General features: G+C 36.0%; 42 protein-coding genes. 30 read left to right on the forward strand and 12 right to left on the reverse strand.

Annotation, left to right across the window (positions count from 1 at the left end):
• Positions 1–55: 55 nt before the first annotated feature.
• Positions 56–934: a GNAT family N-acetyltransferase gene (locus AC4GZ8_RS23100; RefSeq protein WP_491084235.1), complete on the forward strand. Its 879-nt coding sequence runs from the start codon at positions 56–58 to the stop codon at positions 932–934.
• A gap of 164 nt (positions 935–1,098) precedes the next feature.
• On the opposite strand, the gene AC4GZ8_RS23105 is transcribed toward AC4GZ8_RS23100, so the two are convergent.
• The 4 genes from AC4GZ8_RS23105 to AC4GZ8_RS23120 form a co-directional block, all read right to left on the reverse strand.
• Positions 1,099–1,371 (reverse strand): YkvA family protein, encoded by a 273-nt coding sequence (locus AC4GZ8_RS23105; RefSeq protein ID WP_491084236.1) that lies wholly within the window; start codon positions 1,369–1,371, stop codon positions 1,099–1,101.
• A 300-nt stretch (positions 1,372–1,671) separates the two neighbouring features.
• Positions 1,672–2,058, reverse strand: a complete 387-nt coding sequence (locus tag AC4GZ8_RS23110; protein WP_491084237.1) for a sporulation protein — start codon at positions 2,056–2,058, stop codon at positions 1,672–1,674.
• A complete protein-coding gene (locus AC4GZ8_RS23115; RefSeq protein ID WP_491084238.1) occupies positions 2,058–2,201 on the reverse strand; it encodes an FbpB family small basic protein in 144 nt (47 codons plus the stop codon). The genes AC4GZ8_RS23110 and AC4GZ8_RS23115 overlap by 1 nt, the downstream gene beginning before the upstream one ends.
• A 354-nt stretch (positions 2,202–2,555) precedes the next feature.
• Entirely contained in the window at positions 2,556–3,488 is a 933-nt protein-coding gene (locus AC4GZ8_RS23120) for a LysM peptidoglycan-binding domain-containing protein (protein ID WP_491084239.1), read from the reverse strand.
• 487 nt (positions 3,489–3,975) lie between these two features.
• Here AC4GZ8_RS23120 and AC4GZ8_RS23125 point away from each other — a divergent pair, with 487 nt between their 5' ends.
• Positions 3,976–4,149, forward strand: a complete 174-nt coding sequence (locus AC4GZ8_RS23125; protein WP_491084240.1) for a hypothetical protein — start codon at positions 3,976–3,978, stop codon at positions 4,147–4,149.
• Between the two features lie 66 nt (positions 4,150–4,215).
• Here the strand turns inward: AC4GZ8_RS23125 and AC4GZ8_RS23130 are convergent, their stop codons facing one another.
• From AC4GZ8_RS23130 to desA, 4 genes are all read right to left on the reverse strand, one after another.
• On the reverse strand, positions 4,216–4,944 hold the full coding sequence (locus tag AC4GZ8_RS23130) for a MurR/RpiR family transcriptional regulator (RefSeq protein ID WP_491084276.1): 729 nt from the start codon (positions 4,942–4,944) through the stop codon (positions 4,216–4,218).
• Positions 4,945–5,031: 87 nt separating this feature from the next.
• On the reverse strand, positions 5,032–5,631 hold the full coding sequence (locus tag AC4GZ8_RS23135) for a response regulator (RefSeq protein WP_491084241.1): 600 nt from the start codon (positions 5,629–5,631) through the stop codon (positions 5,032–5,034).
• Between the two features lie 10 nt (positions 5,632–5,641).
• Positions 5,642–6,751 (reverse strand): sensor histidine kinase, encoded by a 1,110-nt coding sequence (locus AC4GZ8_RS23140; protein ID WP_491084242.1) that lies wholly within the window; start codon positions 6,749–6,751, stop codon positions 5,642–5,644.
• A 147-nt stretch (positions 6,752–6,898) separates the two neighbouring features.
• Complete coding sequence (gene desA / locus AC4GZ8_RS23145; RefSeq protein ID WP_491084243.1) at positions 6,899–7,900, reverse strand: Delta(5) desaturase DesA; 1,002 nt, start codon at positions 7,898–7,900, stop codon at positions 6,899–6,901.
• A 256-nt stretch (positions 7,901–8,156) separates the two neighbouring features.
• Between desA and AC4GZ8_RS23150 the strand changes: the two genes are divergently transcribed.
• The 12 genes from AC4GZ8_RS23150 to AC4GZ8_RS23205 all read left to right on the forward strand — a co-directional run bounded on the left by AC4GZ8_RS23150 (position 8,157) and on the right by AC4GZ8_RS23205 (position 28,786).
• Positions 8,157–9,929 carry a sensor histidine kinase gene (locus AC4GZ8_RS23150; protein WP_491084244.1) on the forward strand — a complete coding sequence of 591 codons (1,773 nt, stop codon included), beginning with the start codon at positions 8,157–8,159 and terminating at the stop codon, positions 9,927–9,929.
• A 166-nt stretch (positions 9,930–10,095) separates the two neighbouring features.
• The gene (locus AC4GZ8_RS23155; RefSeq protein WP_491084245.1) at positions 10,096–11,679 is read left to right on the forward strand and encodes a response regulator transcription factor; all 1,584 of its coding nucleotides are present in this window, start codon (positions 10,096–10,098) and stop codon (positions 11,677–11,679) included.
• 20 nt (positions 11,680–11,699) lie between these two features.
• Entirely contained in the window at positions 11,700–13,031 is a 1,332-nt protein-coding gene (locus tag AC4GZ8_RS23160; protein WP_491084246.1) for an ABC transporter substrate-binding protein, read from the forward strand.
• Between the two features lie 717 nt (positions 13,032–13,748).
• Positions 13,749–14,720 carry an ABC transporter permease gene (locus AC4GZ8_RS23165; RefSeq protein ID WP_491084247.1) on the forward strand — a complete coding sequence of 324 codons (972 nt, stop codon included), beginning with the start codon at positions 13,749–13,751 and terminating at the stop codon, positions 14,718–14,720.
• A 19-nt stretch (positions 14,721–14,739) separates the two neighbouring features.
• Positions 14,740–15,618: a carbohydrate ABC transporter permease gene (locus tag AC4GZ8_RS23170; RefSeq protein ID WP_491084248.1), complete on the forward strand. Its 879-nt coding sequence runs from the start codon at positions 14,740–14,742 to the stop codon at positions 15,616–15,618.
• A gap of 55 nt (positions 15,619–15,673) precedes the next feature.
• Positions 15,674–17,278, forward strand: coding sequence for an ABC transporter substrate-binding protein (locus AC4GZ8_RS23175; protein ID WP_491084249.1), 1,605 nt, complete (start codon positions 15,674–15,676; stop codon positions 17,276–17,278).
• Positions 17,279–17,470: 192 nt separating this feature from the next.
• On the forward strand, positions 17,471–18,949 hold the full coding sequence (locus AC4GZ8_RS23180; RefSeq protein ID WP_491084250.1) for a glycoside hydrolase family 32 protein: 1,479 nt from the start codon (positions 17,471–17,473) through the stop codon (positions 18,947–18,949).
• A 29-nt stretch (positions 18,950–18,978) separates the two neighbouring features.
• Complete coding sequence (locus AC4GZ8_RS23185; RefSeq protein WP_491084251.1) at positions 18,979–19,923, forward strand: carbohydrate kinase family protein; 945 nt, start codon at positions 18,979–18,981, stop codon at positions 19,921–19,923.
• 113 nt (positions 19,924–20,036) lie between these two features.
• The gene (locus AC4GZ8_RS23190; protein ID WP_491084252.1) at positions 20,037–23,780 is read left to right on the forward strand and encodes a GH32 C-terminal domain-containing protein; all 3,744 of its coding nucleotides are present in this window, start codon (positions 20,037–20,039) and stop codon (positions 23,778–23,780) included.
• A gap of 204 nt (positions 23,781–23,984) precedes the next feature.
• Positions 23,985–24,755 carry an NAD-dependent epimerase/dehydratase family protein gene (locus tag AC4GZ8_RS23195; protein ID WP_491084253.1) on the forward strand — a complete coding sequence of 257 codons (771 nt, stop codon included), beginning with the start codon at positions 23,985–23,987 and terminating at the stop codon, positions 24,753–24,755.
• 121 nt (positions 24,756–24,876) lie between these two features.
• Positions 24,877–26,661 carry an ABC transporter ATP-binding protein gene (locus AC4GZ8_RS23200; RefSeq protein ID WP_491084254.1) on the forward strand — a complete coding sequence of 595 codons (1,785 nt, stop codon included), beginning with the start codon at positions 24,877–24,879 and terminating at the stop codon, positions 26,659–26,661.
• 49 nt (positions 26,662–26,710) lie between these two features.
• A complete protein-coding gene (locus tag AC4GZ8_RS23205; protein WP_491084255.1) occupies positions 26,711–28,786 on the forward strand; it encodes an ABC transporter ATP-binding protein in 2,076 nt (691 codons plus the stop codon).
• 105 nt (positions 28,787–28,891) lie between these two features.
• On the opposite strand, the gene AC4GZ8_RS23210 is transcribed toward AC4GZ8_RS23205, so the two are convergent.
• Positions 28,892–29,749, reverse strand: a complete 858-nt coding sequence (locus AC4GZ8_RS23210) for an AraC family transcriptional regulator (protein WP_491084256.1) — start codon at positions 29,747–29,749, stop codon at positions 28,892–28,894.
• Between the two features lie 432 nt (positions 29,750–30,181).
• Between AC4GZ8_RS23210 and pelA the strand changes: the two genes are divergently transcribed.
• The 10 genes from pelA to AC4GZ8_RS23260 all read left to right on the forward strand — a co-directional run bounded on the left by pelA (position 30,182) and on the right by AC4GZ8_RS23260 (position 45,912).
• Positions 30,182–33,502 carry a pectate lyase gene (pelA, locus tag AC4GZ8_RS23215; RefSeq protein WP_491084257.1) on the forward strand — a complete coding sequence of 1,107 codons (3,321 nt, stop codon included), beginning with the start codon at positions 30,182–30,184 and terminating at the stop codon, positions 33,500–33,502.
• 282 nt (positions 33,503–33,784) lie between these two features.
• On the forward strand, positions 33,785–34,471 hold the full coding sequence (locus AC4GZ8_RS23220) for a rhamnogalacturonan acetylesterase (RefSeq protein WP_491084258.1): 687 nt from the start codon (positions 33,785–33,787) through the stop codon (positions 34,469–34,471).
• Positions 34,472–34,670: 199 nt separating this feature from the next.
• The gene (locus AC4GZ8_RS23225; RefSeq protein ID WP_491084259.1) at positions 34,671–36,200 is read left to right on the forward strand and encodes an extracellular solute-binding protein; all 1,530 of its coding nucleotides are present in this window, start codon (positions 34,671–34,673) and stop codon (positions 36,198–36,200) included.
• A gap of 99 nt (positions 36,201–36,299) precedes the next feature.
• Entirely contained in the window at positions 36,300–37,265 is a 966-nt protein-coding gene (locus AC4GZ8_RS23230) for an ABC transporter permease (protein ID WP_491084260.1), read from the forward strand.
• Between the two features lie 21 nt (positions 37,266–37,286).
• A complete protein-coding gene (locus AC4GZ8_RS23235) occupies positions 37,287–38,162 on the forward strand; it encodes a carbohydrate ABC transporter permease (protein ID WP_491084261.1) in 876 nt (291 codons plus the stop codon).
• A 28-nt stretch (positions 38,163–38,190) separates the two neighbouring features.
• The gene (locus AC4GZ8_RS23240; RefSeq protein WP_491084262.1) at positions 38,191–39,309 is read left to right on the forward strand and encodes a prenyltransferase/squalene oxidase repeat-containing protein; all 1,119 of its coding nucleotides are present in this window, start codon (positions 38,191–38,193) and stop codon (positions 39,307–39,309) included.
• 84 nt (positions 39,310–39,393) lie between these two features.
• The gene (locus AC4GZ8_RS23245) at positions 39,394–41,682 is read left to right on the forward strand and encodes a glycoside hydrolase family 95 protein (RefSeq protein WP_491084263.1); all 2,289 of its coding nucleotides are present in this window, start codon (positions 39,394–39,396) and stop codon (positions 41,680–41,682) included.
• Between the two features lie 75 nt (positions 41,683–41,757).
• Positions 41,758–43,197 (forward strand): family 43 glycosylhydrolase, encoded by a 1,440-nt coding sequence (locus tag AC4GZ8_RS23250; protein WP_491084264.1) that lies wholly within the window; start codon positions 41,758–41,760, stop codon positions 43,195–43,197.
• Positions 43,198–43,270: 73 nt separating this feature from the next.
• A complete protein-coding gene (locus AC4GZ8_RS23255) occupies positions 43,271–44,305 on the forward strand; it encodes an alpha/beta hydrolase family protein (protein WP_491084265.1) in 1,035 nt (344 codons plus the stop codon).
• A 44-nt stretch (positions 44,306–44,349) separates the two neighbouring features.
• Positions 44,350–45,912 (forward strand): glycoside hydrolase family 43 protein, encoded by a 1,563-nt coding sequence (locus AC4GZ8_RS23260; protein ID WP_491084266.1) that lies wholly within the window; start codon positions 44,350–44,352, stop codon positions 45,910–45,912.
• A gap of 277 nt (positions 45,913–46,189) precedes the next feature.
• Here AC4GZ8_RS23260 and AC4GZ8_RS23265 read toward each other — a convergent pair whose 3' ends face one another.
• Both AC4GZ8_RS23265 and AC4GZ8_RS23270 read right to left on the reverse strand, forming a co-directional pair.
• The gene (locus tag AC4GZ8_RS23265; protein ID WP_491084267.1) at positions 46,190–46,987 is read right to left on the reverse strand and encodes an alpha/beta hydrolase; all 798 of its coding nucleotides are present in this window, start codon (positions 46,985–46,987) and stop codon (positions 46,190–46,192) included.
• A gap of 39 nt (positions 46,988–47,026) precedes the next feature.
• Positions 47,027–47,929, reverse strand: coding sequence for a pectinesterase family protein (locus AC4GZ8_RS23270; protein ID WP_491084268.1), 903 nt, complete (start codon positions 47,927–47,929; stop codon positions 47,027–47,029).
• A gap of 211 nt (positions 47,930–48,140) precedes the next feature.
• On the opposite strand from AC4GZ8_RS23270, the gene AC4GZ8_RS23275 reads away from it, so the two are divergent.
• Positions 48,141–49,649, forward strand: a complete 1,509-nt coding sequence (locus AC4GZ8_RS23275) for an extracellular solute-binding protein (RefSeq protein WP_491084269.1) — start codon at positions 48,141–48,143, stop codon at positions 49,647–49,649.
• Positions 49,650–50,026: 377 nt separating this feature from the next.
• On the opposite strand, the gene AC4GZ8_RS23280 is transcribed toward AC4GZ8_RS23275, so the two are convergent.
• Positions 50,027–52,324 (reverse strand): helix-turn-helix domain-containing protein, encoded by a 2,298-nt coding sequence (locus AC4GZ8_RS23280; protein WP_491084270.1) that lies wholly within the window; start codon positions 52,322–52,324, stop codon positions 50,027–50,029.
• A 343-nt stretch (positions 52,325–52,667) separates the two neighbouring features.
• On the opposite strand from AC4GZ8_RS23280, the gene AC4GZ8_RS23285 reads away from it, so the two are divergent.
• From AC4GZ8_RS23285 to AC4GZ8_RS23305, 5 genes are all read left to right on the forward strand, one after another.
• Positions 52,668–53,765 carry a glycoside hydrolase family 88/105 protein gene (locus tag AC4GZ8_RS23285; protein WP_491084271.1) on the forward strand — a complete coding sequence of 366 codons (1,098 nt, stop codon included), beginning with the start codon at positions 52,668–52,670 and terminating at the stop codon, positions 53,763–53,765.
• 54 nt (positions 53,766–53,819) lie between these two features.
• Positions 53,820–55,121, forward strand: a complete 1,302-nt coding sequence (locus AC4GZ8_RS23290; protein WP_491084272.1) for a Gfo/Idh/MocA family protein — start codon at positions 53,820–53,822, stop codon at positions 55,119–55,121.
• 21 nt (positions 55,122–55,142) lie between these two features.
• Entirely contained in the window at positions 55,143–55,778 is a 636-nt protein-coding gene (locus AC4GZ8_RS23295) for a YesL family protein (RefSeq protein ID WP_491084273.1), read from the forward strand.
• Positions 55,779–55,822: 44 nt separating this feature from the next.
• Complete coding sequence (locus tag AC4GZ8_RS23300) at positions 55,823–56,137, forward strand: cupin domain-containing protein (RefSeq protein WP_491084274.1); 315 nt, start codon at positions 55,823–55,825, stop codon at positions 56,135–56,137.
• Between the two features lie 453 nt (positions 56,138–56,590).
• A complete protein-coding gene (locus tag AC4GZ8_RS23305; RefSeq protein ID WP_491084275.1) occupies positions 56,591–57,298 on the forward strand; it encodes a TerC family protein in 708 nt (235 codons plus the stop codon).
• Positions 57,299–57,425: the final 127 nt, after the last annotated feature.

Here is a 57,425-nt window from a genome sequence, read left to right on the forward strand (position 1 = left end):
CTCTCGGAATGTGGCTTTTTATATCTTATAAGAAAAAGAGCAGTAGGAGAACAAAATGACAAATCCTAAATATGTGAAAAGTTATCAGGAGGACGATCAATTAAGAAAAAGCTTTAACGAATTAGCTGCATTAACATTTGGCATCAACTTTGAACGGTGGTATGAGAAGGGATACTGGACAGAATGGTTTGAGCCACACTCCTACGTGACTGATGGAAAAGTAATAGCGAATGTATCAGTAAATAAGTTGGAGCTTATCATTAATAATCGTCGAAAAAAGAGAATACAAATTGGAACAGTTATGACACATCCAGATTACCGGAACAGAGGACTGTCAAAACAGCTTATGAACAAAGTCATGCAAGAATATGAGACTCATATTGATGTGTTTTACCTTTATGCTAATAATTCAGTGTTAGATTATTACCCTAAATTCGGATTTCAAAAGGTCAATGAGCATGTTTTTTCAATGTCTTACCAAGGTGCAAACAACAATCAACAATTCATCCACCTAAACGGAGAAAATGATCAAGATCTTGCTTTTATCTATGATTTTGCAAAAAAGAGACAACCAAATTCTACTCAATTTTCAACCATTCATACTGATGAATTGCTTATGTTTTATAGCATTAATGTTTATCCTCAGTCCATTGTTTACCTTGAAGAAGAGAGTGTGATTGTCTTTTATCAAATTAAAGGTGACACATTACATATACTAGATGTTATAAGTAATAAAGCAATAAATATCTATTCCATCCTAGCTAAGCTGGCAAATGAGAGGATAAAAAAGGTGGTATTTGAATTTACAATAAACAACATGTTATCGACTATAAAGGCTACTCCATTAAAAAGCAGGGAGACTTTATTCGTAAAAATGAAAAATGGGATAGATTTTCCTAAAGTCTTTAAACATCCCTCTCTTTCCCAGGCATGAAGAATCATAGAGTAAATAGTTTTTAAGCTAAGTGTCAACCGGCCAAAAGGTTAAGAGATCTAACAGAAAAAGTCCTTCATAGCACCGATGAAGGACAAAAAATACATAGATTTAAAAAGAATAGTTCCGCACATCCCACAAAAAAGGACAGTCTATGGTTTTTACTAAAGTTCATATTTCTCTTTCAGTGATTCTGGAGCCATTTTAATCATCCAATCAAGCACAAAGGTTGCGATTACAACATCATCGATAATTCCTAAAAAAGATATAAAGTCAGGAATTAAGTCGAATGGGAAGAATGCATATGTGAGGATGAGTAAAGCTCCTAATATCTTTTTATGGGATTCAACCTGTTTGGAAAAGAAAAACTCCTTTAAAAATGGGATGAATCTCCAAAATTTCACGATGAATTTTAGTCTTTTTAATCGTTTTATCATGTTGATCACCCCTCTAGTTTTTAAGAAAAATGTATTGGATAGTAGTAACAAGACTGTGATGTAATTGTGAAAGAAGAGTCAAGTCTAGTCTCTATCACTAGAAGTTCAATCCCAACAAATAGGGATCGTACCTGCAATTGATCTTTTATCCCACTTTTAACGGGCAGGAAGACCCCCACCTATAAGCTACTGAGTTTACAAAGAAGGTAGGTGGGGGATAACTGCCCGTAAAGGTGTCCGATTGGTTCAACTAACCATCAGTGGGGGATAAAGAAAACCCCCATCGATGCAAGTTTCACTTTATATGATCCGAATAAGATCTTGGTCCTTACTCTCTACACCTTCATTGAAGGTAAGCCTTGTTTTAAAACGGTAAGAAATACTGTCTGTAGAAACAGGGATATTTTCTTGTAATTTAAAAGTGAAAGACACTTTGCTATCTTCTTCAGGATTGATAAGCTTTGATGATAATATCGTAGCCGTATCTATCACTTTTTCTGTATTTGTATCTTTATCTATTAATACAAGATCACTATCAATTCTCTTTAATTGTTGCTCAATTGTCCCGCCTTTTAGGTGGAAATATCCATTAATCAGCTCACCGCGCCTATACGTGTCTTTCGGTAGAATAAGATCGATCACGGCTGATCCTACACCTAAAAGTGACATATATTTTCTAAGTAACATCATTTATCTCCTCCTATATATTCACTGCGTGTTACATATTTTTGTTCTAGACGTTTTTCAATTTTATCTAGCTGACGTTTATCTTTAAGAAGCTCTTCTTTGTTTTTCTTAATCAATTCTTTCATTGAAAGTTTTTTTACCATTATAGTAATCTCCTTTTTATCGCTATCCTATAAAGGAAAAGTGCAAGACGCCTGGAACTGGACACCATAACTTAGTAAAACTTTTATCATGTGCCTTTTAACAAGAAAAAACCTTTACCGTATTTGGTAAAGGTTTTTAAAAAAGACATAAAAGACCTTTACCGATTTAGTAAAGGTCTTGCTAACAACGTTAAGGTTGCCAACGAAGCCGAGAGTGATTCACTCTGTAATGACGACTTTGTTGTAAAAGCTACTCCCCTTTAGGAGAACGACTTATTTAATTAAGATAATCATAAAATATTTATCGGTGATCGTCAATATATTTCATGTTACATTTTTGTTACGATTTCATGGTCACATGACCTTAATTGTTTGTAATGCTTCAATCATCTTAGGTGTAATGAATTCTGATTCCTCTTTGTTCAAATAATGAATGGTGATACGTACCCAAACACCATCTACTTTTTTCATGACAATATTTACTTGAGTTTTACTAGAGGTTCCGTGCAGGAAAAATTCAGCGTCCCGGTAGAATGGGTGTGAGCTTGTTTTTGTTGGATGTTCGGCTATTGTATAGTCTTTTAAGTAAGCTTTTGAGTTTTCTTTAACCTCGCTTATATTTGCATTTGAATCTAATACTTCAATTCTAGAAAAATAAGAATCATTTTTTTTGTAACTCACAATAAATCGTCTAGGTTCTTCTGCATCAAATGTAAATCCGCTTTTTGGAGATACGGTGAGTTTGATGTCATTTGCATCATAGCTCGCAGGAATGTAGGAAGATGCCCGGGCTTGAGCAACATTTAGGATTTGGCCAACTTTAATTATATTTGATGTTAAATAATTTTGAGCTTTTAATTCTTTTACAGTTAGGCCATAGTTGTTTGCAATACTGTATAAAGTGTCACCTTTTTTTACTGTAACAGTTGTTGGAATGATAAGCTTATCCCCTACATAGATTGTATTTGAAGACAGTTGATTAAGGAATTTTAATTGTGAAACAGTCGTTTTATGTTTTTTAGAAAGACCGTATAGAGTATCACCTTTTTTGATGGTAACTTGAGTAGGAATATTTAATGTGTTTCCGGGATAAATGATTGAGGAAGAGAGGTTGTTAAGTTGTTTCAATTGTGAGACTGTCATATCGTTTTCCTTCGCAATACGGTAGAGTGTATCACCCTTTTTAATTGTATACAGTGTGGATGCCTCTGCACTTGAAGCACCCCAAATTCCGGTTAATCCTAAAGTTAGTACTGCTAATTTGATAAGTCCTTTCGTTTTCTTCATGTTAATCCCCCAATTATGATTATTTTACATACGGATGAGTAGGATGGAATGAGTCAAGTTATAGGGTCTTTTGAATGATGCCGTATTTACTACATTAGACGAAAATATTGAAGATATCGTTTCAAACGAATAAGCCTAATTTCGTTTCCAATGCTTAGAAAAGAATAAATCGCAAGAAACACGGATAAGCGTTATTACATCCAGCTCCAGCGCCTAGCCGCAAATGAATTGAAGACAAAGAACGTTTTTTATTCATTTGCGTCTTATTTGCCCTATGCTGAAATAAGGCATTTACGCTTTTGTTGTATGCTGAAATTTGGTACTATTTGATGAATAATTTTGAGTCTTTTGATGAGACTTTTGGGTTCTATCCGTTTATAATAAAACATATAATCATTTTTACTTACATGATTGAAAGCGAACATTTGTTGAAACATTTTATATTCGTTTCACACAAACCTATTTTAATAGAAAGGTGTGTCATAGAATGGAAGCTAATATAAAAAATTCGATTACTGTTGACTCAACAATTTCATTAAAAGGTATTGTAAAAGCAATCTTTGATAATACCGTTCATATCCAAATTGGCGGGAAAATCATTACGATGCCAATTGCCGATTTTAACCTATTAAAAGGGGAAACAAATAGTTCATCAAACTAAATAATTTCTTTATATAAAAACGTAGCGTATGGTTATATACCATAAACGCTGCGTTTTTTCTGTTTCTTATTCATGTCGAGGATTCTCATCTAATTGCCTATGTACTTCTCTAGCCATAAATTCCAAGATATATATCACCGGAAGTTGTGTTGTCATATCAATGGGCTGATAGGAGTTCATGTTTCTTTCCTCTGTTACATAGTAGGAAATCTTCAAATCAGAGATGTGAGCAAGTGTGCAATTTTTATGATTTGTAATACTAAAAATCTGATTTCCTTGCTTCTTTAATCGATTAACTTGGTTAATGGTATGATCTGTTTCACCTGACACAGAAAGGGCAATGACCATACAATTATGTAAATACCTTGTGTGAATAGGAAAATAAGGATCATTAATATAAAGGGAAAATTTACCTGAGATTGAAAAATAGCGTGCTCCATATTGTGCTAAGATCCCTGAGCTACCAAATCCTGTAAATAATACATTTTCTGCTTTTGTAACTAATTCTGCACCTCTTTTTTCAAAATCCTCTTTCATTGTTCGTTCCATAAACTCTGATAGAAAATGCTTCATTTCTTTATGAGAAGTAGGTTTTGATTCCTTCAAATAGAGCTTTAACTTTCCTTTAAACTCAGAAAAGCCTTCACAGTTAAGCTTTCGGCAAAATCTTAAAATGGTCGAGGTAGAGACATGAGTTTCATTTGCCAGGTCTCGAATCCTTATATAGATAACCTTGTCAGCATTGGTAATAATATAGTTATACGATGAGGATTCTAATTCATTAAATGAGGTGATCTTTGCTTGAAAACATCGTGTTTCTCCGATTTTCTTCTATAGACTATATTTTATCAAAAAACACGATGTTTCAGAAATGGAACAAATCTACTTAAACCAACCTTTTTCCTTCGACTGAGTAATGGCTTCAATTCTATTTTTTACATTAAGCTTTTCCAAAATTGTTGATATATAATTTCGTACAGTCCCTGTTTTTATGCTAAGTTGATCAGCAATTTCCTTAGTGTTCATCCCTTCTGCGACCAGGCCCAGCACTTCTTTTTCACGTTCTGTAAGAGGATTTTCTTCACTATAAATATCATCCATTAATTCAGGGGCATATATTCGTTTTCCAGCCATGATGTTTCGAATGGAGTTTGCTAATTCATCGCTAGGACTATCTTTTAAAAGATACCCTTTAACTCCGGCTTTTAATGCACGTTGGAAATATCCAGAACGAGAGAAGGTAGTAAGGATAATGACCTTACAGCTTTCATCCTTTAGTTGTTCTGCAGCTTCGAGTCCAGTCATGCCAGGCATTTCAATATCCATAATGCAAATGTCTGGTTGAAGCTCTTTCACAAGTGCGAGAGCTTCCTTTCCATTACTAGCTTTCCCGACAACCTCCATGTCATCTTCTAAATTAAGTAATGAGCCTAAGGCTCCTAAAAGCATTTGTTGATCTTCAGCAATGATAATACGAATCATAAGTGCCCTCCTAATCGGTTTGTTTGACGACATGTGGAACGGTTATGATTAGCGATGTACCATTCTCTGTCAAAATGTTAAGATGACCATTAACAAATTCGAGGCGTTCTTTCATCCCCGCTAGTCCGTTCCCCTTTGTGAAATCAGTTGATTCATTACCAATTCCGTTATCGCTTATTTTTAACATAATTTCGGTTTGAGTTTGTTCTAAGGAAACATAGCAGACGGTTGCCTGACTATGTCTGACAACATTTGTAACAGCTTCCTTTAAGCACATGCTTAGAATATTTTCTGTTAATAGCGGGACATTAGAAACTGACATTTCCTCGTCACTTACTAACTTAATTTGTGCGGCTTCCAAAATTTTTTTAACATGAACCAATTCTTCTTTTAATCGAATCCCTCGCATCTGAGAGACTATTTTTCTAACTTCATTTAATGCTGTTCGAGCAGTTTGTTGAATATCCTTCATCTCATTCTTTGCCTGTTCAGGATCTTTGTGAATAATTTTTCGGGCTAAATCGCTTTTTAATCCGATCATTGATAGCTTTTGACCTAAAGTATCATGAAGATCCCGGGCAATTCTTTGTCGCTCCTCTAGAATCACTAATTCAGAAATACGCTTATTGGCATCCTCAAGTTTTTCTTGTAGCTTGTCACGTTCTTTTCGATTGTAAATACTAAATGGTAAGAAAATAACACTAAGAGAGCTGATGATAACAAAGGGTAAGTGCTTTAATAACAATGCCTCATGTAAAACAGCACTAAAGTTTATCGCAACAAATGTAGCAACTAAATGAATAATATAAAGTGTTAAAAAAGGGACCCGTTCTTTTATATTTCCGATGAAATACGCAATATAAAAGGAAAAATAGAAATAATTAAAAAGATACGTGGAAGTAAAGGAAATGCCGATTAGAATGAGAGTTAAAACATAAACTCTCCAGCTTTTAGATAGAAAGGCATATCGAAACGTGATGAAAAACATAATAGTTAATAAAATACCAGCGATGATTTCAGCTGTTGATGATGATTGGAAAATGAAATAGAAAGGTAAAATACTTAAAAAAGCCCATATATATGGGGAAATTCCGTTGCTTTTTTGAATAATTCTTTTCATTTACAGAACCTACTTTAAGAATAAATTTTAAGGCTATTTTATCATATACATCGTTTTCGTTTCCATGCTTTAAGAGGATGACAACTTAGGTTCTCAATATCTAAAGGTAATGAAGATATTGAAGATCTAAGAGTCATCCTCTTCAGGTTAATGATTTTGGTAACTTCGTAAAGCATTAAAGCCTACAAAGCGTTTATTGTGAGCGTCCCATAATCGGAACTTTAGTGATTTTAAGCTGGTAGCTAATGTGATCGTAGGGACATTTTGTAAGGGCTCGGTATTATTATGAACTTCCTCAAGTTTATAATTTGGTACTCTAGGGCTTAAATGGTGTACATGGTGATACCCGATATTTCCTGATAACCATTGTAAGAGTTTTGGCAGCTTATAGTAAGAACTACCTTCGACAGCTGCTAAGACATATTCCCAGTCTTTATTTTCTTCATAATAGGAATCTTCAAAAGTATGTTGAACATAGAAGAGCCAGATTCCAAGTGAGCCTGAAATCATAAAGATTGGAATTTGTACTAATAAAAATGGTACTGTACCAAGTGTCCAGCAAAAGAAAACAACAAGAACAGTTACTGAAGCATTTATTAAATACGTATTCAGGCGTTCATTTCTTCTTGCACCTTTTTTATTAAAGCGATTTTTAATTAAAAACTCATAGATTGGACCAAGACCAAACATAACAAAAGGGTTACGATAAAGTCGGTACGCAATTTTGCGCCATTTTGGAGCAGCTAAATATTCATCGATCGTTAGAACCCATATATCACCGGTTCCGCGCTTGTCTAGGTTTCCACTTGTTGCATGATGGATCGAATGATCATGCTGCCATTGGCTAAATGGAAATAGTGTTAAAATACCTGTAATCGTTCCTAACACTTTATTAGCTGTGCGATTCTTAAAGAACGAGTAGTGACAACAGTCGTGAAAAATGATAAAAATCCGTACTAGGAATCCTGCGGCAATGACTGTAAACGCAAAGGTAAGGAAATAGGATATTGTTAAACTTTGGTAAGCCAGTGTCCAAAGGATAAAAAACGGCCCAAGTGTTGTAATAAGTTGCCATATACTATCTTTTGTATTGGATTTTTCATAGGGAGCAACTTGCTTCCTTAGATTTCTTTGCAATTCTTTACTCATTTTTTTAATTCCCTTCATTGTTTGTAGTTTCATTATATATAGAAGGAACATTACTTTGTAGACATAGGTGTCATAGGGGAAGTATGACAAGTGTCATATACGGCATGTCCGTGATCGGCAAAATAACAGATAAGTAAAATAAGAGTAACTACTTTGGTTATTTTAAATGCCCATAAGATTCGTCTTTGTCTATTTAAAATGGGAAATGAAAAGTGTATATTACTATTAATAGACTGCTAGATTTTAGGAGGAACTAATGTTTTATTCTCTTAGGAATAGACTGTTATTAATTTTTACATTATTGTTAACGGTTCCATTTTTGCTTTTATCCATTATCATCCCTAGCTGGTTCACCTCAATTATTGAAGAACAAACAAAGGATTCAACAGTCGAAATGATGGATCAATATTCCCTGTACATTGATTCTATTACAACCCAGGCTGAAGACCTGGGCAAGCAAGTTTTAGTGAGTCAATCTGCACAGCAATGGCTAAAGGTTGAGAAGGAAAGGGATGAGAATGCATCAACAAATGCTGAAAAATTATTCATTAAGAATCAATTAAAAATGCAGCTATCGTCTATGATGGTGAATAATTCGAATAATATGTCCATTTCTGTCTTTCTTAATGACGGAACGGGTACCTGGGGGAATAATCCTTCTCTTAAGGAAACGGAATGGTATCACGATTTTTTGAAAAATGATCAAAGATGGGTGAGCACTCATATCGACTCCTTTCAGCTTCACCAAAATATGCGTGAAAGAAAAGTTAATAGCTACCTGATCCCTTTGTTTGATATGAATATGCTGGAGTTATCAGGAATCATAAAAGTGAGCTTTCCGTCTTCTTTATTAGAAACTGCATTAAGTAAAATCAAACTAGGTGAAAATGGACGAGTTTATTTATTGGATCGGCAAGGCTTAAATGTTTTATCTAGTGAGATGCAAACTCCAAACGTTGTTTTAAATAAAAGTCTAAAAAAGATCACAAATGATTTACAAGAAAAAGGATTAGTCGAAGTGAAGCATAGTGATAAAGAATATCTTGTCTTTTTTCAGAAGCTAAAAGTTGGTGATTGGATTTTGTTAAGTGAAATAACAAAATCAGAATTATTTGCTAAAATTGATCAACTGCAAAACAACTTACTCATGACAAGTGCCTTGATTTTTATGTTAACCATTCTCATCTCATATTTGCTCTCTTCTAATATTGTAAGACCTTTGGGCAAGTTAACAAAAGCGATGAAATTTGTTGAACGCGGAGATTTTTCTGGGGCAAAGCGTGTCATGCCTTCAATAAAATCTCATCATCATGAAATTGGTTATGTGATAAAAGTCTTCGATCATACGATTGAACAATTAAACCATTTAATTAAAACAGAGTATGAAGCCAATATTCGGAGAAAAGATGCAGAATATAAAGCATTGCTTTTGCAAATTAATCCTCATTTTTTGAATAATACGCTAGAAGTAATTGGCGGACTTGCTATTCAAGGAAAAAAGAAAGAAGTAATGAACGTTAGTATTTATTTAGGTCGCATGATGAGATACTCTCTTAATACACAAGCAGATGTTGTGAAATTAGGTGAGGAGATTTCCTATATTCGAAACTTCATAGAGATATTAAAATTAAGATATGAAGGTGCATTAGCATGTGAGATTGAAGAAGAAGAGGAAACGAAATCTATCTCTATTATTAAATTTATTATTCAGCCTCTTGTTGAAAATGCAGTTAAGTATAGTTTTATAGACAATACCTATGCTGAAATAAAAATAAAAACAAAATTAGAAAATGGTCAATTATTGATTGTCGTTGAAGATAAAGGAAGTGGGATGTCAGAAGAGGTGATGACAAACTTCTATCATTTAGAGAAAAACGATGAAAAATATTCTGTTTTAAATAGTGACGGTAACAGTATTGGGCTAAAAAATGTAATAGGGAGATTGAGTTTATATTATGGTGATCGGTTTTCTTATAATATTCATTCTGTAAAGGGAGAAGGAACAAAAATTACCTTGTGTATAAAGTGAAACTTCCATCAGAGGGGGTTTTTCTTCATCCCCCACTGATGGTTAGTTGAACCAATCGGGGCAGTTATCCCAACCTACCTTCTTTTTTTTGTAAACTCATAAGCTTGAGGTGGGGTCTTACTGCCCGTTAAGAGTGGGATAAAAGTAACTGAGGGGGTTATACATGATGAAGGTAGTGATCACTGACGATGAAATACAAATTCGTAAAGGGCTAAAAATGAAAGTTGATTGGGAAGAAGAAGGATTTCACATAGTTGGTGAAGCTTCGAATGGTAAAGAAACCCTTGAACTATTAAATAGGATGGATGTTGATATCGTCATCACAGATGTGAGAATGCCTATAATGGATGGAATTGAATTTGTTAAGCAATGCAATCAATACTTTCCGCATGTAAAAGTTATCGTGTTATCAGGTTATTCTGATTTTGAATACGTAAGGTCATCACTTGTCGAGGGAGTGAAGGATTATTTATTAAAACCTGTGGCACCAGATGAAATCGTTGACGCACTTAAGAGAATACGAAGTGAAGTAGAGGAAGAACAGAAAAGACAACTAGAAACAAAGAGAATGACTCAACTTGTTCACAATCAGTTGGAAGAGATGAAGCAACAATTTATTCTTTATCTCGTTAAGGATGAATGGTCAGATTTGAAAGTTGCTCATGATCGATTACAGCAATTACAGTTAGGTGAATTTGCTACCGAAAATGTACGGGTTCAGTTTTTTACAGTAGAAATGAGAACAAAGGATGCGAATCTGTTAAAAGAATTATGGGTCCCATTTACAATGGTTTGTAAAGAGTTAGCGCAGAAATACAAGTCCACCTACTATTTTTATGATACAAGCTATTCAAATATGCTTCATTTTATTCATCTTGTGGAAAACGATAAAGGAGAGCAAACGGCTGTGATCGTTAAAGAGGTGCAAAAATATGTAAAAACCTATTTAAAGATCGATACTGTTATAGGCATTGGAAAGGTTGTAACAGGGCTTAGAGAATTTAAAACTGGTTATATATCTGCCTTACTTTCTTGGAGTCAAAGCCAACTTGGTTCACATTCTCAAGTTATCGATGGAACAGTAAATAAAGAATTATTTGAGTTTCCATCTGATGTTGAAAAGCGGTTGGTAAATTCAATCGAAAACGTCAGTATACATGACTTTCAACTTAATCTAAATGGTATTTTATGTGAAACAAATAAAATATCGATGATGTCAGTATCATTTGCTGCTAATCGAGTTCTATTTTTACTAAGCTCACTAGCTGCTAAATATAATCTAGATACAACTGAAAGTCATCAGCTTTTATGGAATTGTCAACAAAGTATATGGAAACTAAATGCTTATAAAAAGGTAGTTGATCAGCTGATTGAGTTAGCGGAGCTAATTATTGAAAAAGTCCGAGAAGCACGGTACTCTTCAAATGGGTCGACTATTGTGGAAAATGTTCGTATATTTTTAGACAAGCATTATGCAAGTGAAATTTCCTTGAAGATCTTATCAGACCAGTTCCATATTAATAGTGCCTATTTATCAGAGTTGTTTAAATTTCATGTCGGTCAAAATTTTAGTGACTACTTGATCAACTTAAGAATGGAAAATGCAAAAGTATTCTTAAAAGACAGACAGCTTAAGATTATTGATGTTGCTTATTTAGTCGGGTTCTCTAATTCGGGTTATTTCAGTACAGTGTTCAAAAAATATGTTGGAAAAACACCGGCAGAATTTCGGAAAGAGTTTGCTGAATAATTGATGAGAAAGGAAACGATATGAAAAAAAGGGCCGCCATTATTAGTGTTATTCTTTTCATCATAGCTATTGCTTACTATTTACTTTCTTTTTTCATTACTTACCCTGATAATCAAGATGTAAGTCCAGTCGAGAATGAAGATAAAACTCAACTTACGTTTTGGAGAAATTATGGGACAAAATTAGAAAATGATGCTTATAAGGAGTTAATTACAGCTTTTGAGAAAGATCATCCTCACATTGGAATTAATATGGTTTCGGTTCCTTATGGAGATTATGAATTAAGATTGCGAACTGAAATTGCAGCCGGGAATCCGCCGGATATTATGTCAATTGATAGCCCTAATTTGGCTCTTTATGCACATTCAGGTTCACTTTTATCTATTGACCATTTGATGAAATCTGAAGGGGATATTGATGATATCCCGCCTTCAACACTCGAAGGGTTAAAGTATAATGGAGAAATATATCTTTCACCAGTGGTAGAGTCTGGGGTAGCTCTATTTTATAATATTCATCTATTCAAGCAGGCCGGTATTCCATTGCCTTCAAAGGATCCACATTCACCATTGACTTGGGAAGAGGTTTTGAAAATAGCCCAGAAGTTGAATAATCCAGCTGAAGAAATTGTTGGAATAGATCCTGCACAGGGATTTAATGATGGAGAATCACCAGCTTATTTTAAACTACCACTTTTATGGCAATTTGGTTCCGAAGTGTTAAGTCCAAAATCTGATACGGCAGAAGGGTACTTGAATTCTCATGAAGCCCTAGAAGCGTTGCAATTTTATCAAGATATGTATCATAAGCAAAAAGTAGCTGTTGTAGAACTTCCTCCAGATCCATTTGTATCTGGCCATATTGCCATGTCAGTAATGGGTTCATGGATGTTAGCAGATATTGAAAAGAACTTTCCGGATTTTAAGTTAGGAGAAGACTTTGGAGTTTCTCCATTACCGAAGGAGCGGTATCAAGTTACACCAAATGGAGGGTGGGCTCTAGGAATTTCATCGAAATCTAAGCATCCTGATGAAGCATGGGAATTTATTAAATATGTGACTGGTTTTGAGGGGTCCAAGAAGTATGTAGAAATGACAGGGGATTTGCCGGCAAGATACTCAGTAGCAAATGAATTTCCAGAGCTTATAAACTATCCGAAAAACATCTTTGTTCAACAAACCCAAAACTATTCAAAAAATCGTCCAGTTACTCCAGCGTATCCTGTCATAAGCGAAACGATTAAGGAGCTTTTTGAAGATGTTGGTATTGGTGGTAAAGATGTAAGGTCATCAGCAGATAAAGCAGTTGAAAAAATTAATAAAAGTTTACAAGATTTGAAAAGTAGAGAATGAGGTTGTCCTAAGGGCAGCCTTATTTTTGTTCTCGCCTAGGAATTATAAAATTCTTGTACTGTGGATAATCGCGCGGCATCCAGCTCCAGCGCCTAGCCCCGCGAGGTCATAAGTCACAAATGAATTGAAGACAAAGAACGTCTTCTATTATTTGCGTCTTATACTTGTGTCGGGGCTGTTCAAGGCGCTTGCGCTTTTGTTCACAGATATGAAAGTATAAAATTTTGTACTTAGTGTAGGTGTCTAGCTCCAGCGCCTATCGCCTATCAAACTTCAGATCATCTCCCTACGATAAGTCAACATCGGTTCGCTTCGCTTACCGTGTTTCCTTTGCCCCACTTTAACGGGCAGTATAAAATGGCCCAAGGGAGAACATAGTGTGAGAGTTAACTGCCCGGTAAAAGTCTGATAAGTCTCTCTATCCATTAGGATAAAGCCCCTAATGGAAGTATCGCTATATCTCAGTCGATGCTCCTCCAGTTTGTACGGCGATGACCAAGGCGCTTGCGCTTTTCTTATTCAAATTCCAAAAAATTTATATATCAAGTTCCAAAGATATTAAAATATTCCGTTTTCATCGTTTGATATAGTTTAAATCACATAAACAAGAAAAGAATGAATGGCGAGGGACAACTTTATGATTGAGAGGTTTGAAATCGCTTACTAGAGATGTTTCTATTTCTAATTTCAATTTATTCACAAAAGGAGGTTAACAGAATGCAAGAAATAACGAAGGCGAAAAGTGATGCCCAACTATCCGTTCAAGCTGTGAAAAATACAAAACTTAAGAGCAATATCGAGTATATAAAAAAGAACAATTTTCTCTATTTACTTATTGCTCCTGCCGTTATTCTTACGATCATTTTTAAGTATGTTCCGATGTACGGGGCCATCATTGCCTTTAAAGATTTTAGTACGATCAAAGGAATATTAGGAAGTGAATGGGTAGGGTTTAAGCATTTTGAGGATTTCTTAACCTCTCCAAATTTTGAAGTGATTTTTATGAGTACACTTAAGCTTAGCTTGTACGGATTATTACTAGGTTTTCCAGTACCCATTATTTTAGCTTTAATGCTTAATCAAGTCAGAAGAAACGCAGTTAAGAAAAATGTTCAGTTGATCTTATATGCACCAAACTTTATCTCTGTAGTTGTTATAGTCGGGATGTTGTTCATCTTCTTATCACCCACAGGCCCAATCAATAACATCATTTCATTTATGACCGGAAAACCGGTTATGTTTATGTCAGAACCAGAATATTTCAGATCAATCTATATTTTATCTGGAATTTGGCAAGCAGCAGGTTGGTCTTCTATTGTCTATGTTGCTGCATTAGCGAATGTGGATCCAGAGCTTCATAATGCTGCGACAATTGATGGAGCTAATATTTTACAAAGAATTATTCATATCGATTTGCCAACATTGAAACCATTAATGGCAATTATTTTTATTTTAGGTGCAGGTGGAATTATGGCGATTGGATTTGAAAAGGCTTACTTAATGCAAACATCAATGAATATACCAGCTTCTGAAATTCTTCCAACCTATGTATATAAAGTAGGTTTACAAGCAGGAGATTATGCTTATTCAACAGCTGTAGGGCTCTTCAATTCAGTTATCAACGTTATATTACTGGTTGTCGTGAATTTCGTTGTGAAAAAGTTAAATGAAGGTGAAGGATTATATTAATTGGAAAGGAGGATTTTCGATGATCAAGCATACTCGTATGGATCGAATGATTTTATCATTAAATAGCATTTTTTTATGTTTAGCAGTTCTTGTCGTTTTAGTTCCGTTGGTTTACGTCGTCATTGCTTCATTTATGGATCCCACTGTCTTATTGAACAAAGGTTTATCCTTCAATATTTCTGATTGGAGTCTAGAAGGTTACAAGAGAATCTTATCAGATGATGCCATGGTAAGAGGCTTTTTAAACGCTATTCTCTACTCAGTGGGCTTTTCAATCATTACTGTTGTCGTTTCAATATTCGCAGCCTTTCCTTTATCTGTTCAAGGCTTTGTAGGAAAAAACTTCTTTATGACTTTATTTCTTATCACGATGTTTTTTAGTGGAGGATTGATCCCAACTTACTTAGTTGTGAAAGATTTAGGAATGTTAAATACTATTTGGGCCATTTTGCTCCCAGGAGCTGTGAATGTGTGGAATATCATCCTAGCAAGAACCTATTTCAAGGGCATTCCAAATGAATTACATGAGGCTGCAAAAGTTGATGGAGCTTCAGATTTACTTATATTTTTCAAAATTGTGCTACCGCTTTCTAAGCCAATTATATTCGTTTTAGCACTTTATGCGTTTGTTGGTCAGTGGAACTCATATTTTGATGCAATGATTTATCTTGAAGATCCAAAACTTCATCCTCTTCAGTTAGTTTTAAGGTCAATCTTAATTCAAAACCAGGCGGAGCCAGGAATGATTAGTGACCAGCTAGCAATGGCTGAATTGGCAAAAGTATCGGAAATGATTAAGTACTCAGCTATTGTTATTTCAAGTCTACCATTAATTGTGATGTATCCATTTTTCCAGAAATACTTTGAAAAAGGTGTCATGGTTGGTTCATTAAAATAGAGAACCAATTAGATATAGATAATAGCAATCTACAAAAAATATTGGGGGTTAGATGATGAAACATGTGAAAAAATTTGTATGGTCTTCTGCAGTTGCGATGCTTTTGCTATCAGGCTGCAGCAGTAAAAATGTCGCTTCTTCTGAGGACTATGAGCTTACTGAAATTTCCTTTCCATTAAAAGAAGAGGTAACACTTAAATTTATGACACAAAGCTCTCCGTTGGCACCTAAAGATCCAAATGAAAAATTAATCTATCAAAGATTAGAAGAAAAAACAGGAGTCAATATTGAATGGAAAAACTATACAAATGATGTTTTCGTAGAAAAAAGAAATTTAGCTATAGCTAGTGGTGATCTGCCAGATGCGATTATGGATGCTGGTTATGGGGATTATGACTTATTAAAACTTGCAAAAGATGGCGCGATAATTCCTGTTGAGGATTTAATCGATCAATACATGCCGAACCTACAAAAAGTGCTTGAGGAAGCTCCTGAGTATAAAGCGATGATGACAGCTCCAGATGGGCATATTTATTCTTTTCCATGGATAGAGGAGCTTGGGACAGGAAAAGAAAATATTCATTCAGTTGATGATTTTCCTTGGATTATTGTAGAATGGCTGGATAAATTAGGGCTAGAAATGCCAACAACAACAGAGGAATTAAAAGAAGTACTAATAGCTTTTAAAACAAAAGATCCAAACGGAAATGGTGAAGCAGACGAAATTCCGATGTCATTTATTATTAATCATGGTGGCGAGGATCCAGCCTTCCTATTTGGGTCCTTTGGACTTGGAGATAACTGGGATCATACAGTTGTAAGTAATGAAGGAGAAGTTTTATTCACAGCTGCTGATGAAGGCTATAAAGAAGCAATCTCCTATTTTAGCGACTTATATAAAGAAGGCCTGATTGATGTTGAAGCATTTGAGCATGACTGGAATACGTATCTAGCCAAAGGAAAAGATGAACGTTATGGAATGTATTTTACATGGGATAAAGCTAATATAACAGGTATGAATGATAAATATGATCTTATGCCTCCATTAGCGGGTCCGGATGGTCATGTGAATGTTGCAAGAACAAATGGCATGGGCTTTGATCGAGGAAGAATGGTTATTACGAGTGCAAATAAAAACTTAGAGCTGACTGCTAAATGGATTAATCAATTATATGATCCACACCAATCTGTTCAAAACAACTGGGGAACGTATGGAGATGAGTCTCAACAAAATATTTTTGAATTTGATGAAGCTGCTGGGATGTTGAAGCACCTACCGTTGGATGGAGCTGCTCCTGTTGAGGTACGACAAAAAACAAGCATCAATGGCCCACTAGCGATTTTAGATGAATACTACGGTACAGTCACGACAAAACCAGATGATGCTGCATGGAGACTAGATCTAATGAAAGAGGTCATGGTTCCTCATATGAAAGCTGAAAACACATATCCAAAAGTGTTTTTCTCGATAGAAGAATTGGATAAACTCGCAACAATTGAAACAGATTTGTTTGCTTATGTAAACAGAAAAAGAGCGGAATGGATGACGAACGGAAAAGTTGAAGAAGAATGGGATGAATACTTGGCTGAGCTTGATCGATTAGGCTTGCAAGAATGGTTGGAAATTAAACAAAAAGGATATGATCGAAATCAATCATAAAAAATAATAGAGACTAACAACTAGCCTCTATTGTGGAAGAGATCGAAATCTGTTAACTGATAGATTTTCGATGAAAGTTGATAGATTTTTTGTGGAAGTTGAAAGATTATTTTAGAAAGTTGATAGATTCACCTAAAAAGTTGATAGATTCTTCATCCAATAAAAATTCCCATGAAAAAGGAGCTGTAAGAAATGGTTCAAAAATTAAATGAAAAATATCGTCCTCAATTTCATTTTTCCCCACAGGAAAAATGGATGAATGATCCAAATGGGATGGTGTTTTTTGAAGGAGAATACCATTTGTTTTATCAATATCATCCATCAGGCACGACATGGGGTCCTATGCACTGGGGACATGCGGTTAGTAAGGATTTAATCTATTGGGAGCACTTGCCGATTGCATTGCATCCTGATGAGCACGGAACCATATTCTCAGGTAGTGCAGTTGTTGACTGGGATAATACGACAGGCTTTTTCGAGGGCGAGCCTGGATTAGTTGCAATCTTTACACATCATGACACTTATCCTGAATCCGATAGAGTCCGTCAGAGACAAAGTCTGGCTTATAGCAGTGATAAAGGGAGAACATGGAAGAAATATGAGGGGAATCCGGTATTGGCAGATGTTTCAATGACAGACTACCGTGATCCTAAAGTGTTTTGGCATGAGCCTTCAAACAAGTGGATTATGATTCTTGCTACAGGGCAGTCAGTCACCATGTTTACATCTCCAAACCTAATAGATTGGGAGTTTGCAAGCCAATTTGGAGAAAAGGAGGGTTCACATGCTGGATTCTGGGAATGTCCTGATCTATTCCCATTACCAGTTGATCAAGATCAGACCAATCAGAAGTGGGTTATGATCGTTAGTATAGGTGATACAGGAGAATGGATCGAAGGGTCTAGAACTCAATATTTTATTGGGGATTTTGACGGAACAACTTTTGTAAATGATAACGAAGCTGAAAATGTTTTATGGTTAGACTTTGGAAGAGATAATTATGCGGGTGTTAGCTGGTCAGATATTCCGGAGGTAGACGGTAGAAGAATCTACCTTGGTTGGATGAGTAATTGGAGATATGCCAATCTTGTACCAACAAAGGAATGGAGAGGGGCCATGACACTGCCTAGAGAATTATCCTTAATCACAACTAAGGATGGAGTTCGATTAAACCAAAAACCTATAGCAGAGATAAGCAGGCTAAGACAAGAATGTTGCTATCATCCAAAAGAGGTAATTGACAAAAATCAACCTGTATCTATTATTCTTCATTATCCTTTGCAGGAAATAAATATCGAATTTGAAAATATAGATGCGACAACATTTGATTGTGTGATGAAGCATTCAAATAATGAGGAAACTATTCTTCGTTACAACATCGATAATGAGGAATTGATTGTTGATCGTTCTAATTCAGGTGAACATAGCTTTTCAGAATCATTCCAAACGGCACAGCATGCTCCGTTATCAATGGTGAATAATAGGATAAATCTGCAAATTTTCATTGATACTTCTTCACTTGAAGTATTCGCAAACGATGGGATCGTAGCAGTTACAAGCTTAATTTTTCCTGAGGAAGGATGTAAAGAACTCATTTTATCTTCGCATAGTGGAAGTGTAAAGGTTCACACTTTAGAACGAACTAATCTTACTTCTGCTTGGAATGAGTAGTGATAAAAAGAATAAAGGACGTTGAATACATGGGGAATTCTATTATTTGTATAGGAGAATTGTTAATTGATTTCTTCTGTAAAGATGTGGACATTGATTTAATAGACGGAAAAATTTTTGAAAAGCAGGCAGGAGGAGCACCGGCAAATGTATGTGCAACAATTGCAAAATTGGGTGGAGATTCAAAGTTTTGTGGAAAGGTTGGGGATGATCTCTTCGGATATTTCTTAAAAAGAACACTTGATGATGTGAATGTCGATACATCAATGTTGTTAGTTGATAAAAATCACCCAACCACTTTAGCATTTGTGTCCTTACAAGGAAATGGTGAAAGAGACTTTGTCTTTAATCAAGGAGCAGATGCATTTCTATTGGAAGAAGAAATAGACCAAGAAAAAGTGAAAAAAGCTTCCATTCTTCATTTTGGTTCTGCTACAGCACTAATAGATAATCCGTTTTGTTCCACATACTTAAGCATAATGAAACTAGCAAAAAAAGAAGGAAAGTTCATTTCGTTTGATCCGAATTATAGAAAAGACTTATGGAAAGAACGTAAATTACAGTTTATCAAGTTAGCAAAAGAAGCAATAGCCTTTGCTTATTTTGTAAAGCTAAGTGAAGATGAAATAAAGATTGTCACTCAAAAACAGAATCTAATAGCAGGAATAGATGACTTACATCAAATGGGAGCTTCGATTATTGCAGTGACGTTAGGAAAAAATGGAACACTCATATCTAATGGATTCGAGCATGAGCTTATTCCAAGTGTTGAAGTTCAAGCGATTGATTCAACCGGGGCTGGTGATGCTTTTGTAGGTGCTACTTTGTTTCAGATTGCACAAGAAAAACACCCGCATCATTTAATTTATCATTTTCATGATTTGAAAAAAATGATTTCGTTTAGCAATAAAGTTGGGGCAATGACATGTACTCAAATTGGGGCAATGTCTGCAATATCTAGACTTTCATTCTGATTTTTTTAATAAAGGATGAAAAGTGAATAAAAGGGATGAAGGATTTTAGTCTTTTATCTCTTTTTTAGCATCATCTTTGAAAGCGCTTTATAATCTGAGAGGAGCTGTAATTAATGATAAAAAGGAAACATAAAATTATGGTGCAAGTAATTCTGTTCGTTTTTGTCTATTCAACTTTTTATATTGATGGTCAACCTTTTAAGGCACAGGCAACAAAGCATAATACAGCAATCTTTGGTTATCTTCCTATTTCTGGATCTTGGGTGAATAATGATCACGGCTTAATTAGAGGGAGCAGCGATAAGAAACAACCTGGACTCATCCTATCATCAACAGAGGTTGGAAATTATTTTGTCTATGAAGCGAATGTGAAAATAAAGTCCTCATCCAAAAACACAAAGGGCTCTCTTGTATTTAGAGCAAATGAAATTGGCAAAGATGGATATATGCTTTCCTTAGAGCCGATAAAAAACAGAGTACAATTAGTTGATATGGACTCTGGTAAGGTTATCGGAAAACAAATCAATAATCAGATAAAAGAAGATGTTAGCCATAAAGTGAAAATAATAGCAGATGGACCATCAATCAAAGTATTTTTGAATGAGGAAATTATAATAGATTTAAAGGATTCAAAGCATTCGAAAGGTTTTACAGGCTTTCATGTTGAATCTGGTACAACAGAATTTAGCCACGTCCTTATTCATGAGGTCAAAACAAATCTTACTGAGTGGGAGATGAAAGAGCAATGGTCAGCATTTCCACATGGGTTAGTAGGACATGCTTCATCAAAAGAGAATATTAATGCTATATCAAACACAAAGGTTACCGATTTCAACTATGAAGCAAATGTGATGATAAATGATGAAAATGGGACTGGAACATTACTTTTTAGGACAGATAAAACAGGATTGCAAGGGTATGGCCTGCAAATAGATGCAAAAAAAGATCAAATACGATTGATTGAGCTAAAACATAATAAAGTCATTGAAGAAAACAACATGTCAATTCATTCTGGAACACTCTATCATATTCGAGTAAAAGCAGCAGGAAACTCGTTAAAAGTATTTTTGCAGAACAGCTCAGAGCCAATCATAAATGCTCAAGATCATACTTATGATAAAGGTTTTTTAGGACTACGTGTATATAACGGAAACGTGGTTTTTCAGAATATCCTGGTGAGTGATTTTTCAACGAACTTAGATGGTTGGAATTCGAACAATGGAGACTGGCTTCCACATCTTGAAGGAATTATGGGCAGTAGTTATGAGGCAGATAACACATATCATATGGCAGAAGCAACGGAAGGGAATTTTATCCTTGAAGGAGATCTGAATGTAGATCCTACTGCGCCATACGGAACAGCTGGTCTTGTTTTTCGTGCAAACTCAGATGCAACGAAGGGATATATGATCAAAATTGACCCTAATTTAAACCAAGTACGCTTATTAGATTTGAGCGGAGACCGTACAGTCGCCATAGCTGATCGAAATATTGAAACAGGAAAGACTTATCATTTTGAGATTCATGTCAATGGGCCAGCGATGAAAGTGTTTCTGGATGGATATGCTGAACCTGTAATAGATGTACACGATACGGCATATTCAAGCGGGAAATTTGGATTAAATGTTTATAATGGAACGGCATATTTTCAACATGTATATGCAACACCATTCAATGAATATTATGAAGAGCTTTATCGGCCACAGTATCATTTTACACAAGCTAGGGGCTCAGCTAGTGACCCAAATGGTTTGGTTTATTATGAAGGAGAGTACCATCTTTTTCACCAAGATGGTGGCAAATGGGCACATGCTGTTAGTCCTGACCTTGTCAATTGGAAGAGATTGCCGATTGCCATTCCATGGAATGAAATGGGCCACGCATGGTCTGGTTCAGCAGTTGTAGATAGGAATAATGTTTCAGGGTTATTTAATAAAGAAGGCTCAGGATTAATAGCCTTCTATACATCTTTTAATCCAGCTAAGCATAATGGTGATCAAAAGGTTGGTGTAGCTTATAGCCGGGACAAAGGGAGAACATGGGAGTTTTATGATGGGAATCCGATCATACCTAATATAGGTGAATTTTATGGTGGGGAAGGATGGGACTTTCGAGATCCGAAGGTTGTCTGGGATGAGGACCATAAGCTATGGGTGATGGTCATTTCAGGTGGAGATCATATCCGCTTCTTCACATCAAAGGATTTATTGAACTGGGAAATGATCGAATCATTTGGCTATGGGAATTATGTCAGAGGCGGTGTTTGGGAATGTCCGGACTTTTTTCAGTTACCAGTTGAAGGTGACGAAAAGAAGAAAAAATGGGTACTCTCCATAAGTACTGGGGCAAATCCAAATACAAACGGTTCTGATTCAGAGTATTTTATAGGAACATTTGATGGTAAACGTTTTGTGAGCGATCATCCTGCTGGTGTTGTTTTAAAAAATGAATTTGGAAAAGAAATGTATGCAGCGATGTCTTTTTCAGATATCCCTGAGTCAGACGGACGACGCATTTCTTTAGGATGGATGAGTAACTGGGATTACCCGTTTAGCTTCCCCACTAATCCTTGGCAGGGACAAATGTCGATTCCTCGTGAATTAACATTAAAAACCGTACCAGGAGAAGGCATCCGGTTATTTCAACAACCGATTGAGGAACTATCACAACTAAGAGGAGGAGCTACATCATGGAGTAATAAACTTGTGAAACCAAAAGACCCCAATTTACTTTCAGAAATAAGAGGTACAGCATATGAAATCGTTGCGGAATTTGAATTACCTGAAAAGAATCAACCGGAGGAATTTGGTTTCCAATTGAGAAAGTCAGAAACTCAACAAACAGTTGTAGGCTACAATGTATCAAATTCTAAAATGTTCTTTGATCGATCAAAATCAGGGGAGGTCAACTTTTCAGAGAAATTTTCTACCTTCCATGAAACCAATATCAATCTAGAAAATAATCGGATTAAAATGAGGATGTTTGTAGATGAATCATCTATAGAAGTATTTGTGAATAATGGTCAAGCTGTTTTTACAAATTTGATTTTTCCGGATGGAGCTAGTGATGAAATCGGCTTTTATACAAAGGGGGGCGATGTGAAGATTGTTTCCTTAGAGGTCTTTCCTTTAAAAGGTATATGGAAGGATCCTTCAAATAGCGTTAAAACAACGAATAAGATTGTCATGGATCACCAAAAGCTTGAGCTTAAGGTAGGTGAAACACATAAACTTTCAGCAGTAAATCTCCCGTATTCTGCTAATAATCAAAAATTAAAATGGAAATCAAGCAATCCAACGGTTGTTGAATTGAAAACAATTGATAACAATAACGCAAAGATCAAGGTAGTTGGCCATGGAAGAGCGCTTATTGAAGCTACAACGGCTGATGGGAAAGTAGTTGGAACCACGCTTGTTGATAGTAAAGCATTCTTTAACATTGTCGATGTGAATAGCGGAAAGGCATTAACCGTTAATGGAACACTAAATGGATCGAAAGTAAAAATACAAGGAAAGAAGGGTAGTGTAGAACAGTTATGGACTATTGAAAGAAATGAATCTGGCAGCTGCAAGATCATTTCCACAAATAGTCAAAAAGTTTTAGATGCTTCAGGAATTTCAAATGGTGATGATGTTCAAATTTGGGAATACCTAGGTTATGGAAATCAACAATGGTTGCTTACACATAATGGAGATGGTACCTACACTTTTAGTGTTGTCAATAGCGGAAAGGCTTTAGAGGTGGCACAAAATAGCAGTAACGACGGAACAGTTGTTGAGATTAATAAAAGAAATTCTGAAGCTGCACAAAAATGGAAGTTGATAGAAGCGGATTTTCCTCTGAAAGTAGAACAATAAGTATAGATAAACCCTTCTTACTACACGTAAAGAAGGGTTTTTATACTATCAAATATAAAAAAATAATGCAAGATAGTATACGTGAAACTAAGGGTATCGCCATTAAAACTTAGCGACAATTTAAATTTTTTCATACAAATGAAAGTGAATGATATCCTACTGATTCCGCACTCTATAAGTAAAACGTCTAAGATAGGTGAAATCATGAAAAAGAAAGTAACGATTATAGGTGGAGCAGGAACAATTGGAAGTATTTTAGTGAATGGGCTTTGTGATACATATGAGTTTGTTATTTTAGATAAAAACGTACAGCCTTCTTCTTCGACTTGTCGTACAGTTCAAGTAGATGCAACGAACTATCGGGAGTTACTAGAAAGTATCCCGCAGGATACTGATGCAATCATAAATTTATTAACAATTAAATCGAATGATGATTTAAAGGATCTTGATCAATTTCATAAGATGACAAACATTCATTTTATATCCTCATTTTATATTTTGCATGCAGCTATAACATTAGGAATTCCGAAAGTTATTTATGCAAGCAGTAATCACACAACAGACTATTATGAGGAAAATGGAGTTTCAACATTAGGAAGGATGATCAATACAAATGATTATCCGTTATCTAAAGGACTATATGGTGTCTTAAAGTTAGCTTCAGAAAATATTGGCCATATATTAGCAGGAGAAAAAGAAAACAACCTCTCCGTTATTAATTTGAGAATTGGAAGTGTCCAAAAGGATGAATATCAAGCTGTAAAACAAAATCCGCGATTGCATCATACATTACTGTCTCATGAGGATACCGTTCAACTTTTTGACTTAGCACTTCAGTCTACAATTAAATATGGGACTTACTATGGGGTTTCCGATAATCCAGGAAAACCGTGGGATACGGAAGATTTATGGCAAGATCTAGGCTTTATGTCAAAGGTGAATTCGATGAATGTTCTAAATAGAGATACAAACTAATTTTTGCTGTAAAGTCTTTAACAGAGCAAAATAATCCATATAACATGATTGAGAAATCCATTGTTTATTAAGTAAAGAAAGAGTAACCTAACACTACTCTTATGTAAGAAGGTGGGGTTTTGTGAACAAGCGGCCAATATTCAGTGAATATTTCTTTCGGCATAAATTAAGCTACTCTTTTGGTGCAGTCCTATTAACGATATCTCTTGTGCTCCAATTATTGGTTCCTCTTTTATTAGAGGATTTTACAAATGGTATTCAATATTTCACTGTTACAGCTTTCGAACTGTTAAAATTAGCCATTTGGTTCATTGTTTTAGGGATAGGAATTTTCTTTTTTCGTTCATCTGGGCGTATCTATATTTTTCGGTTATCAAGGATGCTTGAACGAGATTTACGTACGAGGTTATTTACTCATTGGGAAAAGTTGCCGGCAGAATATTATCAGCAGCAAAGAATTGGAAATCTCATGGCACATGCGGTAAATGATGTGAATATTCTTCGTCAAATTGGAATGCAAGGAATTTTTCAGATGATTGAAGCAGTCGTCTTAATATCCATCGGAATTTTTATGATGGCGGGTATGATTAATTGGTATTTAACATTACTTGTTCTGCTACCTTTACCGGGATTAACTTACTTAGCTTACCGGTTTCGAATCAAAATAAAAATGCATTCAAGTAAAGTACAAGAAGCAATAGGGATTCTGACAAGCAGAGTCCAAGAATTTTGTACAGGAATTCGAGTAATCAAAACGTATGTACAAGAACATGAAGAAATGAAGAAATTTACAATGGAGAATGAAGAAAATGTAGAGGCAAACAAGCAATTAATACGTTCGAACTCTCTTTTTACATCATTAAGTCAAGGGATTGCGGGGCTAAGTTATTTGATATCCATTGTATTGGGATCGATTTTGGTTATGAAAGGGGCCATTTCCCTTGGAGAATTTGTTGCATTTAACACGTATCTTTCCCTTTTAATAGCCCCTATTGAAAACCTTGGGAAGGTCATTAATCTGTTTCAGCAGGGGAAAGCAGCAGAGTCTAGATTAAGTGAAGTTTTTGCAACAGAACCTGAAATAAAAGATGAAAAGGATGTCATTCCATTAAAAAAAATTAATGGTGACATCATTATTAAAAATTTGTCCTTTCAGTATAAAAATAGTAATAGCTATGCACTTAAAAACATTCATTTACAGATCAAAAAAGGATCTAGTTTAGCGATTGTCGGAAAGATAGGAAGCGGTAAATCAACGCTCGTTAACCTGCTGTTACGCGTTTATAATCCACCTGGAAATACTATTTTCATAGATAACTATGATATACGTACTCTGCCTTTAAAGCTACTAAGAACTTCAATAGGGTATGTACCACAAACAAACTTTTTATTCTCCTCAAAAATCAAAGAAAACATTGCATTTGATCCAAAGCCTTACCAAGATAAACAAATTTTTCGAGCAGCTCAGCAAGCGCATGTTTATACCGATATCATGGGTTTTTCGGATGGATTTGAAACCACTTTAGGTGAAAGGGGACTTTCATTATCTGGTGGACAAAGACAGCGTGTAAGTATCGCACGTGCAATAATAAAAGACTCACCAATTATAATATTTGATGATAGTTTAAGTGCTGTGGATGCAAACACGGAAGAGAAGATTTTGAAAACCTTACAAACGGAAATGAGAGGAAAAACATCTATTATCATTAGTCACCGTATTTCAACCATTCGGCATGCAGACCAAATCATCGTGTTAGATAAGGGGAATATTGTTGAGCGAGGAAACCACGAATCTCTTTTAAAAAGAAATGGGATCTATAAAAATATGTTTGTCCAGCAATCCAATGAGATGAATATACAATCACCTAACGAAAGAATCATTCGAATCAAAAAAAGGGGGGATTAACATACGCAACTCAGATGATAAAAATAGCATAGCCATGAGTGATAGCCGATTGTTAAAAAAACTGTTAGGGTATGCTGGGCCTTACTGGAAGCGCATTCTTATTTCCGTTCTTTTCACAGCATTAATTGTCATCACAAGCCTGGCACAGCCTTACATCATTAAAGTAGCAATTGATTCATATATTAACGGTATTTATTCACCGATGGCAGTTGCTGATCAACATATGGAAGATAAATACGAAAACAGCTTAAAGGAACAAGAAATAGATTATAAGAAAGTGACAAGTTTTCGTGATCAAATATATTTTCGTATAAAGGATTCTTCTCAAGGTGAAATGATAGAAGATACTCAAAAGGCAGCAATCATTTCTATTGATCACTCCTATTTTTTAGTGAAAGGATGGAACTCAGGGCTCACTCATAATGAGGATTATGAATTTACCGAAAATTCTGATGAAATCAGAATTGGTGAAGAATTATATCCGGTTACACGATTAAATCCAAGTGAGCTTGATCAATTCCGAAACGATGATTATGAAGGCTTAATCTTATTAGGGATTGTTTATTTTTTATTAATTATTGGTTCATCATTCCTTATGTATCACCAGCAAAACACACTTCAATTTACGGGCCAATTGATTATATACGATATAAGGCAAACAATCTTCAAGCATCTTTCAAAAATGTCCATTTCTTTTTATGGCAAGCATCCAATTGGAAGACTAGTCACAAGGATTACTCATGATGTTGAGGCTCTTAATCAATTATACTCTCAAGTTATTGTGAATTTATTAAAGGAAATCCTTATTTTACTTGGGATTATTATGATTATGCTACATATGAGTGTAAAGTTAACACTCGTTAGTTTGATTGTCATTCCTGCAGTTGCCCTTACAACCGTTTATTTCAAAACAGTCATGAGGAAAGCACAACGTAATATCCGGAAAATTCTCTCTAGGTTAAATTCTTTTCTTGCAGAAAATCTCTCAGGTATGAGTGTCATTCAAATTTTTGCACGGGAAGAAAAACAATTGGAGAGATTTAATGAACTTAATGAAGAACATTATCGTGCTGGAATGCGACAAACGGTTTTAAACTCAATTTTTAACCCATCAATTGGTTTTTTTGGAAACATCGCTTTAGCGTTGCTTGTCTGGTATGGGGGAAGAAATGTGTTGGAAGGAGCTGTTACGTTTGGAGTTGTGTATGCGTTCACTCATTACGTAAGGCAATTTTTTGAACCCTTACGTGCATTAGCGGATCAATTTAACCAAATTCAAACAGCTCTTGCATCCTCAGAACGAATATTTGAAACATTGAATACAAAGCCAACTATATTGAATTCAGAACAACCAAAGCACCTAGGTGAAAACATTCGAGGCAACATTGAATTTCAACAAGTTTCCTTTGCTTATAAAAACGACGAATGGGTGCTTCATGATCTTAATTTTTCCATTAAAGCTGGAGAGACCGTTGGGATTGTCGGGGAGACAGGAGCAGGAAAAAGTTCAATCATACAACTTATTAACAGGTTCTATGATATTCAAAGAGGAAAAATTACATTAGATGGTGTGAACATAAAAGATATACACTTATCAGAATTAAGAAAACATGTTGGGATTATTCAACAGGACAGCTTTGTCTTCTCAGGTACGGTATTTGATAATATCCGGCTGAACCAACTTGATATTACAGATGAAGAGATTGTAAGGATAGCTAAGTCAGTAAACATTGATACCTTCTTTCGTTCACTTCCACAGCAATATCATACAGTACTTGGCGAGCAAGGCACCGTATTATCGACAGGCCAAAATCAACTACTTTCCTTTTTGCGAGCGATTATAGGAAATCCAAAGGTGTTAATTCTTGATGAAGCCACAGCTAATATTGATACAGATACAGAAGCAGTTGTTCAAGAAACGTTAAAGAGAATCTCAAAAAACAGAACAACCATCATTATTGCTCATCGTCTCTCAACCATTCAGCACGCTGACAAAATTATCGTATTAAGTAAAGGGAAGATTATTGAGATGGGCACTCATCAAGAGTTATTAAGAGAAAAAAAGACGTACTATCAATTATGTAAAAGTCAGAGTAAACCTCACCGCACAAAGCTTCGAGTTTAATAACTAGTTCCAAGTACCGTAAGAGAAACAAGGAATGTTATAAAAAGAGCGAGTAGAAATGGAAGGAAAGGAGCACCTTCTAAGCCTACTCGCTCTTATAATTTTTTAAATTGAACGAAGGTTTTTCTGATCCTCACAAAACTGAGAAGGAGATACACCGACAATTCGTTTAAAGGTTCTACTAAAATATAATTCATCTTCATATCCGACATTTTGGCTAACCTCTTTCACTTTGACATCCGAAAGGACAAGCAGCTCCTTTGCTCGCTTCATGCGCAAATGTGTCAAGTATTCGATTGGACTTAAGCCGATGTACTTTTTGAATAACCGGGAATAATGACTAACACTTAATCCAGCAATTTGTGATAGCTCGGACAATGTTATGGTGTTTTTATAGTGATTAACCATATAGTCAATTGTTCCTTCAATTGCCTTCTTACTATCTCCGTTCAGCATTTGTGATTGAAAGTCTTCAACAAAAGTTAGCAACAGCTCTTGAAAAACAATTTTTTGCTGCATGTTAACGGTTGAGCCGTGCTTATTAGATAAAGAGTTTAATTGCTCTAATAAAACAATGACAGCTGAATGATTGCTAATGGTATAGACTCCTTGAAGTGGAAAAGTTACCTCATGTGCATGTTTAAATTGCCATGAATCCTTTTCCTCAAAAGCCATAGCATAGGAAAAACGTACAAAATAAAATTCCAATGGATGAACACGAGCGGCTTTTTTATCACAAATCATCTGAGGGGTAAAAACAACGAGTTTACCTGGTTGTAATTTGTGTCTCTTTCCATTTATCACAACCTCTCCATACCCTTTTGTTATGTACCATAGTGAATGAAATTTTGGTCTTTTTCCTTGTCTATTCCAATTAGGAGGGCAGGATTTATGACCAGCTAATAGTAGAGAAAAAGTTAATTTATTTAATGTTAATGAGAGGTTTCTCATTTTATTACACAAGTGTACACCTCCTATTCTGCACTTTTATCCCACTCTTAACGGGCAGGAAGACCCCCACCTAAAGCTTTTGAGTTTACAAAGAGGTAGGTGGGGGATATAACTTGCCCGTAAAGGTCCGATTGGTTCAACTAACCATCAGTGGGGGATGAAGAGCCCCGACTGATGGAAGTTTCACTTTATCCCTATTCATACGCATTATGAGTAAAAATAGAACAAGTTCGTTTTATGTATAATCCTATATAACCTAAAGATAGGACAAGAAGTATAGATAAAACGTAATAATCATTTCTGTTTTTTATACTCATTTCCTCTACAGTCTACTTTTTTGTAAGTCTAAATTCCTATCTCTAAGAAACTGATTATATCTAACTATAAAATACTTGGACTATAATCAGGGGGCAACAAAATCTACTCTAGAAAGGGAGGAAGCATTTGAAAAAGGAGAGAAGGAGTTTTCGACGGTTATGTATGATTATGTTCGCATGTATCATGATTGTTTCATCTGTAGTAAGTATCCCACAAAATGAAAAGGCTTTCGCGAACGAGGAAACTGCATTTGATTCGATCTATGAGGCAGAAGAAGCTACGATCAAAGAAGCTATCATTGACAACCAGCATCCAGGTTATACAGGGACAGGTTTTGTTGATTACAAACCAAATGCACCAGGTGGGACAATCACATGGAAGATTCCAGATATTCCAGCAGAAGGAGAATATTCTCTAGTATTCCGTTATGCAAATGGAGCAGCCGAAAATAGACCTGCAGAAATCACAGTCAATGATCAAGTAATTAGTGAAGAACTGGCTTTTGATTCTACAGGGGAATGGACAAATTGGCAGAGCGTTTCGATAAAAGCAGCTCTGCAAGCTGGTGATAATACGATTGTTGCTACAGGAGTAGGTCCAAGCGGTGGTGCAAACATAGATCATTTACGTATTCACAATTCTACTTCAGATCCAGATGATGGTGAACCTAAACCTATTGAAGTAGAACAGGTAACATTACAGGAATTAGTGGATGGTGTAACACTAAAGAAATTAAATGCAGCAGGGATGATCAATGACTTTACACGTGAAGAAGACGAAGAAATGTCAAAACTAGAGTTTTTCGCAGCCATCAATCGTGTCATGGGCTTCTATAAAGAAGAAACGTATAAAAACGTAGATGAGGAGATCTTAAAAAATACTTGGTGGAGCTACGTATTAGAAGCAGCAACGCAAGAGGGATATGTAACACCAGATCAAGTTAAAAACATAGAGGCAGAAGATAAGATAACAAGACGAGAAGCAGCAAGCATCATTAGCGAAGTTCTTGATCTAAATCCTGGAAATGGAAAAGGGAACAGTGAAAACACAGTGGGGGCTGTCGTTTCCAAGGGGATTATGTCTGGAGAGGCAGACTTCGGTAAAAATGATTATGTAACAATTGGTGAGGCTTCAAAAATTATAGAAAAAGTAGGGAAGTTAACGAATGAACAGTCAAAAGAGATTCATGTTGTGAATTCTCTGTCTGTTACTCCTCAATTAGTAGCTGTTATGTTGAATGGACAAATAGAGAATTTTGATGTAAAGGCATTAGCAATAAAAGCTGCAACTGGATCCTTTAATGGGTTAAATCCCGTCTTACAAAATATATACCCAACACGTGCTGCAGTTGGAGAAAATAAATTTGGTGATACCGTTGTTTTATATGAACTACAGCAACCATTAAAAGATGGAAAGATAGTGAAAGAAGAGAACTTTGAATTTACAGGAGATATTGAAGAAGCGAAGAACCGTGCAAAAAATCTTGTGTCATGGCAAATGGATCATGGAGGATGGACCAAGAGCATGGATGAAGAATATAGCCGTCTTTGGGATGGTCAGGAAAAGCGCTCAACGCAATTTGGTCCAAATGGTGAAGAATTGGGCTCTATTGATAACAATGCAACCATAAAGGAAATTCGATTTATTTCTGAGGTTTATAGGGAAACAAAAGATGAGAAGTTGAAAGAAAGTATTTTAAAAGGAATTGATTTCTTATTAACCATGCAATATGAAACGGGTGGTTGGCCACAGGTATATCCGCAGCGCGGTGATTCGCCAGAGAGTTCTGTCTATTATTCGAACTATGTCACATTTAACGATAATGCGATGATTAATGTTTTACAACTGTTGGATGACGTATCTAATGAAAAATATCCTTTTGATCAAAACATAGTAGATGAAACATTAAAGAACAAGATTGAAGCATCAGTGAATAAGGGGATAGATTATATTTTAAAATCGCAAATTGAAGTAGATGGAAAGCTTACGGCTTGGTGTGCACAACATGACCCGATCTCTTATGAAGCACAGCATGCCAGAGTATATGAACATCCATCGATATCGGGAAGTGAGTCGGTAGGAATTGTGAAATTTTTAATGTCACGACCAAACCAAACCCCAGAGATACAAAAAGCGATTTTAGGAGCACTTCAATGGTTTGATGAAGTGAAATTAGAGGGGATTCGCTACGTAAGTGGTGACCCGAATGGTGTATATTTTGTTGAGGATCCAGAAGCTGTTACATGGTACCGATTCTATGAAATTGGAACAAATGAACCGATCTTCTCTGGAAGAGATGGTGTCATTAAACGAACCATTCAAGAAATTGAACAAGAACGTCGTGACGGGTATTCATGGGGAGGAAGCTATGCTAAGCAGCTATTAGAAATAGCAAAAACAACAGGATATTTTGAGAAACACGTTTATGTGGAGGTTCAACCTAATGAACTAGTGGATACCTACGGTAGAGGACTTGTTGAAAGGGAGCTAAGCAGAGTGGAAGATGCGACAGAGGAATTAAGAAAACTGCATGTTACTTTGACTGTTTCAAAGGATGGTAGGGGAGACTATCAAACAGTCCAAGCAGCGATTGATGCAGTACCTGCTAATAATACAGACCCGGTTGAAATTTTTGTCAAAAACGGTGTTTATAAAGAAGTAGTAAAAGTACCTGCAAATAAACCATTTATTTCATTAGTAGGAGAAAGTGCAGAAAACACGATTCTTACGTATGATAACTATGCAAAAAAGGAAAGGCCAGAAGGAGGAACATATGGCACAAGTGGCAGTGCAAGTGTATATTTGTACGCAAATGATTTTACAGCCAAAAACATGACAATGGAAAATTCCTTTGATGAAAGCTTAGTAGAAGGCGGCTCCCAAGCGGTTGCGGTTTATACACGTGGTGAAAGAATGAAGTTTCATAATGTTCGCTTTATAGGGAACCAAGATACCCTTTATGTTAATGATGGAACTCAATACTTTAGTCAATGTTATATAGAAGGTGATGTTGATTTTATTTTTGGAGGAGCAAGAGCGGTATTTGAAGAGTGTGAGATTGTCTCAGTAGATAGAGGCTCCAAAACAAATAATGGATATATTACAGCTGCAAGTACGGATATAAACAAACCGTTTGGTTTTCTGTTTATCAATAGCCGCTTAATAAGTGAAGCAGCAGATGGCACTGTTTACTTAGGAAGACCTTGGCACCCTGGAGGAGATCCGAATGCTATAGCGAGTGTGGTCTTTAAAAATTGTGAACTTGGAGCACATATTCATCAAGAAGGCTGGACAGATATGTCAGGCTTCAGTGCAAAAGATGCAAGATTTTTTGAATATCAAAACGAGGGACCAGGTGCAAATCTGTCTCGTCCTCAATTAACTGATGAAGAAGCTAAGCTCTATACTGTGGAAAATGTGTTAAATGGATGGAACCCAAAACAATAATGAACAAAAGCGCAAGCGCCTTGGTTAGCCTCGGGCAAATAAGACGATTTAGAATAGAAGGCGTTCTTTGCCTTCAATTCTAAATTGACTTATGACCTCGAGGGGCTAGGCGCTTGCGCTGGACACCAAAACTATGTACAAAGCTTTATACTATCAAAACTTCTTGAAAGGACGATCTATAAATGTATAGCTCATCCTTTTTTAACATCATGCATGCTTATTCCATTAGTTATAACCATCAGAACTTTACCACGAAAAAGTCAAAATATGGGGGAAACAGGTATGAGTGAACGAAGGAAAACCTCAATATTAATTGCAGGAGATTCAACAGCTTCATCCTATCCAGTAGAGAGAGCTCCACAAGCGGGCTGGGGTCAGGTATTAAACCGATTTTTTACGGATGAAATTAGAATTGAGAATGAAGCTGCTTCAGGTCGAAGCTCTAAAAGCTTTATTCAAGAGGGGAGATTACACAGAATAGATGAAAAGCTGAAGGCTAATGACTATTTTTTTGTTCAATTTGGTCATAATGATGCAAAACAAGATGACAGATATACTGAACCATTTTTAGATTTCAAGGATTATCTTAATCAGTATATTGATGTTGCACTTAAAAAAGAAGCTACCCCTGTATTAATTACACCAGTACAAAGAAGAAGTTTTGATGAGAATGGGAACTTTGAGGAAACACATGGTCATTACCCAAGTGCCATCAAACAGGTTGCAAGAGAGAGAAATATACCTGTTATTGATCTAACTAAAAGAAGTAGAGAATACCTTGAAAAACTGGGTTCTGAGGAATCAAAAAAGATCTTCCTTTGGCTGGAAAAAGGAAGTAACAAAAACTACCCGGATGGACTGAAGGATAATACCCATTTTAGTGAAGAAGGAGCATATCAGATTGCTAGTTTAATAGTAAAAGGAATCCGTGAACTTCAATTACCTATTGTCGATTATATGAATGAGTAAAGCATGACTGTCAGCTTGGCAGTCTATTTTTATTGTCAGAGTACGTAAACCAATAATCATTTTATTAGTTTTTCTAACAGAATCGCCGGAAAACCTTGAATTTTTAAGGGATATGAGGAAGTGATTATATACGATTTCCAATTGGCTGAATTATTCTGATAATGTGCAACAAACAAAAATTCAAACTGGGGGTAAAAAAATGATTAGTACCAAAAAATTCCTTAGTACGGTTTGTGCTCTTTCATTAGGATTATCATCACTTGTTGCTTGTTCAAATGAAAGCGCTTCAAACACTAACCAAACAGCAGAGTCGGGAGAAAGTGATGCACCATTTAAATTATCAATTATGGCGACTCTCCACACACCTGAAATTCCGGATGAAAGGCTAGAGAAACTAATAGAAGAAAAAACAAATACGGAATTGGATATTCAATGGGTACCAGACGCAAATTATATTGAAAAATTAAACACAGCATTTGCAACAGGAACATTGCCAATGGCAGTATCGATATCAGCTCAAGAATTAGGTACTCAGTTTAAGCAAGCTATTCGTGATGATCAGTTCTGGGAAATCGGTCCGTATTTAGATGAATTTGAAAATTTGAAAAAGCTAAAGCCAACCATTATTGAGAATACCAAAGTTGATGGTAAAGTGTATGCCATTTATCAAGGTAGACCCTTGTCCCGACAAGGTTTCATCTTCCGTAAAGATTGGGCTGACAAATTGGGAATTGCTACTCCAACGAACACAGAGGAGTTTTATGAGATGGCAAGAGCGTTTACAGAGGATGATCCAGATGGCAATGGGAAAGACGATACAATTGGATTATCAGATCGCAGTGATTTAATATATGGGGCATTTAAAACGGTCTCATCTTGGTTTGGTACTCCAAATGAATGGGGAATGAAAGATGGTAAATTAATGCCGGAGTTTATGTTTGATGAATATATAGATACATTAGACTTTTTTAGAGATTTACATGAGAACGGATATATCAATAAGGATTTCCCGGTAACAAGTAAAAAGGACCAACAAGCTATGTTTAAAAATGGGACATCTGGAATTTATGTAGGATCTATTGGTGATGTACAAGGCTTATATGATGATGCGATTAAGCTTAATCCGGATTTAGAGTATGATGTTCAAAATAAAGTTGAGGGTCCAAACGGAGAGTTTGGCATATGGTCTATTCCTGGATTTGGAAGTGCTATATTGTTTCCTAAATCCGCTATTAAATCTGAAGAAGAGTTAAAAAAGGCTTTAGAATTCTATGACCATTTAATGACTCCTGAACTGGCAAACTTGTTGTTATGGGGAATTGAAGGAGAGCATTATGAAGTAAAAGATGGTGCTGCATTACCAGATGCAAGCATAAGAGAGAAGCTAGATCGTGAGGTTAGACCATATCTTTCTCTAGAGGTTGGAGAGCCTGATACAAATGGCAGATATGAGGGACTAGCTGAGTATGAAATTAAAGCAAAAGCTGAAGAGCTAATTAAAGAAAATGAAAATTATCTCATTAATAACCCTGTTGTTACATTAGATTCTGAGACATTTACGAAAAATGGTGAAAGATTACAAACTATTATTACTGATGCAACTTACCAATACATTCTTGGTCAAATTGATAAAAAAGGCTTTGATGATGCTGTTAAGAAGTGGAGAGAACAAGGGGGAGATAAGGTCATTGAGGAATACAATGCCTCTTATGAAAAAGTGAATAACTAACGAATAGAAGACATGAATGGTAAAAGTGGAGAGGCTGTACAATGTGAACAGCCTTTTCCATGTCTCATAATCTAGTTGATTAGAGGAAGGAAGTTGAAAATGAATAATGACTTAGTTACAGTGAAAAAAAGTACCACTGTTATTCCTGAGACAAACCGAAGAGCAGAGTTATGGAGACGTATTAAAAAAAATAAATTAATCTATCTCATGATTCTACCTGGTATTTTATATTTCCTCATTTATAAATACCTGCCAATGTATGGATTAATTATTGCTTTCCAGGACTATAAGCCATACTTAGGTATTTCCGGGAGTGAATGGGTTGGTTTCGAACATTTTAAACGATTATTTTCAGAACCTGATTTTTGGATGATTTTTGGTAATACTCTTTTTCTCTTTTTGTTACAGTTAGTTATTTTCTTTCCAATCCCAATTATTTTAGCCTTGATGTTAAATGAAGTGAGAAATCATGCCTTTAAAAGAACTGTCCAAACGATTATTTACATCCCCCATTTTATGTCTTGGGTCATTATCGTTTCGATTTGTTATGTTATCTTAACTCTCGATGGCGGTGTGGTGAATGGGATTTTAGAAAGCCTGGGATTTCAGCAAATTAACTTTCTTTTAAGTGACGAATGGTTTAGGCCTATGTATATTTTACAGGTCATTTGGAGAGAGGCTGGTTGGGGTACAATCATTTTCCTAGCAGCAATTGCTGCCGTGGATCCTCAGCTATATGAAGCAGCCAGAATGGATGGTGCAAATCGCTTACAGCAAATGATTCATATTACTTTACCTGCTATTAAAAGCGTTATTGTTGTTCTATTAATCTTAAAAATTGGTGACGTCCTAGAACTCGGTTTTGAACATATCTACCTTCTATTAAATTCCTCAAATCGTAATGTTGCCGAGATTTTTGATACCTATGTTTATACAACTGGTCTACAGCAAGGTCAATTTAGTTATAGTACGGCTGTTGGTTTCTTTAAAGGTATTGTAGGGCTTGTCCTGGTTATGTTTGCAAACTGGCTGGCGAAAAAGTCTGGTGAGGAAGGCGTCTACTAACATTATTCAGGAGGGATAACAATGGTCGAAGACAAATCAATAGGCAGCCGCCTATTTAATTGGACGAATATTATTCTATTAACCATTATTTCATTGCTCACAATACTACCATTTATTCATGTTGTTGCCAGCTCGTTTGCGACAAGTGCGGAATTAGCTGCAAAAAGATTTGTGCTGATTCCTACAGAATGGAGTCTTGCAGCGTATAAATATATTTTTTCTACGGATACAGTCCTTCGTGCTCTAGGAGTATCTGTTGGCGTCACCTTTTTTGGAACTTTGTGGAGTATGTTGCTTTCTGTTCTAACCGCTTATGGTCTTTCTCGAAGAGATTTAGTTGGTAGAAGGTTTATTATGTTTTTTATCGTATTTACCATGTTATTCAATGGCGGGATGATCCCAATGTTCTTAGTTGTGAAGGAAACAGGCTTACTCGATTCTTATTTATCGTTGATTATCCCTGTATCCATTAATGCTTTTAACATGATTATTCTTAAAAGCTTCTTTCAGGGGTTGCCTGATGGGTTGGAGGAATCTGCGAAAATTGATGGATGTAATGATTTCGGGATTCTCTTCCGTATCGTACTCCCTTGTTCAATGCCTGTTTTAGCGACGATCTCATTATTTTACGCAGTGACATACTGGAATACGTATATGCATGCCATTCTGTATTTAAATGATGCTTCAAAATGGCCTATTCAGGTGCTGCTGCGTCAGATTGTTGTATTGGCCGGTGGTATGAACTATGATGGAGCGAATTATACAGATGTTCCACCACCTGAACAGACGGTTAAGATGGCTGTCATTGTTGTAGCGACAATACCTGTGCTTCTTGTTTATCCATTCCTGCAGAAGCATTTTGCTAAGGGTGCTTTGTTAGGATCAATGAAAGAATAGTTATTAATTGATGAGAGAAGGTGAAGTAATGAATACAAGTAATGAGGAATTAATGTCAAAATTAGAATGTGTATTCGAAGGCTTTTTTGATTGGCTTGCAGGTCAGTACGATGAAGAAACTGGCGGATTTTACTATGCCAAAAGTTCAATCCGCGATGACAATTATACACCTGACATTGAGTCTTCAGCCCAAGCCTTAAACATTTTAGATCGAAATGATTTAGTAAAAGATATGCCTGAAAAAATGAGAAAGCAGATGATCGATTTTTTTCAAAACAAACAAGATTCCGATACAGGGTACTTTTATGATCAACATCCTGCTATGAAAAAAGATGAAGTGATGGTTCATAGAGCCATCAGTTACTCAGTGGGTGCTCTTCACAAGCTTGGTAGTCAACCTTTGTATCAGCTTCCTCTAGAGGCTAAAGCTGCACCGGAGTATGTGAAATCACCAGAAGAATATTTGAAAAAATGGAGAAGTATTGATTTAAGCAATAGTTGGAGGGGCTGTGATTTATTAGCCACTTCTTGTGTTTATATAGGGCAAATGAAAGAGGAAGAACAGGCCCCTTTTCTAAATGAGGCATTACGTTTTTTAGAAAGCATACAAGACCCGGAAACAGGACTCTGGGGTGAAGGGAGTTTATACGTTCGTATATCAGGGACGTTTAAGCTGCATACCTTTTATCACCGGTTTGATATTCCAATGCCAAACACAGATCGTATTTATAGAAGCATCCTAACCTGTTTACGAACAGAAGAAGCAAAGGATATGTGTTACATTCGGAATCCAATCGATCTTCTTTCTTATATGAATAGAACCATCCCTCAACAGGAATTAACAGAAATAATAAGTATTACCGTAGAAAATATAAAAAAATTAAAGCGAGAGGATGGAGGATTTTCACGGGAAATTGAGAATTCACCATCCGCACCAAATGTAGCCCAAGTGAAAAAAGGGGAATCCTATCCTGATATGCCTGAGCCTGTCCATTTAAGCAAGGGACTTTTTGAGGGAGATATGAATGCAAGCACTCAAGCTACTTTAATTCGAAAGCAGTTGCATAAGTTAGCTGGAATACCTGTTAGACCATTAAAAGAAGCAAAGACTTTTTATACAAAATTGAAAACAGAAGAGACGTGTTAGTCTAATAAAGGATCCTATCAAATGTCAAATGTGCACATAGAAGACCGTAGAAAGATAGGTTGATAGTGAGAGGGGCGAGATCATTTGAATCAGAATCGAATCTGGTTTAAAAAACCCGCAAATGAATGGAATGAAGCACTACCAATAGGAAACGGCCGTCTTGGTGGAATGGTTTACGGGAATACGGGTATTGAACGTATTCAATTAAATGAAGATTCCGTATGGTACGGAGGGCCTAGAGATCGAAATAATCCGGATGCATATAAGTACTTACCAAAAATTCGCAACTTGATAAAGAAAGGTCATTTACGTGAAACACATGAATTAGCAAAATTTGCATTGTCTGCCACTCCACCAACGCAAAGTCATTATATGACCTTAGGAGATCTTATTCTCGACATAGGTCACGAATTTGGAAAAAAATACTCCAGAGAACTTGATCTTGAAAATGGAATGATAACAGTTTCTTATTTTTCTGATGGAATTCATTTTAAAAGAGAAATGATATCAAGCTTTCCTTCTGATTTGATAATCATTCATTTAAGTGGTGACCAAGGTAGATCCATTTCTTTTTCCGCACGATTAACTAGAGAAAAAGGACGTTATGTAGATGAGATTCGGAGAGTAAATCAACACAGTATCGTAATGCAAGGTTCATGTGGTGGAAAAGGTGGATCTGACTTTAGTGTTGTTTTATCAGCAATGACTGATGGCGGTACAACTCAAACAATTGGAGAGCATTTGGTCATTACAAATGCTGATACGGCAACGTTATTTATTGCTGCAGAAACAACTTTTCGGCATGAAAATCCAGAGGTTGTATGTTTAAACAAAATTAAGGCTGCTTTAAAGAAAGATTTTTCTATTTTAAAAGAAGAACACCTTGAGGACTACCATGCTCTATATAACAGGGTAGAAATGAATCTACCAAAAAAGAATAAAAATCTAGAATGCTTGTCGACACCAGAAAGAATAGAACGAGTAAAAAAGGGTTTGGAGGATAATGGGCTAATAGAGCTATATTTTCAGTTTGGTAGGTATTTACTTATGTCAAGCAGTCGAAAAGGAAGCTTGCCTGCTAATTTACAGGGGATTTGGAATGATAAAATGACTCCACCTTGGGATAGTAAATTTACCATTAATATCAACACTCAAATGAATTATTGGCCGGCAGAGGTATGTAACTTATCTGAATGTCATGAACCACTTTTTGATTTGGTTGAAAGAATGCGGATAACAGGTAGTCATACGGCAAAGTTCATGTACGGTTGTAAAGGTTTTGTTGCACACCATAATACAGATATATGGGCTGATACCGCACCACAAGATATATACCCCCCTGCTACAACATGGCCTATGGGGGCTGCATGGTTATGTCTACATCTTTGGGAGCATTATCAGTTTACAGGTGATATTTGTTTTTTAAAGGAGAAATATAACACGATTAAAGAATCGGTAGAATTTTTCCTTGACTTTTTAATAGAGACAGAAAATGGTCAATTCGTTACATCACCATCTGTTTCTCCAGAAAATACGTATATCCTGCCTGATGGGGAATCAGGTACGATTTGCTTTGGACCAACAATGGATAATCAAATTTTACACGCACTTTTTACATGTTGTATAGAGGCGAGCAAACTTCTTTCGATTGATGAACTATTCCGAATGAAAGTAGAAGAAACTCTAGAGAAAATCCCGAAGATGAAGATTGGAAGACATGGTCAAATTCAGGAGTGGTTAGAGGATTATGAGGAAAAGGAACCTGGCCACCGGCATATTTCACATCTGTTTGGTTTGCATCCGGCTAATCAGATTACGATTAGAAAAACACCTGAACTTGCCAAAGCTGCCAGGGTAACGTTAGAACGAAGATTGAATCATGGTGGGGGGCATACCGGTTGGAGTAGAGCATGGATCATGAATATGTGGGCTCGATTAGAAAAATCAGAGCTTGCCTATATGAATCTTATAGAACTACTTAAACATTCTACTTTACCCAATTTATTTGATAATCATCCACCATTTCAAATTGACGGGAATTTTGGTGGAACCGCAGGAATTGTTGAAATGTTATTGCAAAGCCACGAAGGTGAAATTCATTTGTTACCGGCGTTACCGAAGGCTTGGGATGTAGGAGATGTTAAGGGATTACGTACAAGAGGCGGTTTTGAAGTGTCTTTAAGATGGGAGAAGGGAAAATTCACTTCCGGAACACTTACGTCTTTATTAGGAAATAAATGCAAACTTAGAGTGGGGAGCCCTGTGTCTATATCGGTTGAAAACAAGTGGAAAATACCCACTACGTTAACTAATGATGGAGCTATCTCCTTTCAGACGGAGAAAAACAAGCGATATATGATTACCGTTGAGTAAATGCTATATACGAAAAAGTTCCTTTTATACATTTCATATTTGGTGACTGCAATTTCAATGGAGGTGATTTAAAGCATGTCTAAAAATAGCGGTGACTTAAAAAATGGTACTTTCTTAAACCCGATACTAAGAGGAAATTATGCAGATCCTTCTATTATAAGGGTAGGTAATGACTATTATATGGTCAACACTTCTTATAAATATACACCTGGTCTAATCGTCTGGCACTCGATGGATCTAGTAAACTGGACTCCAATCGGAACAGCTTTAGAACAGCTAAATGGAGATGTTTGGGCACCTGAACTAGTTTTTTATAAAGGGATATATTATATTTACTTTCCAGCAGATAAAACCAATTGGGTTGTGACAGCTAAAGACCCAAGAGGGCCTTGGAGTAAGCCGATCAACCTCAAAACCAAATATATAGATCCTGGACATGTAGTGGGGCCAGATAGTAAAAGATATTTACATTTATCCGGTGGAAATATGGCAGAACTATCAGAGGATGGATTATCAGTCATTGGTAAAACAACCAAAGTTTATGAGCCTTGGAGATATCCTGATCATTGGGAAGTGGAAGGCTTTAGCCCAGAGGGTCCAAAATTAAAATATTACAATGGCTATTATTATTTAACTATTGCGATTGGTGGAACAGCAGGACCGCCAACAAGTCATATGGTAGCAGCTTCAAGATCGAAAACACCATGGGGGCCATGGGAGCATTCTCCTTATAATCCAATTATACGAACGAATTCAAAGGATGAAAAATGGTGGTCTCAAGGCCATGGTACGCTTATTGATACGCCATCTGGAGAATGGTGGATGGTCTTTCATGCATATGAGAACAACCTACATACATTAGGACGTCATACTATGCTATTACCAATTGAGTGGACAGAGGACGGATGGTTTAAGATACCGGATCAGATCGATTATCAGCAGCCAATAAGAAAACCTGAGGGTGAATCTGTTAGCCATGGATTTCCAACAGTGGACAAATTTGATAGAAAAGAATTGGGACTTCAATGGCAATGGTTTGGTGAACCGGAAAGAGATCGTTTCTATATTGAAAATAAAGCATTAGTTGTGAATGGATATGAAGAGGGAATTCATTCTCCACTCCTTTATATGCCTGGTGATCCATATTATGAAGCCGAAGTAGAGATAGAGGCTGATGGAGATGCTGAAGCAAGGTTCCTGCTTTTTTATGATCATTCTGCTTTCTTTGGAATAAGTGTAGTGGCTGAGGGAGTTAGGCATTTTAGAACATTCAAACAATATCGTGTCGAACATTTTGATGGTAAGAGTGTACATGTCAGAATAAGAAATGAGCATAATATCGTTTCCTTCTATTATAAAGACTCGCAAGGAATATGGAAAAAATATGACAAGGTCATTGACTGTTCAGGCTTTCACCATAATACATTCGGTGGGTTTCTTAGTTTGCGTATTGGATTAGATGTTAATGGTAACGGTAAAGCAAGGTTTCGAAATTTTCAATATCGAAGCCTGTAACCCCTCAAAGCTAATTTGTGAAATAAATAAGCAATACATGAAATGATTTTTATAGGAAGAGGAGGGGACTAGAATGTGGGCGCCTGATTTCTTTCTAGAAAACCTTTATCAAAGGACAGTATCAAAAGTGACGAAAGAATATAACGAAAGCTGGAAATGGAATGGAACAGAGCTCTTTGAGCAGTTGATCGGTCATTTTCCATCATCACAAGAGAAAGGACTAAATCCCACAGTTATTGAGAAAACAGAGCAGGAGGACTATAGTCGGCTCAGAGTAGAAGTAACAACGCTTGATAACCTTATTATGCCGATCTATATTCTTATCCCTAAACAAAATACAAATAATAAGTTTCCTGCCGTACTTGCCCTTCATGGTCATGGCTTTGGGAGTAAGGAAATAGTTGGCTTAAATGTGGATGGAACTGAAAATGATCATGCTCCAGGTATTCATCAAAATTGTGCCATTGAACTTGTGAAAAAAGGAATGGTTGTTGTTGCCCCAGAATTAATTGGTTTTGGTGATCGCAAGCTAGTACGTGATATTCACTCGGATAATCAGAACCAAAACTCATGTTTTGCCATTGCAAGTCAATTGCTGTTAATGGGAAAAACATTAGCGGGTTTAAGAGTATTCGAATGTAAAAAAGTGCTCGATTTTATAGATTCAATGGATGAGGTAGATCCTGAAAGGATTGGATGCTTCGGATTCTCAGGAGGAGGTCTTGTCGCAGCCTTTACTTCAATTGTTGATCAACGGATAAAAGCCACCGTTCTTTCAGGCTATACAAATACATTTAAAGGGAGCATCATGGAACGTAACCATTGCCTAGATAACTATATTCCCGGTGTTTTACAACTAGGAGAAATGCCTGAATTAATCGGTCTTATTGCTCCGAGGCCATTATTTATTGAATCTGGGATAGATGATCCTCTTTTTCCACTAAAACATGCAAAAGAAGCTTTGGATATTTTATCACATATTTATGAAAAATTTAATGCGGTAAATTCTCTGAATTATCACTTATTTGAGGGGGAGCATGAAATTTGTGGTGATAAATCCTATGAGTGGCTATATCACACTCTGTTAAATACCAAAAATAGTGCTTAGGAGATTCCAAGTTTGTTGAAATCTTGTTGAGAGGATGTTAGTGTTTGAAAACATTTAAAAATCCAATATTACCAGGGTTTTATCCGGACCCATCTATTTGCAGGGTGGATGAAGATTATTATTTAGTTACATCAACCTTTGAATATTATCCTGGCGTTCCGATTTTTCATAGTAAGGATCTTGTGAATTGGCAACAAATTGGTCATGTATTAGATCGCCCATCACAATTGAACCTAGATGGAACGCCTAGCTCTAGAGGTATTTATGCTCCGACAATCCGTTATCATAATGGACTATTTTATATGATTACGACATTTGTGGAAAGTGCGAAAGGGGCTCGGAAAAATTTTTATTGTACAGCAACTGATCCTGCCGGGCCTTGGTCTGATCCAAATTGGCTAGAAGATGCTCCTGGAATTGACCCTTCTTTATTTTTTGATGATGATGGGAAAGTGTATTATACAGGAAACAGACAGCCGCCAGAAGGACAGCAGTATTCAAAGCATATGGAAATATGGCTTCAAGAGTTAGACTTGGAAACCAAGCAGTTAACAGGTCCGAAATATAGTCTGTGGGATGGAGCTTTAAAACAAATACATGCTCAGGAAGCACCTCATTTATATAAAATGAATGGTATGTACTACCTCATCATTGCGGAAGGGGGAACAGGATTTACTCATTCAGTAACAATCGCCCGAAGTGAAACAATTACAGGTCCTTATGAAGTGTGTAAAACCAATCCAATTTTAACCCATCGTCATTTAGGAAGAGACTACCCTATAGCAAATGTAGGTCATGCTGATCTCGTAGAAACACAGGAAGGAGAGTGGTGGATGACATGTCTTGGATCTAGACCTTATGGAGGAGGATTCAGAAATTTAGGGAGAGAAACATTTCTAGTAAAGTTTGTTTGGGAAAATGGCTGGCCTGTTGTAAATCCTGGTAAGGGAATCATTGAGAGTGTTAGTGAACGGCCTCGATTAAAAGAGAAACGCTGGCCAACTCAGCCTTGCTGTGATCATTTTGATACGCCAAATTTAAGCTTAAATTGGAACTTTATACGTACTCCAAGGGGAGACTTTTGGTCTTTAGAAGAACGTCCGGGCTATTTAAGATTGAAAAATAAGCGAGAATCAATAACAGAGGAGACCAATCCAAGCTTTATTGGCAGAAGACTACAGCATATGAATTTTGCTGTTAGGACTGTGATGGATTTTCAACCTAAAAATGAATATGAGAAAGCTGGATTAGTATTACTACAAAATCATGATTACCAGTTTAGAATAGAGCAAACAAAAATAGATAATCGATTTGTTGTTTCTTTAACAAAGAGAGAAAAGGGTGTGGACCACATCTTAGCCACACATGATATTTATTCTTCAAGGCTGTATTTAAAAGTTGAAGCAATCGGTCAAGACTATAGCTTTTATTATAGTGAACAACCTGAGAAGTGGAAAACACTGATGGAAAATGTAGATGGAAGAATTCTGAGTACGGATGTTGCTGGAGGATTTGTCGGTGCATACATCGGCATGTATGCAAGCAGCAACGGTCAAGAGAGTCATAATTTCGCAGACTTTGATTGGTTTGAATATATAGAAATTTAAATGGCAATGAAAATATATGTTTATGAATATGACATCAGATAGGCTTACGCAACATATGCGTAAGCCTTTTGTTGTTTAGGAATTTACTGTGGATAAGTGTTCGGCATCCAGCTCCGAAGCACAGGATGTGCAAGTGCAGTTGCTGCGACAGGACGTCGCGTTTGTAACTGCCTCTAGGGTCTAGCCAATTTAGAATTGAATAAAGAACGCCTTTTATTCTAAAATGCCCGAGGCTGACAAGGCGCTTACTTGGTGATAAGCCATGTTTTTCTAATCGTTATTTTAAACCAAACCCTTGCTTAAACAACCAAGCTTTACATAAATCAGTCCATTTTCCGACGATAGGATCGTCTTCAGCTAGCCCTAAACCATGACGACCATTAGGGAAAATATGCATTTCAAAAGGTATTTGATATTTGCTTAACGCTTGTGCAAATATAAGACTGTTTTCAACGGGAACCGCAGCATCATCAGCAGTATGCCAAATAAATACTGGAGGTGTATTTTCGCTGACATTCATTTCACTTGATAATAAGAGTCTCTCGGCTTCGCTTGAGTTTTCCCCTAGTAAATTTATTAATGAGCCTTCATGATAAAATTGTAAAAAGGAGATCACGGGATAGCAGAGTATGGCAATATCAGGTCTGCTGTTTTCTCGATCAATCGGATCACTTGCGTTTTTGTTTCCGATATCAGGTTGGGTAGCAGCAGTTGAGACAAGGTGCCCGCCGGCTGAAAATCCAAGAACTCCGATCTTATGTTTATCGAGATTCCACTCCTCCGCATGATACCGAACATATTTAATTGCACGCTGGACATCGAGTAGTGGAACAGGATGTTGAGAGGGGGATACTCTGTAATCTAAAACAAATGCTGAAATGCCAATACTATTTAACCATTTAGCAACTGGTGCACCTTCATGCTCTGCGCGCCTGCTATACCCGCCACCAGGACAAACAATGACGGCACCGTGCTTTTCTTGACGGTCTAATAAAAAGGGGGTAATGACAGGTACTTCCTCGTCATTTTTTCCGTCATGATAAGGAATAACACCTTCCCATAATAAGTTTGCCATTCAAAACGCCTCCTCCTTGTTATTCTGTATGAAAATTTACTATACGCGTGGATTCCATCCGTCACAACTTTGAAATATCTGCTCTAAGGTAAGAAGATTAACTTTATCTTTTGATAAGGTAGAAGCCCACATAACACGGTGTTCTTTAGCAGATCCGGGACCGCTTGAGTCGTATTCAGCATATCTGGCTGTTTTTTCGTTGTCAGGATTTCTCCAATTATCCCATCCTTCTTGCTTAATATGCTTACCCATCACTGTCCTAATAAAAACGGTGTGAGCATAAGGCCTCCATGGTCTGCCTAGATAGACCGTATTTTCTTTTGCAGATCCTGTTAATCTACAATCGAAGAAAATAAAACCGTACGGGATATCCTTTGGTGTAGAGGCAGCTGTAATATAGCCTTCTCGTAAACTATGTATCTCACATTGAGTAAAAACAACTGTTCCAGAGCCGAAAATAAAGTCAACATGGCCTTCAATATAACAGTCAATAAAATATTGTCTTCCCCTGCATGAATAAAAGGTATCTTGGTTGCCAAGCAATCTTACGTTTTTATAGATTCCTCGATCACCTGAAACATAAAGAGCTAGTGCCTGGCCTATTTTAGGGCCGAATCCAGCCGTATTTTCTATGGTTAAGTTCTCCACCTTAACATTATCAGCTAGTATGGAAACAGTAGGGGTTTGAAAGGTACCAAGCATGTTTTTGTTGCTATCTAGCATATTTGCATACACATGATTTGAAATAATGGTTTGTTGTGTATTGTCACCAATTAATTGAATATCAGGTTTATTGTCAGGAACGATTACCCTTTCATGATAGATTCCACCTTTAATAAAAATGGTGACTGGCTCTAATGGGTGTACTCTAACATCATCAATTGCTGCTTGAATACTAGTGAAATCACCGCCGCCATTTTTATCTACATAAATATTTCTCAATTTGACGCTACACTCCTTTTTTGATAAAAGTATTCTGTTTTTTCAGATAAATTGAGGTAAATTGTGCTATTATTGTAAGGACTGATACATTTATGGATGAGGAAATAGGACGTTGTTATTAGTTACTATCTTATTATACAATAAAATGAAAACGTTAACATTTTATTTTTGGTGTTTCATAAAAAGATAGAATAAAATTGGGGGACTTATTATGAAACAAAGATTTGTAACTTATCTATTGATCAATTTAATTGTTTTTGGCGTATTCACAGGATGCTCTTCTATCGATTCCATAAAAGGAAACGATGTAGCTGCATCAGCGGATTATTCTGGCCTAGTGTTAGAATGGATGACAGAATTGCATAAACAGCAGCCGCCAAGTAATGAAATTATTCAAGAGATTGAGAAATTAACAAATGTAAATATGAACGTGATTTGGGTTCCTGATGAAATAGGAGCGGACCGTCTAAATGCAGCACTTGCTTCAGGAAAATTACCTGAGATTGTGACGATTACTGATATAAAAGCTTCTTCTGTTTTAAATTCTTTAAGAGCAGGGATGTTTTGGGAAATTGGACCTTATTTAAACGATTACCCGAACCTAAAAAAAATGAATGAATCAATCTTAACGAATATATCATTTGAAGGAAAGATTTATGGCATTTATAGAGAAAGACCCTTATCCAGGCAAGGGGTCGTGATTCGTAAAGATTGGTTGCAGAACCTAGGGTTGCCGATGCCTGAAACAGTAGAAGATTTATATGAAACCGCAGAAGCTTTTACATACAATGATCCAGATCAAAATGGGAAACATGATACGTTTGGCATAACTGATCGAAATGATTTAACATATGGCGTATTTAAAACTCTTTCTTCCTATATGGGGACTCCGAATGAATGGGGGGAGAGGAATGGGAAGTTAGTTCCTGACTTTGATACAGAAGAATATATGCTCTCAATGAAATTGATGAAGAAATTGTATGAAGAGAAATTGATTAATCAGGATTTTCCTATTACAAGTAAAGACCAACAAAAAGAATTATTTATTACAGGTAAAGCAGGTATCTTTATAGGAAACATGGTTGATGCAATTGATATGAGGGATAAAGCATTAAAATTAAATTCTAACATGGAGATTGATATCACTAATCGCATAAAAGGTCCAGATGAAACAGAGCATGTATGGGCAACTGGCGGACATGGGGGAATGTTTGTATTTCCTAAAGCTTCAGTAGAGACTGAAGAGAAACTAAAAAAGATTTTGGCATTTATGGATCGAATGGTGGAGGATGATATTGCAACTTTATTGGAAGTAGGTATTGAGGGCGTGCATTATCAAAGGCTGAAGGATGGCTCATTTGAAATTATTAAAGAAAATAAAGGGCTGCTAGAGAGAGATGTAAAACCATATTATGCGTTAAGAAGTATTTCCTCAAGCAACTATAAAAATGAAAGCGATCCATTAAGAGTGAAGTTCGATACCTTAACTAAGGATAATGAGAATTTCTTGACTTTAAATCCGACAGAATCATTGTTTTCTCCAACGTTTACTGAAAAAGGAAGTGAACTGAGAAAAATGATAGATGACGCAACATATAAGTTTATTTTAGGAGAGCTAGAGGAAGAAGGTTTTAAGCAAGAGATTTTGAAGTGGAAAAAAAGTGGCGGAGAACAAATCATAAAGGAGTTTAATGAAGAATATAAAAAATACCAAAAATAGGAGCTGTCTCAATTGGGACAGCTCTATTTTATCCTTCGTTTTAGTGTTAGTGTCTAGCTCCAGGCGCCATCGGCGAAGTACAGGACGTACAAGTACAGTTATGGCAATTTACGTCGGTTAATAACTGCCTCTAGGGTCTAGTCAAATAGGAATTGAAGGTAAAGAACACCTTCTATTCCTTATTCGTCATTTACTTGTCGGGGCTAATCAAGGCGCTTGCGCTTGAATTTATAAGTATTGTACTTAGTATAGGTGTCCAGCTCCAGCGCCTAGCTCTTCGAGGTCATAAGCCACAAATGAATTGAAGACAAAGAACGTCTTCTATTCATTTGCGTCTTATTTGCCCGAGGCTGATTAAGGAGCTTACGCTTTTCTTATTATTGTGCTTTCTTAAGTTCTCGATATTTCCCGGGTGTTGTTCCTTCATTTTTACGAAAAGAGCGAATAAAATTTTGTGAATTGTTATATTTCAGTTTTTCGGAAATTTCTTTAACAGACATATCTGTTTCCACTAGCCATTTCTTTGCCATGTTAATACGGTACAATGATAAGTAATCACTAAAGGAGATGTTTTTCTCTTTACGAAAAATGCTGCTTAAATAATTAGGGTTATAATGAAGTCTTGCTGCAATCGCTTCAAGAGTAATATCAGAATCAAATTCTTGCTGAATAATATGAATAATATTATCAGAAAGATTCTTATATTGTGATTCTGTGCGTTCTTCTATTTTGTTAATTAATGGATAAATAATGACATCCTTAAACCAATGGTGTATTTCTGATAAAGTTTTTAATTCGTATAAGTGGTCAAATAGGGACTTTTTATTATCTAATTCGATAATATCTATCCCTAATGTTTGCATGAGTTCAATTAAATCATTAAGTAAGCGGACAATAGAAATTTGAAAATGTGTATGGTTTAACTCTTTCTCTACAATGGCTGAAAGAAAGCTGTTTAGTAATTCATCTATTTTTGGTTTATCGCAAATCTTAATGGCGTCAAATAATTCATTCTCAATTTGCTTAGGAAAAAAAGTATGAAAAGATGTACTTCTATTAAGATTTTCAAAAAAGATTATCGATTCTGTACCAAACTTAATGGTATATTTTAAGGCCTCAAGTCCTTCCTTGTAGGCATGAATTGTCGAAACCATGTCTGAAAATGGCAAGCTAATGCCAATGCTAACAGGAATGTTTAATTCTTCCTTTACTTTTGTTTGAATAGTTTGTGCTAAGTTTGTTACAAAATAAGTGTATTCTCTGTCATCTTCATGATCACTTAGGAGCACTGTAACTTGAGTCCGATTCATGACCGTCGGAGTTAATCTTGAGCTACTAGGAATAAGGTCTTCAATCATTGTATTAATAGCAAATAATAATAAATCCTCTTCTTTTTGGTCATAGCCAGTCCCTTCAAACAAATCAATTTGTAGTGTAAAAACGCAAAGCCGTTTCCAGTTTTGATTAAATCCAAAGGAAGAAAGCCTTGTTGGTATCTCTTCAGAACTAACTTTTCCTTGTAAAAGCTTAACAATAAAAAACTGTTTTAATTGAGAAATTTGGCCTTGTACCTTTTGCTCCAGCTGTACATTTCGATCTAATATGTGGTGAATTTGATGCTCTATTAAATCAAATTCGTTTTGATGTTCGATGTCATGCTGATGTTGAAATTTACTTGAAATCAAATCTTGTATCCGAAGAATTGGCCGGTAAATTCGATTGGACCCTACGAATGAAATACATAATGATAAGATCAGTAAAATAGTACAAATAAGAAAAGTAAACCAGCCAATTGAACTTGATTGCTTATTTAGATCCTTGATTTTAATAAGTGAAAGATATGTCCAATTATTATAGTCAGACTTTCTGAAAGTAATTTTGTAAACGGTTTCACCAATATCTATATTAAATTGTCCGGATTGGGACTCCGAGCTCTGTAACTTTTGAATTAAACTTTGGTTGGAGAAGTCCTTTCCAATATTCTCGGGTGTACTATGTCCAACAACCTGGAATTTTTCATTTAAAATCACGGTTTCCTCAAGGTCAAGATTTTGTGAAGTAATAGTAGAAAACTCGCAAATAGGTATAACAGCAACTGCAACTCCGGTTTTCGTTACACTATTTAGCGGGAGTTGTTTAACTAAATTCATGTGGTATTTACAGGAGTCATTTGTTTCTGAATCAAGAAAAAGTTTGTTTGTCTTATCCATGACCCAGGTTGACTTCGTTGGTAACGATAGGTATTGACTATTAATATCATTCACTTGTTCAGTATTAAGCCTTTGAAGTCCATTATTATTGATGATCCAATTTTGCTTGAGGCTGATTAACAGTATGTCACTTAATCCCGTATCATACGTTTGGAGGTGACTTAATTCTTCTCTTACTTGATTGTATATTTGAAATTGATTGGGAAGTAATGGTTGCTCTAAGGTGTCCGTAAGTTGAGAGGAAGTAACATAATTTGTAAAAGAGTGATCGACAGTTTTTAATACTTGTTCAATGTTCATTTGAACTTGATAAATACTTTGTTGTTTTTCTTTTGCGACATTTGATTGAATAATTTCAGAAGATTTTAAATAAGAAAATAAACCCACAATAATAACAGGAACAGTTGCTAAAACGATGATAAAAGTAATTAAGCGAAAATAATAGTTAGTTGATCTTTTTTTCATAAGAGCCCCCTGTCATATGAAATTTTTTAGATTAGCAATACAATAGTTTTATTATATATGAAGATACGAGGAATTGGATATAATCATTATCTTATATCATGTTCAATAGATCATTTTTTTGTTAAAAAGACTAGAGTTATAGCATAGTTTCATCTAACTGTCTTGATGATTATAGATGTCATGGCAGTAATCATGTACTTTATTATTTAAGTAGGATAGAAAAGGAGGAACGGCATTATTCTTGTTAAACAACACCCTGTTCAAGAAGAAAATGTGATCGCTTACATATGACTGATCTGATCGTTTGAACTATACAAGATGAAAAAGAGAGGAGAAATAAATGATGAACGAAAATGTAAAAGTAAAAAAACCTCTTTACTGGGCAAGTCAACTGACTGAAACTTTAATGAAAAAATATAGTCCTAATGAACTTCCTCCAGCAGGAAGATGGCATTATCACCAGGGTGTTTTCCTATGTGGAGTAATGAGTTTATGGGAAAAGACCGGGAATAAAAAGTATTATCAATACTACAAAGAGTATGTCGATCAAATAATCGATAACAATGGTAATTTCTATTTTCGAAGAGATGAACTAGATTCGATTCAAGCGGGCTTACTGTTATTTTCTCTTTATAAAGATACTGGTAATAAAAAATATAAACTTGCGGCTCAGAAGCTTAGAAGCTTGTTTCACACATTAAATACAACGAGCGAAGGTGGTTTTTGGCATAAAGACAAATATCCATACCAAATGTGGTTAGACGGTTTATATATGGGAGGACCGTTTGCTTTCCATTACGCGAATGAATTCAATGAACCAGAGCTAATTGACATGGTCATTCATCAAGAACAGCTTATGAGAAAACATACAAAGGATGAAAAGACTGGGTTGTATTATCATGGATGGGATGAAAAAGGTGAAATGCCATGGGTAAATCCAGAGACGAATGCTGCACAGGAAATTTGGGGACGATCTTTAGGATGGTATGGTCTTGCGATCGTTAACATGATTTGCTTATTACCTGAAGATCATCCTAAACGGATTGAATGGATTGGTGTGATTCAAGATTTGGTCGTAGCATTATCCAAATTTCAGGATGAGAAAACAGGGCTTTGGTATCAGGTGGTTGATAAGGGAGAAAGAGATGATAACTGGTTGGAAGCATCTGCATCAAGTTTATTCATCTACACAATTGCAAAAGCCGTAACCAATAAGTATGTCGATTATGAATATTTTAAAGTTGCGTGGAAAGGTTTTAACGGTCTACTTGAACATAAAATAACAGAAACAAATGATTTGGTCGTAATTAAAGATATTTGTATTGGAACATCGATTGGTGTATATGATTATTACGTCAACCGGGAACGAAGTGAAAATGACTTACATGGTGCAGGTGCTTTTATTATGGCATGTATGGCCATGGATCAGTTAGATTCATAGAAGGAAAGAGGTAGAGTAAGAGATTTTTACTAATAAAGGTGAGGTGTGGGGAAATTGAGAAAATACGCGATATGTGGATTAAGTAACAGAGCCTTAAAAATGTTTATTGGACCATTACTAAATGAATTCTCTGCTAACAATCAAGTTGTTGCATTGCTGGATTTTGATGATACAAGATTTATTAATTGTAAGAGGGAATATCCACAATTAAGTGCAGTAAATACTTATAGACCAAATGAATTCCAACAGATGATAAATGAAACGAAGCCCGATGTATTAATTGTTGCAAGTAGAGATGACACACATGCAGACTATATTATAAAAGGATTAGAAAATGATCTGGATGTGATAACGGAAAAGCCAATGGTAACAACTGTCGAAGATGCAAGGAAAGTACTTAAAGCAGAAGCAAAAAGTAAAGGGAAGGTAACGGTAACATTTAACTATCGTTATAGCCCTTTTCACCGAAAAATAAAAGAGCTATTGCTGGAAAATAAGATTGGGAGAATCACATCTGTTGATTTAAATTGGTATATAGATACATATCATGGAGCAAGTTATTTTAAACGTTGGAATCGACAACGTCAGTATTCCGGCGGGCTCTCGGTCCATAAGTCCACTCACCACTTTGATTTGGTTAATTGGTGGTTAGACCAACATCCAGTTGAAGTTTTTGCATTTGGAGCATTAAATTATTATGGACCAGAAGGAGAAATGAACCCTTTAAAAGAAGAGAATAATCGATTCTGCGGCACATGCCATGTAAAGGACAAATGTGATTATTTTATGAGATGGAGCTCCCGAAGTGAAACAATCAATGTAGAGGATGACCATTACACGCATAATGAAATGAATGCAAAAAACTACACAAATTATCGTCCAGATGCTTGTATTTTTGACTCGGAAATTGATATTGAGGATACGTATACGGCAACAGTAAAGTATGATAAAGGTGCTTTATTGAGTTACTCCATAAACTTTTCTTTACCTTATGAAGGGTATCGTTTAGCCATTAACGGGACTAAAGGAAGAATTGAAACACAGGAATTCCATGCACCAAGTAGAGTACCGTTTCCAACACCTGAACAAACAATTGAATACTATCCACTATTTGGATCAAAAGAGACCATACATGTTGTCCAAACACCTGGAGGACATGGAGGAGGAGATCCCATTCTACTAGAAGATATTTTTCTAGGACCTGATCCAAGAAGACATTATGAGATTCTAGCAGGTACTGTTGCTGGAGCTTACTCAATTGCAACTGGGGAAGCTGTATGGAGGTCAGTAAAGGAAAAAACGCCGATTCATATTGAGAATATGTTAAAGCTGCAACAAGAAGAGGTAAACACGTGAATTGGATGAAGGAGGGATGACATGAGATTAGGCGGGCTTTCGGGTAACTTTTTTAAAATGAGTGAATGGATTTCAAGGCTTGCATATGCAAACATCCTCTGGATTGTCTTTACCTTAGCAGGACTAATATTTTTTGGCTTTATGCCTGCAACGGTAGCTCTTTTTACTGTTGTTCGCAAATGGATAAAGGGAGAAAACGATGTTCCTGTTTTTTCACTCTTTTTCAAGACGTATCGCAATGAATTTCTAAAATCTAATAAGCTGGGATTGATCTTATTTATCTTCGGCTACATTCTATACATTGATCTAGCCTTTATTCCAGCGGAAGGAATGTTCTATACTCTTGTAAGAATGGGTGTTTTAGTTATAAGCTTCTTATATATCATTGTGTTACTTTATATGTTTCCTGTATATGTTCATTATGATTGGAAAGTTAGCTTGTATCTAAAATATGCTTTCATTTTGGGAGTTTCCTACCCTATTTTGACATTAGGGATGTTTGTTGGTTTAGGTATTTTATATACTATTTTAACTATAGTACCTGGTATTATTCCATTCTTCAGTGTTAGTTTGCTAGCTCTTCTATTAATGAAAATAGCCATGCTTGTTTTTTCAAAAGTAGAGAGTTTAGCATTAAATAAACCTACAGTAGAATAAGGGTAGTAAATAAGAGGTGAAATTTCTAAAGGAGTGAAAAGAAAATGAGAGAATTCGGTGAATGGGAACCTGCAGAACCTGGTGTTAAGCGGAAGATCTTTCAACCAGGAGAGGGAATGATGATGATGGAGGTTCGATTTGAGAAGAATGCAGAAGGATATGAGCATAGCCATGTTCATGAACAAATGAGCTATTGCCTAGAAGGAAAGCTTGCCTTTCGAATTGATGGAAAAGAAACCATCATTACAAAAGGTGAGACGATCTATATTCCAAGCAATGCAAAACACGGTGTAACGGCTTTAGAGGAGTCTGCGTTACTTGATACATTTACTCCAATTCGAGAAGACTTACTGAAATAACTCTAAGAGATTATTAGTTTTAGTGTGAAAAGAATTTGATTAAAGTCGAGATGTAAGGGAATTGCCCATCTAACGCAACTTAACCGATTGCAGAAAAGTGGCGGAGAAAAGAAACGATTCTGTTATTTCAATTTCCCAAAAAATGAATAGATGAATAATTCTACTGATTGTTAAATAAGATAAATATATAGACATTTGCCCATCAGATAAAGTATAATAACCAATAGACCAAATTTAATATTTAAACTTCCACCGTAAAGGGGAGTAGCGTCAGGTATAACCTGAAACAAAAGTCGTCATTACATGAACACTGTTCATCGGCTTTGTTGGCATTTAAATTGTGCTTAGCGAGACCTTTGCCACTATGGCAAAGGTCTCTTTATTTTTTATAAATAACTATTTTCAAATCTACAAAGATTTAAAAATAGTAAACTTTATATAGGAGGTATATGTATGGAAATGGATTTTCTCACTGCACTTTTATCTATTATCGTAATTGATTTAGTTTTAGCTGGAGATAATGCCATCCTAATTGGATTAGCGGCAAGAAAATTGCCAAAGCACCAACAGAAAAAAGTGATATTATGGGGATCGCTAGGAGCAATTGTGATTCGTATTGTAGCTACACTAGCAGTTGTTTGGTTATTGGAAATTCCTGGTTTACATTTAGTCGGAGGTCTGCTTTTAGTGTACATCGCCTACAAATTGCTTGTTGATGATAATGACCATGGTGATGTTAAAGCAAGTGATAGCTTTTGGGCAGCGATTCGAACAGTCATTATTGCAGATGCATTAATGGGACTTGATAATGTATTAGCTGTAGCAGGTGCATCACATGGAAATATGCTACTAGTTGTTATTGGACTATTAATCTCTGTTCCTGTTGTTATGTGGGGAAGCACATTAATTCTTAAGTGGATTGATCGTTTCCCAATCATTGTGACAATCGGTGCCGGTGTTCTTGCTTGGACAGCTTCAAAAATGATTGTCGGAGAGCACTTCTTAAGTGGATTGTTTGAAAATGGTTTTGTGAAATATGGATTTGAAATATTCGTCATTGCAGCAGTTATTTTAACAGCTAAATATGTGCAATCTAAAGCTGCTGCTAAAGGAGAAAAAACAGAAGAAGAAGCAGTACTTTTAAAAACAGGATCTAACTAATACAATAAAGGCCAGTCCTTCTTAACCTAAAGAATTCTGTTTTGAGGTGCTTTCTGAATTTATTTCCGAAATGACAAAAGTTTAGACAGAGCAATTGGTATATTAAAATGTAAAAACTCACCGCATA

This window comes from Metabacillus sp. RB-C-LZQ-3-1 (genome assembly GCF_058315175.1).

What these genes read in the sequence shown, in the direction of transcription:
- AC4GZ8_RS23100 (WP_491084235.1), top strand. Translation starts at nt 56, where the DNA reads ATGACAAATCCTAAATATGTGAAAAGTTATCAGGAGGACGATCAATTA.
- AC4GZ8_RS23105 (WP_491084236.1), bottom strand. Translation starts at nt 1,371, where the DNA reads ATGATAAAACGATTAAAAAGACTAAAATTCATCGTGAAATTTTGGAGA.
- AC4GZ8_RS23110 (WP_491084237.1), bottom strand. Translation starts at nt 2,058, where the DNA reads ATGTTACTTAGAAAATATATGTCACTTTTAGGTGTAGGATCAGCCGTG.
- AC4GZ8_RS23115 (WP_491084238.1), bottom strand. Translation starts at nt 2,201, where the DNA reads ATGGTAAAAAAACTTTCAATGAAAGAATTGATTAAGAAAAACAAAGAA.
- AC4GZ8_RS23120 (WP_491084239.1), bottom strand. Translation starts at nt 3,488, where the DNA reads ATGAAGAAAACGAAAGGACTTATCAAATTAGCAGTACTAACTTTAGGA.
- AC4GZ8_RS23125 (WP_491084240.1), top strand. Translation starts at nt 3,976, where the DNA reads ATGGAAGCTAATATAAAAAATTCGATTACTGTTGACTCAACAATTTCA.
- AC4GZ8_RS23135 (WP_491084241.1), bottom strand. Translation starts at nt 5,631, where the DNA reads ATGATTCGTATTATCATTGCTGAAGATCAACAAATGCTTTTAGGAGCC.
- AC4GZ8_RS23140 (WP_491084242.1), bottom strand. Translation starts at nt 6,751, where the DNA reads ATGAAAAGAATTATTCAAAAAAGCAACGGAATTTCCCCATATATATGG.
- desA (WP_491084243.1), bottom strand. Translation starts at nt 7,900, where the DNA reads ATGAGTAAAGAATTGCAAAGAAATCTAAGGAAGCAAGTTGCTCCCTAT.
- AC4GZ8_RS23150 (WP_491084244.1), top strand. Translation starts at nt 8,157, where the DNA reads ATGTTTTATTCTCTTAGGAATAGACTGTTATTAATTTTTACATTATTG.
- AC4GZ8_RS23155 (WP_491084245.1), top strand. Translation starts at nt 10,096, where the DNA reads ATGAAGGTAGTGATCACTGACGATGAAATACAAATTCGTAAAGGGCTA.
- AC4GZ8_RS23160 (WP_491084246.1), top strand. Translation starts at nt 11,700, where the DNA reads ATGAAAAAAAGGGCCGCCATTATTAGTGTTATTCTTTTCATCATAGCT.
- AC4GZ8_RS23165 (WP_491084247.1), top strand. Translation starts at nt 13,749, where the DNA reads ATGCAAGAAATAACGAAGGCGAAAAGTGATGCCCAACTATCCGTTCAA.
- AC4GZ8_RS23170 (WP_491084248.1), top strand. Translation starts at nt 14,740, where the DNA reads ATGATCAAGCATACTCGTATGGATCGAATGATTTTATCATTAAATAGC.
- AC4GZ8_RS23175 (WP_491084249.1), top strand. Translation starts at nt 15,674, where the DNA reads ATGAAACATGTGAAAAAATTTGTATGGTCTTCTGCAGTTGCGATGCTT.
- AC4GZ8_RS23180 (WP_491084250.1), top strand. Translation starts at nt 17,471, where the DNA reads ATGGTTCAAAAATTAAATGAAAAATATCGTCCTCAATTTCATTTTTCC.
- AC4GZ8_RS23185 (WP_491084251.1), top strand. Translation starts at nt 18,979, where the DNA reads ATGGGGAATTCTATTATTTGTATAGGAGAATTGTTAATTGATTTCTTC.
- AC4GZ8_RS23190 (WP_491084252.1), top strand. Translation starts at nt 20,037, where the DNA reads ATGATAAAAAGGAAACATAAAATTATGGTGCAAGTAATTCTGTTCGTT.
- AC4GZ8_RS23195 (WP_491084253.1), top strand. Translation starts at nt 23,985, where the DNA reads ATGAAAAAGAAAGTAACGATTATAGGTGGAGCAGGAACAATTGGAAGT.
- AC4GZ8_RS23220 (WP_491084258.1), top strand. Translation starts at nt 33,785, where the DNA reads ATGAGTGAACGAAGGAAAACCTCAATATTAATTGCAGGAGATTCAACA.
- AC4GZ8_RS23225 (WP_491084259.1), top strand. Translation starts at nt 34,671, where the DNA reads ATGATTAGTACCAAAAAATTCCTTAGTACGGTTTGTGCTCTTTCATTA.
- AC4GZ8_RS23230 (WP_491084260.1), top strand. Translation starts at nt 36,300, where the DNA reads ATGAATAATGACTTAGTTACAGTGAAAAAAAGTACCACTGTTATTCCT.
- AC4GZ8_RS23235 (WP_491084261.1), top strand. Translation starts at nt 37,287, where the DNA reads ATGGTCGAAGACAAATCAATAGGCAGCCGCCTATTTAATTGGACGAAT.
- AC4GZ8_RS23240 (WP_491084262.1), top strand. Translation starts at nt 38,191, where the DNA reads ATGAATACAAGTAATGAGGAATTAATGTCAAAATTAGAATGTGTATTC.
- AC4GZ8_RS23250 (WP_491084264.1), top strand. Translation starts at nt 41,758, where the DNA reads ATGTCTAAAAATAGCGGTGACTTAAAAAATGGTACTTTCTTAAACCCG.
- AC4GZ8_RS23255 (WP_491084265.1), top strand. Translation starts at nt 43,271, where the DNA reads ATGTGGGCGCCTGATTTCTTTCTAGAAAACCTTTATCAAAGGACAGTA.
- AC4GZ8_RS23265 (WP_491084267.1), bottom strand. Translation starts at nt 46,987, where the DNA reads ATGGCAAACTTATTATGGGAAGGTGTTATTCCTTATCATGACGGAAAA.
- AC4GZ8_RS23275 (WP_491084269.1), top strand. Translation starts at nt 48,141, where the DNA reads ATGAAACAAAGATTTGTAACTTATCTATTGATCAATTTAATTGTTTTT.
- AC4GZ8_RS23280 (WP_491084270.1), bottom strand. Translation starts at nt 52,324, where the DNA reads ATGAAAAAAAGATCAACTAACTATTATTTTCGCTTAATTACTTTTATC.
- AC4GZ8_RS23285 (WP_491084271.1), top strand. Translation starts at nt 52,668, where the DNA reads ATGAACGAAAATGTAAAAGTAAAAAAACCTCTTTACTGGGCAAGTCAA.
- AC4GZ8_RS23295 (WP_491084273.1), top strand. Translation starts at nt 55,143, where the DNA reads ATGAGATTAGGCGGGCTTTCGGGTAACTTTTTTAAAATGAGTGAATGG.
- AC4GZ8_RS23300 (WP_491084274.1), top strand. Translation starts at nt 55,823, where the DNA reads ATGAGAGAATTCGGTGAATGGGAACCTGCAGAACCTGGTGTTAAGCGG.
- AC4GZ8_RS23305 (WP_491084275.1), top strand. Translation starts at nt 56,591, where the DNA reads ATGGAAATGGATTTTCTCACTGCACTTTTATCTATTATCGTAATTGAT.